The organism is Enterococcus nangangensis, assembly GCF_005405245.1.
Classification (GTDB): domain Bacteria; phylum Bacillota; class Bacilli; order Lactobacillales; family Enterococcaceae; genus Enterococcus_J; species Enterococcus_J nangangensis.
Genome location: NZ_BJDR01000009.1, coordinates 1 through 57671 on the forward strand (window position 1 = coordinate 1; position 57671 = coordinate 57671).

Annotated in this window: 55 protein-coding genes, 1 pseudogene and 1 riboswitch (1 of these 57 running past the window's edge); of the genes and pseudogenes, 44 read left to right on the plus strand and 12 right to left on the minus strand. The window is 43.2% G+C overall.

What is annotated here, in order from left to right; translation table 11 throughout:
• The first annotated feature begins 155 nt into the window (after nt 1-155).
• Entirely contained in the window at nt 156-839 is a 684-nt protein-coding gene (locus FFM57_RS04295) for a plasmid pRiA4b ORF-3 family protein (RefSeq protein WP_137599291.1), read from the plus strand.
• Between the two features lie 232 nt (nt 840-1071).
• Here FFM57_RS04295 and FFM57_RS04300 read toward each other — a convergent pair whose 3' ends face one another.
• The 4 genes from FFM57_RS04300 to FFM57_RS04315 form a co-directional block, all read right to left on the minus strand.
• Nucleotides 1072-1479, minus strand: a complete 408-nt coding sequence (locus FFM57_RS04300; RefSeq protein ID WP_137599292.1) for a GNAT family N-acetyltransferase — start codon at nt 1477-1479, stop codon at nt 1072-1074.
• A 166-nt stretch (nt 1480-1645) separates the two neighbouring features.
• The gene (locus tag FFM57_RS04305; protein WP_137599293.1) at nt 1646-2146 is read right to left on the minus strand and encodes a GNAT family N-acetyltransferase; all 501 of its coding nucleotides are present in this window, start codon (nt 2144-2146) and stop codon (nt 1646-1648) included.
• Nucleotides 2147-2158: 12 nt separating this feature from the next.
• On the minus strand, nt 2159-4405 hold the full coding sequence (helD, locus tag FFM57_RS04310; protein ID WP_137599294.1) for an RNA polymerase recycling motor HelD: 2247 nt from the start codon (nt 4403-4405) through the stop codon (nt 2159-2161).
• A gap of 131 nt (nt 4406-4536) precedes the next feature.
• A complete protein-coding gene (locus FFM57_RS04315; protein WP_137599295.1) occupies nt 4537-5019 on the minus strand; it encodes a hypothetical protein in 483 nt (160 codons plus the stop codon).
• A 250-nt stretch (nt 5020-5269) separates the two neighbouring features.
• Between FFM57_RS04315 and uvrB the strand changes: the two genes are divergently transcribed.
• The gene (gene uvrB / locus FFM57_RS04320) at nt 5270-7264 is read left to right on the plus strand and encodes an excinuclease ABC subunit UvrB (RefSeq protein ID WP_137599296.1); all 1995 of its coding nucleotides are present in this window, start codon (nt 5270-5272) and stop codon (nt 7262-7264) included.
• A gap of 10 nt (nt 7265-7274) precedes the next feature.
• Complete coding sequence (gene uvrA, locus FFM57_RS04325) at nt 7275-10097, plus strand: excinuclease ABC subunit UvrA (protein ID WP_137599297.1); 2823 nt, start codon at nt 7275-7277, stop codon at nt 10095-10097.
• A 200-nt stretch (nt 10098-10297) separates the two neighbouring features.
• On the opposite strand, the gene FFM57_RS04330 is transcribed toward uvrA, so the two are convergent.
• From FFM57_RS04330 to FFM57_RS04340, 3 genes are read right to left on the minus strand one after another with little or no spacing between them, the layout of a single operon-like run.
• Nucleotides 10298-12226: a PTS fructose transporter subunit IIABC gene (locus FFM57_RS04330; protein WP_137599298.1), complete on the minus strand. Its 1929-nt coding sequence runs from the start codon at nt 12224-12226 to the stop codon at nt 10298-10300.
• 18 nt (nt 12227-12244) lie between these two features.
• Nucleotides 12245-13162 carry a 1-phosphofructokinase gene (pfkB, locus tag FFM57_RS04335; RefSeq protein ID WP_137599299.1) on the minus strand — a complete coding sequence of 306 codons (918 nt, stop codon included), beginning with the start codon at nt 13160-13162 and terminating at the stop codon, nt 12245-12247.
• A complete protein-coding gene (locus FFM57_RS04340) occupies nt 13159-13914 on the minus strand; it encodes a DeoR/GlpR family DNA-binding transcription regulator (RefSeq protein ID WP_137599300.1) in 756 nt (251 codons plus the stop codon). Before FFM57_RS04340 ends, pfkB begins: the two co-directional genes overlap by 4 nt.
• Nucleotides 13915-14141: 227 nt before the next feature.
• On the opposite strand from FFM57_RS04340, the gene rapZ reads away from it, so the two are divergent.
• The 15 genes and pseudogenes from rapZ (at nt 14142) to FFM57_RS04415 (ending at nt 26337) form a co-directional block, all read left to right on the plus strand.
• On the plus strand, nt 14142-15038 hold the full coding sequence (gene rapZ, locus FFM57_RS04345; protein WP_137599301.1) for an RNase adapter RapZ: 897 nt from the start codon (nt 14142-14144) through the stop codon (nt 15036-15038).
• A complete protein-coding gene (locus FFM57_RS04350; protein ID WP_137599302.1) occupies nt 15035-16015 on the plus strand; it encodes a gluconeogenesis factor YvcK family protein in 981 nt (326 codons plus the stop codon). Before rapZ ends, FFM57_RS04350 begins: the two co-directional genes overlap by 4 nt.
• A gap of 15 nt (nt 16016-16030) precedes the next feature.
• Nucleotides 16031-16960: a DNA-binding protein WhiA gene (whiA, locus tag FFM57_RS04355; protein ID WP_137599303.1), complete on the plus strand. Its 930-nt coding sequence runs from the start codon at nt 16031-16033 to the stop codon at nt 16958-16960.
• Nucleotides 16961-16969: 9 nt separating this feature from the next.
• Nucleotides 16970-17653 (plus strand): YjjG family noncanonical pyrimidine nucleotidase, encoded by a 684-nt coding sequence (locus tag FFM57_RS04360; RefSeq protein ID WP_137599304.1) that lies wholly within the window; start codon nt 16970-16972, stop codon nt 17651-17653.
• Nucleotides 17654-17720: 67 nt separating this feature from the next.
• Nucleotides 17721-18620, plus strand: a complete 900-nt coding sequence (gene cdaA, locus FFM57_RS04365) for a diadenylate cyclase CdaA (protein WP_137599305.1) — start codon at nt 17721-17723, stop codon at nt 18618-18620.
• Entirely contained in the window at nt 18620-19717 is a 1098-nt protein-coding gene (locus FFM57_RS04370) for a CdaR family protein (protein WP_137599306.1), read from the plus strand. Before cdaA ends, FFM57_RS04370 begins: the two co-directional genes overlap by 1 nt.
• A 36-nt stretch (nt 19718-19753) precedes the next feature.
• Nucleotides 19754-21112: a phosphoglucosamine mutase gene (gene glmM / locus FFM57_RS04375; protein WP_137599307.1), complete on the plus strand. Its 1359-nt coding sequence runs from the start codon at nt 19754-19756 to the stop codon at nt 21110-21112.
• Between the two features lie 73 nt (nt 21113-21185).
• Nucleotides 21186-22232 carry a DUF6933 domain-containing protein gene (locus FFM57_RS04380; protein ID WP_137599308.1) on the plus strand — a complete coding sequence of 349 codons (1047 nt, stop codon included), beginning with the start codon at nt 21186-21188 and terminating at the stop codon, nt 22230-22232.
• Between the two features lie 128 nt (nt 22233-22360).
• Nucleotides 22361-23398, plus strand: coding sequence for an SPFH domain-containing protein (locus tag FFM57_RS04385; protein WP_137599309.1), 1038 nt, complete (start codon nt 22361-22363; stop codon nt 23396-23398).
• 29 nt (nt 23399-23427) lie between these two features.
• Nucleotides 23428-23601, plus strand: a complete 174-nt coding sequence (locus FFM57_RS04390; RefSeq protein WP_137599310.1) for a type II toxin-antitoxin system antitoxin — start codon at nt 23428-23430, stop codon at nt 23599-23601.
• A gap of 18 nt (nt 23602-23619) precedes the next feature.
• Complete coding sequence (locus FFM57_RS04395; RefSeq protein WP_137599311.1) at nt 23620-24102, plus strand: hypothetical protein; 483 nt, start codon at nt 23620-23622, stop codon at nt 24100-24102.
• 141 nt (nt 24103-24243) lie between these two features.
• Nucleotides 24244-25203 (plus strand): TDT family transporter, encoded by a 960-nt coding sequence (locus FFM57_RS04400; protein ID WP_137599312.1) that lies wholly within the window; start codon nt 24244-24246, stop codon nt 25201-25203.
• Nucleotides 25204-25441: 238 nt separating this feature from the next.
• The gene (locus tag FFM57_RS04405; protein ID WP_137599313.1) at nt 25442-25660 is read left to right on the plus strand and encodes a hypothetical protein; all 219 of its coding nucleotides are present in this window, start codon (nt 25442-25444) and stop codon (nt 25658-25660) included.
• A gap of 19 nt (nt 25661-25679) precedes the next feature.
• Nucleotides 25680-26026, plus strand: a pseudogene (locus FFM57_RS04410) (cupin domain-containing protein).
• Nucleotides 26023-26337, plus strand: coding sequence for a cupin domain-containing protein (locus FFM57_RS04415; RefSeq protein WP_137599314.1), 315 nt, complete (start codon nt 26023-26025; stop codon nt 26335-26337). The pseudogene FFM57_RS04410 and the gene FFM57_RS04415 overlap by 4 nt, the downstream one beginning before the upstream one ends.
• Before the next feature lie 70 nt (nt 26338-26407).
• On the opposite strand, the gene FFM57_RS04420 is transcribed toward FFM57_RS04415, so the two are convergent.
• Nucleotides 26408-28021 (minus strand): ABC transporter permease, encoded by a 1614-nt coding sequence (locus FFM57_RS04420; RefSeq protein WP_137599315.1) that lies wholly within the window; start codon nt 28019-28021, stop codon nt 26408-26410.
• 24 nt (nt 28022-28045) lie between these two features.
• Nucleotides 28046-28927 carry an ABC transporter ATP-binding protein gene (locus FFM57_RS04425; RefSeq protein ID WP_137599316.1) on the minus strand — a complete coding sequence of 294 codons (882 nt, stop codon included), beginning with the start codon at nt 28925-28927 and terminating at the stop codon, nt 28046-28048.
• Between the two features lie 258 nt (nt 28928-29185).
• Here FFM57_RS04425 and FFM57_RS04430 point away from each other — a divergent pair, with 258 nt between their 5' ends.
• From FFM57_RS04430 to FFM57_RS04555, 26 genes are all read left to right on the plus strand, one after another.
• A complete protein-coding gene (locus tag FFM57_RS04430) occupies nt 29186-29782 on the plus strand; it encodes a TetR/AcrR family transcriptional regulator (protein ID WP_137599317.1) in 597 nt (198 codons plus the stop codon).
• Between the two features lie 131 nt (nt 29783-29913).
• A complete protein-coding gene (locus FFM57_RS04435) occupies nt 29914-30258 on the plus strand; it encodes a DUF1827 family protein (RefSeq protein WP_137599318.1) in 345 nt (114 codons plus the stop codon).
• A gap of 82 nt (nt 30259-30340) precedes the next feature.
• A riboswitch (Lysine riboswitch) is annotated at nt 30341-30514 on the plus strand.
• A gap of 101 nt (nt 30515-30615) precedes the next feature.
• Complete coding sequence (lysA, locus tag FFM57_RS04440; protein ID WP_137599319.1) at nt 30616-31866, plus strand: diaminopimelate decarboxylase; 1251 nt, start codon at nt 30616-30618, stop codon at nt 31864-31866.
• The gene (gene dapF / locus FFM57_RS04445) at nt 31863-32666 is read left to right on the plus strand and encodes a diaminopimelate epimerase (RefSeq protein WP_137599320.1); all 804 of its coding nucleotides are present in this window, start codon (nt 31863-31865) and stop codon (nt 32664-32666) included. The genes lysA and dapF overlap by 4 nt, the downstream gene beginning before the upstream one ends.
• Complete coding sequence (dapA, locus tag FFM57_RS04450; protein WP_137599321.1) at nt 32660-33541, plus strand: 4-hydroxy-tetrahydrodipicolinate synthase; 882 nt, start codon at nt 32660-32662, stop codon at nt 33539-33541. Before dapF ends, dapA begins: the two co-directional genes overlap by 7 nt.
• Nucleotides 33538-34254, plus strand: a complete 717-nt coding sequence (gene dapB, locus FFM57_RS04455) for a 4-hydroxy-tetrahydrodipicolinate reductase (protein WP_137599322.1) — start codon at nt 33538-33540, stop codon at nt 34252-34254. The genes dapA and dapB overlap by 4 nt, the downstream gene beginning before the upstream one ends.
• Entirely contained in the window at nt 34254-34949 is a 696-nt protein-coding gene (gene dapD / locus FFM57_RS04460) for a 2,3,4,5-tetrahydropyridine-2,6-dicarboxylate N-acetyltransferase (RefSeq protein WP_137599323.1), read from the plus strand. The genes dapB and dapD overlap by 1 nt, the downstream gene beginning before the upstream one ends.
• Nucleotides 34950-34965: 16 nt before the next feature.
• Nucleotides 34966-35958, plus strand: coding sequence for an aspartate-semialdehyde dehydrogenase (locus FFM57_RS04465; RefSeq protein ID WP_137599324.1), 993 nt, complete (start codon nt 34966-34968; stop codon nt 35956-35958).
• A gap of 9 nt (nt 35959-35967) precedes the next feature.
• Nucleotides 35968-37281, plus strand: coding sequence for an aspartate kinase (locus tag FFM57_RS04470; protein ID WP_137599325.1), 1314 nt, complete (start codon nt 35968-35970; stop codon nt 37279-37281).
• A complete protein-coding gene (locus FFM57_RS04475) occupies nt 37278-38372 on the plus strand; it encodes a M20 metallopeptidase family protein (protein ID WP_246023393.1) in 1095 nt (364 codons plus the stop codon). The genes FFM57_RS04470 and FFM57_RS04475 overlap by 4 nt, the downstream gene beginning before the upstream one ends.
• 9 nt (nt 38373-38381) lie before the next feature.
• Complete coding sequence (locus tag FFM57_RS04480) at nt 38382-39557, plus strand: pyridoxal phosphate-dependent aminotransferase (protein WP_137599326.1); 1176 nt, start codon at nt 38382-38384, stop codon at nt 39555-39557.
• Between the two features lie 60 nt (nt 39558-39617).
• A complete protein-coding gene (locus FFM57_RS04485) occupies nt 39618-40265 on the plus strand; it encodes a hypothetical protein (protein ID WP_137599327.1) in 648 nt (215 codons plus the stop codon).
• Between the two features lie 162 nt (nt 40266-40427).
• On the plus strand, nt 40428-42200 hold the full coding sequence (locus FFM57_RS04490; protein WP_137599328.1) for an oleate hydratase: 1773 nt from the start codon (nt 40428-40430) through the stop codon (nt 42198-42200).
• Between the two features lie 17 nt (nt 42201-42217).
• The gene (locus tag FFM57_RS04495; protein ID WP_137599329.1) at nt 42218-42853 is read left to right on the plus strand and encodes an NAD(P)H-binding protein; all 636 of its coding nucleotides are present in this window, start codon (nt 42218-42220) and stop codon (nt 42851-42853) included.
• A gap of 205 nt (nt 42854-43058) precedes the next feature.
• Nucleotides 43059-43547 carry a 5-(carboxyamino)imidazole ribonucleotide mutase gene (gene purE, locus FFM57_RS04500; protein ID WP_137599330.1) on the plus strand — a complete coding sequence of 163 codons (489 nt, stop codon included), beginning with the start codon at nt 43059-43061 and terminating at the stop codon, nt 43545-43547.
• A complete protein-coding gene (gene purK / locus FFM57_RS04505; RefSeq protein ID WP_170999890.1) occupies nt 43540-44664 on the plus strand; it encodes a 5-(carboxyamino)imidazole ribonucleotide synthase in 1125 nt (374 codons plus the stop codon). The genes purE and purK overlap by 8 nt, the downstream gene beginning before the upstream one ends.
• Before the next feature lie 194 nt (nt 44665-44858).
• The gene (gene purC, locus FFM57_RS04510; protein ID WP_137599332.1) at nt 44859-45593 is read left to right on the plus strand and encodes a phosphoribosylaminoimidazolesuccinocarboxamide synthase; all 735 of its coding nucleotides are present in this window, start codon (nt 44859-44861) and stop codon (nt 45591-45593) included.
• A complete protein-coding gene (gene purS / locus FFM57_RS04515) occupies nt 45581-45835 on the plus strand; it encodes a phosphoribosylformylglycinamidine synthase subunit PurS (RefSeq protein WP_137599333.1) in 255 nt (84 codons plus the stop codon). The genes purC and purS overlap by 13 nt, the downstream gene beginning before the upstream one ends.
• Nucleotides 45836-46519, plus strand: a complete 684-nt coding sequence (gene purQ / locus FFM57_RS04520; protein ID WP_137599334.1) for a phosphoribosylformylglycinamidine synthase subunit PurQ — start codon at nt 45836-45838, stop codon at nt 46517-46519.
• Entirely contained in the window at nt 46516-48738 is a 2223-nt protein-coding gene (gene purL, locus FFM57_RS04525) for a phosphoribosylformylglycinamidine synthase subunit PurL (protein ID WP_137599335.1), read from the plus strand. The genes purQ and purL overlap by 4 nt, the downstream gene beginning before the upstream one ends.
• Nucleotides 48723-50171 (plus strand): amidophosphoribosyltransferase, encoded by a 1449-nt coding sequence (gene purF / locus FFM57_RS04530; RefSeq protein ID WP_137599336.1) that lies wholly within the window; start codon nt 48723-48725, stop codon nt 50169-50171. The genes purL and purF overlap by 16 nt, the downstream gene beginning before the upstream one ends.
• On the plus strand, nt 50164-51201 hold the full coding sequence (purM, locus tag FFM57_RS04535) for a phosphoribosylformylglycinamidine cyclo-ligase (protein ID WP_137599337.1): 1038 nt from the start codon (nt 50164-50166) through the stop codon (nt 51199-51201). The genes purF and purM overlap by 8 nt, the downstream gene beginning before the upstream one ends.
• Nucleotides 51202-51783: a phosphoribosylglycinamide formyltransferase gene (gene purN / locus FFM57_RS04540; protein ID WP_137599338.1), complete on the plus strand. Its 582-nt coding sequence runs from the start codon at nt 51202-51204 to the stop codon at nt 51781-51783.
• On the plus strand, nt 51776-53317 hold the full coding sequence (purH, locus tag FFM57_RS04545) for a bifunctional phosphoribosylaminoimidazolecarboxamide formyltransferase/IMP cyclohydrolase (RefSeq protein ID WP_137599339.1): 1542 nt from the start codon (nt 51776-51778) through the stop codon (nt 53315-53317). Before purN ends, purH begins: the two co-directional genes overlap by 8 nt.
• 10 nt (nt 53318-53327) lie before the next feature.
• Nucleotides 53328-54584 (plus strand): phosphoribosylamine--glycine ligase, encoded by a 1257-nt coding sequence (purD, locus tag FFM57_RS04550; RefSeq protein ID WP_137599340.1) that lies wholly within the window; start codon nt 53328-53330, stop codon nt 54582-54584.
• Between the two features lie 120 nt (nt 54585-54704).
• On the plus strand, nt 54705-55229 hold the full coding sequence (locus FFM57_RS04555; protein ID WP_137599355.1) for a pyrophosphohydrolase domain-containing protein: 525 nt from the start codon (nt 54705-54707) through the stop codon (nt 55227-55229).
• Between the two features lie 56 nt (nt 55230-55285).
• Here FFM57_RS04555 and FFM57_RS04560 read toward each other — a convergent pair whose 3' ends face one another.
• The 3 genes from FFM57_RS04560 to nrdD all read right to left on the minus strand — a co-directional run.
• Complete coding sequence (locus tag FFM57_RS04560) at nt 55286-56659, minus strand: MFS transporter (protein WP_137599341.1); 1374 nt, start codon at nt 56657-56659, stop codon at nt 55286-55288.
• A gap of 234 nt (nt 56660-56893) precedes the next feature.
• On the minus strand, nt 56894-57496 hold the full coding sequence (gene nrdG / locus FFM57_RS04565; RefSeq protein ID WP_137599342.1) for an anaerobic ribonucleoside-triphosphate reductase activating protein: 603 nt from the start codon (nt 57494-57496) through the stop codon (nt 56894-56896).
• Nucleotides 57497-57598: 102 nt separating this feature from the next.
• Nucleotides 57599-57671, minus strand: partial view of an anaerobic ribonucleoside-triphosphate reductase gene (gene nrdD, locus FFM57_RS04570; RefSeq protein ID WP_137599343.1) — the 3' portion only. The gene runs 2120 nt beyond the window's last position; only the last 73 of its 2193 coding nucleotides appear in the window; the start codon falls outside the window, past its right edge; it ends in the stop codon at nt 57599-57601.

Sequence of the window (57671 nt, forward strand, 5' to 3'; positions counted from 1 at the left end):
TTTTGTGGTTAAAAACATTGTACCGTATCAGGCACTCATATGGCCTTTTCTTTTTACACAATTATATGGACTTTATCCTGATGAACTTTAAAAAATTATCTTTCCCGATAAAATTGTAGAATCTTTATCCAAATATCACTTCAAAGGAGACGATTATGGCTAAACACAAAATCTATACCATCTATGCCGAACTAGCAGATTATGAGCCAAAGATTTGGCGGCGTTTTGAAATAAATGGGCAGAAAACCATCGCCGAGCTTGTGTACATCACCATGATTCAATTTGAAATGCAAGCTAGTCATTTGTACGAGATGACTTTGCAGCTAGCTCCTCGTTTTGGGATAGCGAATCTGCGGCAACGCTATCGTTTTTATCCTCAGATGATGCCACCAGAATATGAAGAAGAGGGTGTCATGAGTTTCCCAGCAGAAGCGCACAACTTGAATAATTTTGGTGTGAACAAAGACGATAAATTAACCTTGCTTTATGATTTTGGTGATGGCTGGGAAGTTCATCTTCATGTAGAAAATGTGGAAGAAAGAGAAATTTCCCTAAAAGAAATTCCTCGCGTTATCTCCGGGGAAGGCTTTGGCATTATTGAAGATTGTGGTGGTCCTGGTGGCCTAGCGCATGTGGCGGAGGTTTTTGCAGAAGGTCACGGGGATGAATATGATTACTTGTCCTCATGGTTGAGCGTTGAACAGCTCGACCTTGCACACTTTGACCGCGAAGAAATGAATATCCGCATAAAAAAACTTTTGCGCGTGTACCGGCAAAGTTATGAGGAAGGGCTAGAACCTAGTCGCCAGATGCTGAAGTTCCTTTTACGGCAAGAATAAAAAAGTTGAAGACCCCTGTGCCATTCTTTTTCAAGCTTGGCGTAGAGGTCTTCAGCTTTTTAACTTTCAATTTTAATAATGACGACACCCACCTTGCCATCAGGACTATCGTAATATACATGCTGATTGACGCGCTACAGTCACACCAAACAATTGCTAGCTTATTAGTGTGAAAATAGCCATCGTTTCAATCCTCCTTGAAACGATGGCTATTTCTCTGCCCAATATTTAGTTAATGCTCCTTAAAAAACGCCACCAGTGTTCCTTGGTCACAAGAAGTGAAGCCGAATTTTTCATAAAAGTGGCGAACATCAGGTGCTTCTTCTGTTAGTAAAACCTTTTGGCGGATGTTTGGGTGGAGCGCTAGCATTTTAGTCATTAAAGCACTGCCAACTCCTTGGTTTTGAAAGGTTGGGAGTACCAAAATATCTTGAATGTAGAGAATGGTTTCGCCATCCCCAACTGCGCGAATCAGACCCAGCAGCTGTTTATCTTGCCAAGCGGTAATTACGGTGAGGGAATTGGCGAGGGCGCGTTTTAAACGCTTTAAATCATTGGTATAAGCCGTCCAGCCGACGCTTGTATACAGGTCAGCGCTGTCTTTTAAAGGAACGGGTTGATTTATTTGATAGGTTATCATCTTTTTCCTCCTAATTATTTTTATAAAATTAAGAGTGGTTACGTAATTTCATAATGACACAGTGCTCCTTTATATGAGATGGGTTTATTATAGCACTTATCGTGGACAAAACTTAACCCAACCAAAAACGACTTATCTCAAAAATAGAGGTAAGTCATTTTGCTGTTTATAAAGTTTTTGCTAAAACTACGGTGGACATTTTTTCTCCCAGTTGGTTCTCCCAATTGTCAGGAAGGAAGTCCACTTGCTTAAAACCGAACTTGCGATAAAGAGCCAGAGCCGGCGTGTTCACGGCGTTGACATTTAAAATAATTTGGTTCGCATCAAATTTTTCTTGTAACAGTTGGCAGCCTAAAGTTAAAGCGCTCAGCGCATAGCCTTGGCGCAGTTTAGTAGTGTCGCCAATTTTAATATCCAATTGGTAGTGCCCGTCAGCTAAGGGTTCATAACAAAATTCACCAATTGGCGTTTCCTCTTCGTCAAGAATTAAGAGAAATGCGGCATTTTTTTGCTGGTAATAAGTTAAGGATTTTTGTACTTTGGTGGCTGTTGCGCTTAGTCCACGGGGGAAGCCCACCCATTTCATAACAGTGGGGTCGTTCCACCATTGACAAATCAAAGGGGCATCCGTCATGGTAGCGGGGCGAAAAGTTACAGCGTGTTCCATCAGCACTCCTCCTTAAGCAAAAGGTAATGTATCATCGGCGACAAAAGCGGAGACTTGGTGCATGCCGCGGGTAATCATGGTGTATAAAATCAAACGGTCGCTGGCTGTGGCAAAGTTTTCTTTAGAAATATTGTAAAGCAAGACTTCGTCAAATTCTAATCCCTTGGCTAAGTAAGCCGGTAGAATCACTAAGTTGCGTTTGAAAAAGTCGTCTTCGTTTAAAATTAATTGGAAGTCTAGATTTGATTCTTTTAAAGCATCCCCTAGAGCTTGAGCTTCGGCGGTGGTTTTCGTCAGAATAGCTTGGCGCATAATTTGTGGGGAGCGTTCTTTTTCGAGACTAGCCACTAGGTCAGCGACTAATTGTTTTGCATCTTCCCGATAATAAATTGTTGGCGTTGTGCCGTGCCGTGGCGCATCGGTTTGCGGCGGATTTTCTAAGAAGCTTTCGGCAAAACGGGTAATTTCTTGGGTGGAACGGTAACTAGTGGTAAGTTGGTAGCGCTCCACGCGTTTGTCGGGGAAAATATCCAAGAGATGGGTCACTAATGTCGGATTGCCAAAAATTTGTTGGTTCAAATCGCCACAAAAAGTAAAGTTGGCATCCGGATGCATTTCTTTTAAAAGTTGCGCTTCTAAAGGGGTCACGTCTTGCATTTCATCCACGAAAATAAAGCGGGCTTGTTGGCTGACGTAAAAAGGTAGGAGGCGTTTTTTCATCAGGCAACAGAGCGCCGCATCTTCTTGTAAAATAATTTTTTCCCGGAAATTTTCTTGGATGTGGAGAATTTCACCTTGCCAAGCTTCAGGCGTGACGTGATACTGTTGCAATAATTCGGCAGGGGCTTGTTGTAAGAAGTGGCGGTACTGCAAGCTAAAGGCGATAAACTCAAAGTCATCTACTACTTGTTTTAATTTTTTAAAATATTTTTTAACGATTTTTACGGAAAGTTCTTTCCGCAATTTCTTTTCGTTCACGTCGTTGTCTTCCAATTGGAAGTTTTGTTCGTAGTGTTGGGTGACTTTTTCTTGGACCCAATCTTTTACCCATTGTGCTTTTTGTTCGTCTTTCATTAAGCCGCCGAGTTTTTTGTAGAGCTTCGTTTGTAAGAGGGAAAGGCGTTGATGAATCGGCAGGGTTGGATTAGCTTCTTGGTAGTATTGGCGAATTTGCTGTTTGCTAATTTTCACTTGGCCTTTAATTTTTAAATCTCTAAAGGCAGGGCCGACACTGGTGATCTCTTTCAGATAGGTCTCTAAATTTTTCGACCAAGCTAAATCGGCTTTTAGTAAGCTACTGGCGCTGCGCCCCCCGGCTAAAAAGTTCGCTTCGGCAGCTTGCGGTTTCGTGACGATATATTGAGGCAAAAGGTGTTGGAAGTAAGCGCCAAACGTGGTGGTAGGAATTTGATTTTCTCCTAAAGAGGGCAGAACTTCGGCGATGTATTCACTAAAAAGGTGGTTAGGCGAAAACAAGAGGACTTGTTCAGGTTTCAACCAGTTGCGATGGGTATACAAAAGATAGGCGACCCGTTGTAATAATGCAGAAGTTTTCCCACTACCAGCAATGCCTTCAATCATCATTACTTGCGAGTTGGTGTTACGAATAATGGCGTTTTGCGCTTTTTGAATGGTGGCCACGATATTTTTCATATGGTGATTAGAATTTTCGTCTAAAATTTCCAATAAGAAATCGTCGTGAATCGTTTCTGAAGTGTCCGCCATGGAAAGAAGTTTGCCATCCGTAATTTTAAATTGGCGTTTCAAGTTTAACGTAACAGCTAATTTTTCTCCTTGGGCCTCGTAGTAAGTGGGGCCGAGTTCGCTTTCGTAATAGAGGTTGGCAATGGGAGAGCGCCAGTCCACCACTAGCGGCTCGTCTGCATCGTCCCGTAAAGAGGCTACCCCGACGTAAAGGCGATTTTTTTCCTCTTCTTCCGTGAAATCAATGCGGGCAAAGTACGGATTTTTCGTCATAATTTTTAAGACTTGTTGACGTTTTTTTTGTGCTTCTAAAGTGTGGTAGCGCACCAGTAAGTCTACTTCATGTTGGCGGCGGTTAATGTAAGAGTCCCGGAAACTCTCATCTGAGAAGGTATTGATTTTATTTTCAGCGGCACCATTTTCTAAAGCTTCATTTTTTAAAGCTTGTTCTTGGTCCAAGGCCGCTTGGTGTAAAACGCGTTTTTCTTCAGCAATTAAAGCTAAACTCTTTTGCAGTTGTTGCTCTTCTAAGGCTCGTTGTTGCAAAGGATTCATCCTTTCTTTTTCCAAAGTTCGACAAAAAATTATAGCACCTTTTTTGCAAAAGGGAAATAGTTTGTCCTAAATGGTAACGCTTTACTTTTGAAAGGCAAAAAAACTTGCCAACGACAGTCGTCAGCAAGTTTTTAGAAGAGCCACCAAAAAGCGGCGATGATCATCATGAAAAGCAGAATGACCAGGAGGCCACCTAACAACAATTTACGACGCTTTTTTTGTTGGCGTTGTTGTTTGCGGATAATGGGTGTTTTGGCCAGCGGCGCATTTTCAGCTGCTTCCGTTGGTGCTATAGGAGCGGGGGGTTCACCAGAACTTTTGGCCCGTTCTGCGGCTTTTTCCTGAGCCAACGCTTCTTGGGCTAAAAAATGTTGTTCTGACAACAAACGCATTTTGGCAGGCCCCGTGGCGTGTTGTAAAATTTCTTTCCGCTGATCTTTGACTTCCGGCATAAAAATAATCTCTTGGAAGGCGTCACCCCTTAATAAAAGTTTCGCTTCCTGGTCGTCAGCTAAAAGCCATAACTGTCCGTCAGGCAAACTTTTTTTATAATGAATTCCCCGTTGAAAACTCAAGGGGAGTTGACTGGAGTAAATAATAATGCCTCGTTTCACGTGTTTCACCTCAATTCCATTGTAACGTATTTTTAAAGACAGTGGAATCTTTTCCTAATGTAAATCAGTGGCGAAAGTATGTTCCCTATGCTATACTAGTTGAGGAATTTTAGGCGAACTTTCAGGCAAAGTCAGTGCCCACCAACAGCGGAATATCCAAAAGCAGCTGCACGCTTTCTGGTATTGCGCTAGTTAGCTTTGGGAAAAGAAAATTCGGCTCAAGGTGTCATGAAAAGAACGGGGGAAAATCATGATTGAACGCGTTACAGATAACCAATTTGAAGTAGTCTCCAGTTACCAACCAGCCGGCGATCAGCCGCAAGCCATTGCGGAGCTAGTCGAAGGCATTGAAGGTGGGGAAAAAGCTCAGATTTTACTGGGCGCCACCGGGACGGGGAAAACTTTTACCATTTCGGAAGTGATTGCCAAGGTGAACAAGCCTACTTTGGTGATTGCCCACAATAAAACTTTAGCCGGTCAGCTTTACGGGGAGTTTAAAGAATTTTTTCCCCATAATGCGGTGGAATATTTTGTTTCCTATTATGATTACTACCAGCCGGAAGCTTACGTACCGTCTTCAGATACATATATTGAAAAAGATGCCAGCATTAACGATGAAATAGATAAGCTGCGCCACTCCGCCACTAGTTCTTTACTGGAACGCAACGACGTGATTGTGGTGGCTTCGGTTTCATGTATTTTCGGTTTAGGAGATCCCAACGAGTACCAAGAACAAGTGCTCTCTTTAAGGGTGGGCATGGAAATGGAACGGAATCAATTGTTAACACAATTAGTGGAGATGCAATTTGATCGTAACGATATCGACTTTCAACGGGGCCGCTTTCGGGTGCGGGGGGATGTCGTGGAAATTTTCCCCGCTTCTCGGGATCAACACGCACTGCGGGTGGAATTTTTCGGCGATGAAATTGAAAAGATTCGCGAAGTGGACGCCTTAACCGGTGAAACCGTAGCGGAAGTGGAGCACGTGGCGATTTTCCCCGCCACCCACTTTGTCACGAATGAAGAGCATTTGGAAAAAGCGATTGCCCGTATTCAGACGGAACTCGATGAACGCTTAACACAATTGCGAAGTGAAAATAAATTATTAGAAGCCCAACGTTTGGAACAGCGCACCAACTACGATATTGAAATGATGCGGGAGATGGGCTACACTTCCGGCATCGAAAATTACTCTCGTCATTTAGAAGGACGGGCAGAAGGGGAACCCCCTTACACGTTACTGGACTTCTTCCCCAAAGATTTCTTGTTAGTGATTGACGAGTCCCACGTAACGATGCCCCAAGTGAGGGGGATGTATAACGGTGACCGCGCCCGGAAGCAAATGTTAGTAGATTACGGTTTCCGTCTGCCGTCCGCTTTAGATAACCGCCCTTTACGTTTAGAGGAATTTGAAAAACATGTCCACCAAATCGTTTATGTTTCCGCCACTCCTGGTCCATACGAACGGGAACAAACTGAGACGATTGTGGAACAAATCATTCGGCCAACGGGACTTTTGGATCCCGTAGTAGAAGTGCGACCAATTATGGGGCAAATTGACGACTTAGTAGGGGAAATCAACGAGCGGGTGGAAAAAGACGAACGGGTCTTTGTTACCACCTTAACCAAGAAGATGGCGGAAGACTTAACGGATTACTTCAAAGAGATGGGGATTAAAGTCAAGTATCTCCATAGCGACATTAAAACTTTGGAGCGGAGTGAAATTATTCGCGACTTGCGGCTGGGAGAATTCGATGTCTTAGTGGGGATTAACTTGTTGCGGGAAGGAATCGATGTGCCAGAAGTTTCTTTAGTGGCGATTTTAGATGCCGATAAGGAAGGTTTCTTACGTTCGGAACGTTCCCTAGTGCAAACCATCGGGCGGGCTGCCCGCAATGCTAACGGGAAAGTCATCATGTATGCGGATAATCTGACGGATTCCATGCGCAATGCGATGGAGGAAACTGCACGGCGGCGCACCATCCAACAAGCTTACAACGAAGAACACGGGATTACCCCCAAAACCATTATTAAAAAGATTCGCGATGCGATTTCCTTTACCAAACAAGCGGCGGAAGAAGAGCATAGCTTGACGGTGGAACGTTTAACCGAATTAAATAAAGAAGAACGTCAAACCTTAATCATCAAATTAGAAAAAGAAATGAAAGAAGCGGCCAAAGCGCTGGACTTTGAAACGGCCGCCACGTTGCGGGATTCCATCTTAGAGTTGAAAGCACTAGATTAGGAGTGAAGTTATGCCAAACGATAAAATTGTGATTCATGGGGCTCGGGCCCATAATTTAAAAAATATTGATGTCACCATTCCACGGGACCAACTGGTGGTGGTGACGGGACTTTCTGGTTCTGGGAAGAGCTCCTTAGCTTTTGATACCTTGTACGCTGAAGGTCAACGACGCTATGTAGAAAGTTTATCTTCTTACGCCCGCCAATTTTTAGGGCAAATGGATAAACCCGATGTGGATAGCATTGATGGCTTGTCACCAGCGATTTCCATCGACCAAAAAACCACCAGCAAGAATCCCCGTTCTACTGTCGGGACGGTGACGGAAATTAACGATTACTTGCGGCTCTTGTATGCTCGGGTGGGGCATCCTATTTGTCCCAATGACCATATTGAAATTACCGCCCAATCCGTCGAACAAATGGTGGAGCGGGTCTTAGCTTTACCGGAAAAAAGTCGTTTGCAAATCTTAGCTCCCATTGTCGTCCAGAAAAAAGGTCAACATAAAAAAGTGTTTGAGACCATTCAAAAAGAAGGCTATGTGCGGGTCCGGGTGGACGGTGAAATCTACGATGTCACGGAAGCACCAGAACTGGAAAAAAATAAAAAGCACGATATCGCCATTGTTATTGACCGGATTGTTTTAAAAGAAGGGATTCGCTCCCGGCTCTTTGATTCTTTTGAAGCGTGTCTGCGTCTTGCGCAAGGCTATGCCATCGTGGATGTGATTGGTGGGGAAGAGTTATTATTCTCTGAACACTACGCTTGTCCTTATTGCGGCTTTACGGTGGGGCAATTAGAACCACGCCTCTTTTCTTTCAACGCGCCCTTTGGAGCTTGTCCCGAATGTGACGGCTTGGGCTTAAAGCTGGAAGTGGATTTGGATTTAGTCATTCCCGATAAAAGTAAAACGTTACGGGAAGGGGCTATCGCGCCGTGGAATCCCATTAGTTCTCAATATTATCCCCAACTTTTGCAACAAGCTTGTGACAGTTTTGGCATTGACTTAGATACTCCTTTTGCCGATTTACCGCAAGAACAACAAGAAATCGTCTTAAAAGGTTCCAACGGCGACACCTTCCATTTCCATTATGAAAATGATTTTGGTGGGGTGCGGGACGTGGAAGTTCCTTTTGAAGGGGTCCTTGTCAATATTGAACGCCGCTACCAAGAAACTAGTAGTGACTTTACGCGGGAGCAAATGCGTCTTTACATGACGGAGCTTCCTTGCCAAGCTTGTCACGGTTTGCGTTTGAATCCCCAAGCTTTAGCGGTGCAAGTGAACCATACGAATATCGGTGAATTGAGTCAATTGACGATTGTTAAAGCCTTGGCTTTTGCGGAAAACTTGACCTTAAGTGCACAAGAAACCACTATTGCCCGCCCGATTTTAAAGGAAATCAAAGATCGCCTCAGCTTTTTAAAAAATGTCGGCTTAGATTATTTAACCTTAGCGCGGGCAGCGGGTACCTTATCTGGGGGGGAAGCCCAACGGATTCGCTTAGCCACGCAAATTGGTTCCAATTTGTCCGGGGTGCTCTACATCTTAGATGAACCCTCCATTGGTCTCCATCAACGGGACAATGATCGTTTGATTCATTCCTTGAAAAAGATGCGGGACTTAGGCAACACCTTGATTGTAGTAGAACACGACGAAGATACCATGTTAGCCAGTGACTACTTGATTGATGTAGGTCCTGGTGCTGGCGCCCAAGGTGGGGAAATTGTCGCTGCCGGCACGCCAGCAGAAGTGCGGGCTAACCCAAACTCCATTACCGGGCAATATTTATCAGGGAAGAAAAAAATTCCAGTACCGAAAACGCGTCGCAAAGGGAGCGGGAAAAAGATTCGCATCACTGGGGCGCGGGAAAATAATTTGAAAAACTTAACGGTGGACTTTCCCCTGGGAAAATTTGTCGCCGTGACGGGTGTTTCCGGTTCTGGGAAGAGCACCTTAGTGAATCAAATTTTACGCAAAGCCTTGTCACAAAAAATTAATCGCGCTACGGCTAAACCTGGGAAGTTTGACAAAATCACGGGGGTGGCCGGGATTGAAAAAATTATCGACATCGACCAAAGTCCCATTGGGCGGACGCCCCGTAGTAATCCCGCCACTTATACCAGTGTCTTTGATGATATTCGCGATCTCTTTAGTAAGACCAATGAAGCGAAGATTCGCGGTTATCAAAAAGGGCGTTTCTCCTTTAATGTCAAAGGGGGCCGCTGTGAAGCTTGTAAAGGGGACGGGATTATAAAAATCGAGATGCACTTTTTGCCTGATGTCTACGTACCTTGTGAAGTGTGTCATGGTAAACGTTATAACTCAGAAACTTTAGAAGTCCGTTACAAAGGAAAAAATATCGCGGACATTTTAGAAATGACAGTGGAAGACGCGGTAGAATTTTTCCAACCGATTCCTAAAATTGCCCGCAAGTTGCAAACGATTTTAGACGTCGGTTTAGGTTATGTGACCTTGGGACAACCCGCAACGACCTTATCGGGTGGGGAAGCCCAACGGATGAAATTAGCTGCCGAACTCCATAAAATTTCTAATGGGAAAAACTTTTATATTTTAGATGAACCCACCACTGGACTCCACACGGATGATATTGCCCGCCTCTTAGTCGTCTTAGAACGCCTCGTAGATAATGGCAACACGGTGTTAGTGATTGAACACAATTTAGACGTCATTAAGTCCGCCGATTACCTGATTGACTTAGGTCCTGAAGGGGGCGAAGGCGGCGGGGAGATTGTAGCTACCGGTACGCCAGAAGAAGTTGCCTCTGTTCCTGCCAGCTACACTGGTCATTATTTAAAAAAGGTTTTAGCAAAATAGTGTAAATTTCCGAAGAATTTGCAGTCTTCTTTAAGAAATTGTAAAAAGTCGTTGAAATTTTATTTCTTTTTCATAGAATGGGTTTATACTGACGGTGGTGAAGTGAGATGTTCTTACTCATCCACCTATAGAAATCCGTTCAAAAAGCAAGAAGCCAGCTGGGGCAAAACAGCTGGCTTCTTGCTTTTTATTTTATGGCATTATCTTTCCGTGGCTGTTTTTTTCAGTAAGCCGAAAATCACACCAGAAATGATGGCGCCAATGGCAATCAAGAGGAGATACATTAGGGGATGATTTAATAAAGGAACAACGAAAATTCCACCGTGGGGCGCCATCAGACGAATACCTAAGCCCCCGACAAAGCCTCCCGTAATGGCTGAACCGATTAAGAAGCTGGGAATGGCCCGCAATGGATCAGAAGCGGCGAAAGGAATTGCCCCTTCAGTGACAAAGGAAAGTCCCATGACAATATTGGTAATCCCGGCATCTTGTTCTTCTTTAGTAAATTTATTTTTAAATAAGCGCGTAGCCACAAAGACAGCTAGTGGCGGTACCATCCCACCTGCCATGACAGCCGCCATAACGATGGAGCCACCTTCAGCTACAGTGGTGGCTAATGTAGCCGTACCAAAGACATAAGCGGCTTTATTAATCGGACCACCTAAGTCTGTGGCCATCATGCCGGCTAATAAAGCACCTAGTAAAGCGGCGTTTGTTCCCCCTAAACTATTTAAGAAATCATTTAACGCTGTATTGATGGCACTCATGGGAATGTTAATCAAAAGCATTAAGAACCCAGCAATCAGCAGGCCAAAGAAAGGATAGAATAAAATTGTTTTAATTCCATCTAAGGATTTTGGCAATTTGCTAAAGACTTTTCGTAAGAAAAGAATGACATACCCGGCGAGGAAACCACCGATTAAAGCGCCGAGGAAACCAGCTCCACCGGCATTAGCAAGGGCACCAGCAGCAAAACCGACAACTAAACCAGGACGGTCGGCGATACTGGAAGCAATAAAGCCAGCTAGAACAGGTAACATGAACCCAAAGGCCGCTTGACCGATTTGGTTGAACCATTGCGCTTGGTCGTGATAAGAACCTAATTGACTTAAGGCATCGTGGGGAACTCCCATAAAGTTATCAATCATAAAGGAAATGGCAATCATAATTCCCCCGGCAATAACGAAAGGTAGCATGTGGGAGACACCATTCATTAAGTCTTTATAAATACGTTGGCCAATTGTTCCTTCCGCGCTAGCAGCATGACTTTCTTCACTTGAAGGCTCAGCATGGAAAATAGGGGCTTGTTTACTTAAGGCTTCATTAATTAACTCTTCAGGTTTACGAATGCCATCTGATACTGGACGGTTGACGAGGTGCTTGCCATCAAAACGATTCATTTCGACTTTTTTATCGGCAGCAACAATCACTCCCACGGCGTTTTCGATATCTTCTGAGGTGAGACGATGTTTAATCCCTTCTGAACCGTTTGTTTCAACTTTAATTTTCACCCCCATGGCTTTTGCTTGTTTTTTCAAAGCATCTTCTGCCATATACGTGTGGGCAATACCAGTGGGACAAGCAGTAACGGCAACGACGTAAGGCTCATCTTTTTCAGCTGTGTCTGGCATAGTCGCCGCTGCGGCTTTTTCTTCCGATTCTTCCGCTTCTTTTGCTGCTTCAGCTGTCGCAAATAAGTTTTGCACTTCATCAGGAGTGGTAGCTTCTTTTAATTGGGCCACAAAATTTGGATCAATCAACAGGCGACTTAAAGCAGCTAAGGCTTGTAAATGAGTATCATTAGCGCCCTCTGGTGCCGCAATCATGAAGAAAAGATAGGTGGGTTGGCCATCTAACGCTTGATAATCAAGACCTGCTTTACTTTTAGCAAAAAGTACCGTAGCTTCTTTGACCGCTGCGTTTTTAGCGTGGGGCATCGCAATACCATCCCCTAGACCGGTGGAGGTTTGAGCTTCGCGGGCTAAGATGCCTTTTTTGTAAGTGTCGATATCACTAATGCGCCCAGCGTCATAAAGTTTTTGGACCATTTCATCAATGGCCCTCGCTTTATCGGTAGCTTTAAGGTCCATAATCATGACATCTTTTAATAATAAATCATTGATTTTCATCACGGTTCCTCGCTTTCTTTATTCACTAATTTTTGTAATTGCTACTTCAGGCAAGAGGCTATCAATCATTGCCCGTGTTGCTAAGTCGTCGGAAAAAGCAGTGGCACTACCACAAGCAACGCCCCATTTAAAGGCTTCAATGGGATCTTTTGTTTTTTCATAGGCGCCAATAAAGCCAGCAATCATGGAATCGCCGGCACCCACTGAATTTTTTACCGGTCGTTTTAACACGTTAGATTGGTAAACGCCCTCTGCAATGAATAATAAAGCGCCATCGCCAGCCATGGAAATTAACACGTGCTGGGCCCCGGCTTTTAAAAGCTTGCGCCCATAAGGCAAAATGTCTGCAATTGTTTCAAATTCAGTTTGATACAAGGCTCCTAATTCATGGTTATTAGGTTTAATCAGCAAAGGTTTTGCAGACAAGGCGTCGGCTAAGTCTTTACCCGTGGTATCAATGACAAACTCTGCTTCTTTTTCTTTTATAATTTCAATCAGTTCTTGGTAAAAGCCTTTAGGTAAAGATGCCGGGGTGCTCCCAGCTAAAACGACGATATCGCCTTTTTGCACTTGGCTAAGACGCTCTTTCAGTTCTTGAATTTCTTCGTTACTTAGTAAAGGTCCCAGGCCGTTAATTTCCGTTTCCGTTTGCGACTTTAATTTAATATTGATGCGACTATCGTAGCGCACGGGGGTAAAGGCACAAGTTAAGCCTTCATCTTTTAGTTGGCTTTCAATAAAGTGGCCTGTGAAACCGCCGATAAAGCCTAAAGCGGTGGCGGGTTGGTCTAAACGTTGTAAAATACGGGAAACGTTAATCCCTTTGCCGCCGGGGAACTTAAAGTCTTTGGTCATCCGATTGACTGCGCCAGGTTTGAAGTTTTCCACGTGGACAATATAGTCAATAGATGGGTTTAAAGTTACTGTGTAAATCATCGTGACACCTCCCTGATGGTTGTTTCTGCTAAATAGGCTTGCCGTTTGGCATCCTGTAGTGAATCGGTAATGATTTCCACTGCTGCTAGATCCGCAAATTTAGTAAAGGTTACTTTTTGAAATTTAGAAGCGTCGGCTAAAATAAAAGCGCGTTGTGCTTGCTGACATGCAATTTGTTTTAAAATGGCTTCTTCTGGATCAGGTGTAGTGATACCGGCTGATAAATCAATACCATTTGCGCCAATAAAAGCTTTTGTAAAATGAAAAGGGCGCAACTGTTGTAAAGCCGCCTGCCCTAAAGTAGCGTGGGTGGAAAGCTTAATACTGCCGCCGAGAATAATCGTTTGGATGTTGCGTTCAATCAGCTGGGCTGCATGTTGGACGGAATTGGTGACTACTTTTAAGCGGAGTTCGGCATGCAGATAAGGAATCATGGCTAAAGTAGTCGTGCCGGCATCAAGGTAGCAGACATCGTCGGGTTGTAAAAGGGTCGCCGCGTATTGGGCGATTTTTTGCTTTTCGACTAAGTGAGCCTTCGTTTTTTGATTCATATCTGGTTCTAAGACAAAGTGTTGTACTTTTTTAGCACCACCATGAATACGCTCTAATAGCTGTTGATCTTCTAGTTCTTGCAAGTCGCGGCGAATAGTCGATTCAGAAGCGTCTAATAATTGCGTGAGTTCTTGCAATTTAACAATATTTTGTTCCTGGATAATTTTCAGGATTTTTTGTTGCCGTTCCACTGTAAGCATTATCATTCCCCCTTATGGTAAGAATACCACGGTGCTTCTTCTTAATCAATCAAAAGCAATCATAAACGTTCGAAAACAGCCATTAAGTCTCCTAAGCTCGTCAATAACTAAACATCATGCAAAAGGAGTAAAGATTTTGCAAAGTAGTCAGCAATCAGGGAGATAAGCAAGACACGCCCGGCATGGTTGTGCTATACTGTTTTCAGTAGGTTTGAGGAGGGATTTAGATGGAAGTAGAAAAAAATGACCATCTGCAATTAGTGATTATCACTGGGATGAGTGGTGCTGGCAAAACCGTAGCCGTTCAGTGCTTTGAAGATTTAGGCTACTTTTGTATTGACAACATGCCGCCAAGTTTGATTCCTAAGTTTTGGGAACTAATTAAAGAAAGTGGCAAAGTAACGCAAATTGCTTTAGTTATTGATATGCGTTCCCGCTCCTTCTTTAGAGAAATTCAAGATATGTTATTGGAAATTGAAAATACGAATATTATTGATACCACATTATTGTTCTTAGACGCTTCTGATGAAGAGTTGGTTTCTCGCTATAAAGAAACACGACGGACCCATCCTTTGGCGATGGATGGTCTGGTGACGGAAGGCATTCGCAAAGAACGAGCCATTATGCAAGAAATTAAAGGGGATGCCCAACTGGTGATTGATACCACCAAGTTATCTCCTCGCCAATTAAGAGAACGGATTTATCAAGAGTTTAAAACGCAAGCTGTTCATACTTTCCGTATTGAGATGGTTTCCTTTGGTTTCAAATACGGTTTACCTATTGATGCTGATATTGTGATGGATGTCCGGTTCTTGCCTAATCCCCACTACGTCAATGAGTTGCGACCGTTAACCGGACTTGATGCGGCAGTTTACGATTACGTCATGGCTTTTCCAGAAACGGAAGAATTTTATGAGCGTTTTATGGCGTTACTGGAAAATATTATGCCCGGATATCAAAAAGAAGGTAAAAATAGCGTGACGATTGCCATTGGATGTACTGGTGGTCAACATCGTTCGGTAGCCTTGACACAACGAGTGGGAGAAGCTTTAGGAAAAAACTATCCGGTAAATATTACCCATCGTGATAAAGATAAGCGGAAAGAAACGGTGAACCGCTCATGAAAACATATCGGTTAAAAAAGCCCAAAATCGTGGTGATTGGGGGCGGTACTGGTTTACCGGTGATTTTAAAAGGGTTGCGGAATCAAGGGGCAGATATTACGGCCATTGTGACGGTAGCCGATGATGGGGGTTCTTCTGGCGAATTACGCAAAGCGATGCGGATTGCCCCGCCTGGTGATTTGCGTAATGTGTTAGTGGCTTTAAGTGAGATGCCCCAACTGTACGAAAAACTTTTCCAATATCGTTTCCAAGAAGGGGATGATTATTTTGCCAATCATTCTTTAGGTAACTTAATTATCGCCGCTTTAGCGGAAATGAAAGATAGCATGTACGACGCGATTCAAATTCTCGGGAAAATTTTACACATTGATGGCCACGTTTATCCGGCATCAGAAGAGCCCCTAACTTTACATGCCGTGTTTAAAGATGGCACCCAAGCCACCGGTGAGAGCTCTTTAGTAAAAGATCGCAAGACGATTGACCACGTCTTTGTCACGACGGCAGACAGTAAAACGACAGCACAACCGGCCCGCAAAGTGGTTAAAGCCATTGAAGAAGCAGATTTAATTTGCTTAGGGCCAGGTAGTCTTTTCACTAGTATTTTGCCTAATTTAGTCATTCCTGAAATTGGCGCAGCGCTTTTAAAAGCTCGTGGTGAAGTGGTGTACATCTGTAACATTATGACGCAAAAAGGGGAGACGGAGCACTTTAGTGATGCCGACCATATTCGGGTCTTGCACCACCATTTACAACAGCCTTTTGTCAATACCGTCTTAGTCAACACCCAACCTGTCCCCGTAGGATTTCCTGATCCGGAAATTTACGATGAGTATTTAGTACAAGTGACGCACGATTTCCAAGGATTACGGGCCGAAAATTGCCGGGTGATTTCCGCTGATTTTCTGGAGCTGAAAAACGGGGGAGTGTTTCACGATGGCGACAAAGTGGTGGAGGAATTGTTCCGTTTAATTTATTAGAAAGGAGGGCAAGCTGTGAGTTTTGCCTCAGAAGTAAAGCGCGAGTTAACCACCTTAGAAGTGCATCGGGAGCACGCAAAAGCTGAACTTGCTGCTTTAATCCGTATGAATGGTTCTTTGAGTATTTTGAATCATAAATTTATTTTAAATGTGCAAACGGAAAATGCCGCGATTGCGCGCCGGATTTTTTCCCTCTTAAAAGATCACTATGATGTAAAAAGTGAGCTTCTTGTGCGGCGCAAGATGAAACTGAAAAAAAATAATGTCTATATTGTGCGCTTAAAACAAGATACGCAACGGGTGCTTTTAGATTTAGATATTATGGAAGGCATGATGTTTCATTCCCATGTCGCCAATGAAATTATGGGCAATCCCCAAAAGATGCGTTCTTACTTGCGGGGGGCTTTTATGGCCGGCGGGTCGGTGAATAACCCCGAGACGAGTCGTTATCATTTAGAAATTTATTCGATTTATGAAGAGCACAATGATGATATTTGTCAGATGCTGAACTATTTTGATTTAAACGCCCGAACGTTTGAACGGCGCAACGGTTATATTGCTTATTTAAAAGGCGCGGAAAAAATCGCTGACTTTTTAACTTTAATTGGGGCTACTAATTCCATGTTGAAGTTTGAAGATGTGCGCATCGTGCGGGACATGCGCAATTCCGTCAATCGTCTAGTGAATTGTGAAACAGCCAACTTAAATAAGACGATTGATGCTGCCGCCAAGCAAGTGGAAAATATTATATATATTGACGAGCGCGTGGGTTTAGATCATTTGCCCTTAAAGCTTAAAGAAATCGCTGAATTAAGAGTGCAGTACCCAGAAATTTCTTTAAAAGAACTAGGAGAGATGGTGCCTAGTGGGCCGATTTCTAAATCGGGCATCAACCATCGGATTAGAAAAATTAACGAATTTGCGGATAATTTACGCAGTAATTAAAGGAGTCCCATGAAAAAAGTTTTATTATTTGATTTAGATGATACCTTATTGGATTTTAAAGCCGCTGAAGCTTATGGCTTGGAAAAAGTATTTACCCGTTATGGTGTACCCTATACGCCAGCTAAAATTGCCAATTACCAAACCATTAATCACAAGTTGTGGCAACAATATGAAGCCGGTAAAATTCCGCGTGAAGGCATTACCGGGGAGCGTTTTCCCCGCTTTTTTGCCGCTGAAGGGATTGACGCTAACGGACTGTTAGCAGAAGACGCGTACCGTACTTACCTAGGGGAAGCTAAAAAAGAAATCCCTGGAGCCCGGGCACTTTTAACGCAACTTCAAGCCGACTATGAACTTTGTTTAGTGACCAATGGTGTTGCGCAAACGCAAAAAGCGCGGCTGGCTAACACGGGCTTTGGTGCCTTTTTCAGCCACGTCTTTATTTCAGAAGAATTGGCCTGTCAGAAGCCTGATCCTCGTTTCTTCCAGCAAGTCGTGGCGGCCTTACCCCACTACCAAAAAGCAGAGATGTTGGTGATTGGGGATAGCTTAACCAGTGACATTCAAGGAGGTCAGGATAGCCAGATTGAGACGGTCTGGTTTAATCCGCGCCGTGAAAAAGCGACGATTGCGCCTACCTTTGAGATTCATGCCTTAAAAGACTTGCCAAACTTGTTACAAAAAATTTCTTAAGAAAAGCTACCATTCCTTGGAATATGCTATACTTATTGAGGAATCGCGGAAGGAAAGAGGTTGTGCTATGAATGTTAATTTAAGTCAATTCTTTGAGGCGAGTTACTGGCAAGAACTCTTTACCTCAAACCTTTTATCTTGGAGTTTCTTAGTGAAAGTCTTAGATATTCTTGTCGTCTGGTTCGTAGTCTACAAACTCATCATGTTGGTGCGGGGCACCAAAGCTGTGCAATTGTTAAAAGGGGTCGTGGTTTTCTTTGTCCTCCGTTTAATTGCCGGTTTGATTGGTTTGACTACTGTCTTGTGGATTATGAATCAAATTATTACCTATGGGGTAATCGCCGCTATTGTTATCTTCCAGCCAGAAGTGCGGCGGGGCTTGGAACACATTGGCCGCAGTTCGTTTTGGACGCCAACGCGCAAAGAAGCCGCCGAAGAAGATCGGATGGTGAAAGCCTTTGATAAGGCTATTCAATACATGGCCAAACGAAAAATTGGCGCGTTAGTCACGATTGAACGTTCCACAGGTCTAGATGAATACGTGGAAACCGGTATTCCGTTAGACGCAGACATTACGGGGGAATTATTAATTAATATTTTTATTCCCAATACGCCCCTCCATGATGGCGCCGTCATTATTAAAAATAATAAAATTGCCGTTTCCTGTGCGTACTTGCCCTTATCAGAAAGCCAACTGATTCCTAAAGAATTTGGGACGCGCCACCGGGCAGCAATTGGCATTAGCGAAGTATCGGATGCTTTGACCTTTGTCGTTTCAGAAGAAACCGGCGATGTCAGTATCACTTTAAACAACACCTTTATTCCCCATTTGAGCCAGGATGAATATTTGAAAATTTTACACCAAGAATTAGTGGAACGTAACACCAAAGATAAGGATGAAAAGAAACGTTCTCTTCTTCAGCAATTTATTGAAGGTATTAGCCTTAGTAAAGGAGGGAAGAAGTAGTGCAAAAATTTTTAAAAAGCAATTTATTTTACAGCCTGATTTCCTTACTCTTTGCCTTACTTCTTTTCTTTAATGCTAACTCTGGTACTTCACGGCAAGTAACGCAAAGTGCGCAGACGTATAATACGACTGCTTATGATGTGCCCATTCAAGTCGATTACGATGAAGACAAGTATTACGTATCCGGTTTGCCAGATACCGTCAGTGTTCATTTGAGTAGTCTAAATCGTATCAAATTAAACCAAGAGGCTGATGATTCCACGCGTTCCTTTAAGGTGGTGGCGGATTTAAGTCATCAAAGTAGCGGCACGGTGGATGTGACCTTACGGGTGACGAACTTAACTTCTGGTGTTGAGGCAATTGTGGATCCAGCCGTTGTTTCTGTAACGATTGAAAAGAAAGTCTCACAAAAATTTAAAGTGACACCAGTCTTGAGTGATAGTATAGTGAAGGATGGTTATACTTTAGGCGACGTGACGTTTGATAAGACGGAAGTAACCGTGACCACTGGTGAACAGACCATGACGCAGATTAAAGAAGTTCAAGCAGTCTTTAATCCTAACCGGACTACGATGGAAAGTTTTTCTGAAGAAGTTCAGCTGCAAGCCATTGATAGTAACGGTGACATTTTGCCGGTAACTATCGAACCTGCCCGCGTCACGGGTGAAGTGGAAGTAGTCGCTCCCACCAAAACCGTCAGCTTAAAAGCAAAAGAAACCGGAACAGTGGCTAGTGGAGTTGCTAGCGTCAATATCAACTTGGAAACCGATGAAGCGATAATTACTGGTCCGCAGTCACTTTTAGCTGAGCTCACCACTATTGAAATTCCAGTGGATGTTACGGGAATTCGCAAGGAAACCACCATGACAGTGGACATTCCCTTGCCGGAAGACAGTCTCACGGCAACGCCAAAGAGTGTAAAGGTGACTTTAACACCGATTTTTGCCAGTCAAAGCGGCAGCAGTTCAGCGCCTACTACGAGCGGTTCTAGTAGCAGTAGTAGTAGCGGAGTGCAAAGTGAGACGAGTGCAACAACTTCTAGCAGTGCTGCTGGCACTGCCACTGTGGAAACCACCACTTCAACAACAGCCAATTAATTAGTAATCGAAGACTTACATTAAAGGAGTATCATCATGGGAAAATATTTTGGGACTGACGGCGTCCGTGGCGTCGCAAATCAGGAATTAACACCAGAGTTAGCATTTAAATTAGGGCGCTGTGGCGGCTACGTTTTAAGTCGGCACCACGAAGGCGAAAGCAAACCTCGTGTTTTAGTAGGACGAGATACGCGAATCTCTGGCGAATTATTGGAGTACGCCTTAATCTCTGGTTTACTTTCCGTAGGGATTGAAGTATTTCGCTTGGGTGTGATTTCTACACCGGGGGTTGCTTATTTAACGCGGGTACAAAAAGCTGCTGCCGGGGTGATGATTTCTGCTTCCCACAATCCAGCAGCCGATAATGGAATTAAGTTTTTTGGTTCCGACGGTTACAAACTCGTAGACGACCAAGAGTTGGAAATTGAAGCGTTGTTGGACGCAGTCGACGACACTTTACCACGGCCAGCCGCAGAAGGCTTGGGTTCCGTGGATGATTATCCAGAAGGGTTGTTAAAATACTCGCAATTCTTAGAACAAACGGTGCCAGGCAATCTCGAAGGCTTGACGATTTGTGTCGATGCCGCTAATGGGGCCACTTATACCACCGTTAATCGGTTGTTTGCCGATTTAGACACGGACTTTTACACGATGGGAACTTCACCTAATGGCTTGAATATCAATGATGGTGTGGGTTCAACACATCCTGAAAAACTTCAAGCTTTCGTTTTGGAAAAGGCAGCCGATGTTGGGTTAGCTTTTGATGGCGATGGTGATCGGGTGATTGCGGTGGACGAATTAGGTAATATCGTTAACGGCGATAAAATTATGTATATCTGTGGCAAGTATTTAGCTGAAAAGAATCGTTTGAAAAAAAATACAGTAGTTGCTACGGTGATGAGTAATTTAGGTTTTTACAAAGCTTTGAAAGCGGCGGGCTTAAATGCGATCACTACCAAAGTCGGGGACCGTTACGTGGTGGAAGAAATGCGGAAAAACGACTATAACTTTGGTGGCGAACAGTCTGGTCATATGATTTTCTTGGACTTCAATACTACCGGTGACGGGATGCTTTCTGGGATTCAACTCTTAAGCATCATGAAAGAGACGGGCAAGAAATTGTCAGAACTCGCCGCCGAAATTACAGAATATCCACAAAAATTAGTGAACATTCGCGTCTCCAACAAAAATGGGGCCATGGAAGTACCAGCTATTAAAGCCGCTATTGAAGAAGCCGAAGCCGAAATGGCTGGCGATGGTCGGATTCTTGTACGTCCTTCCGGCACTGAACCTTTATTACGCGTAATGGCTGAAGCGCCAACGCCAGAAAAAGTGGAATACTACGTGGAAAAAATTGCCGCTGTAGTGCGCCAAGAAATTGGTTTAGAAGACTAACTGAAAATGCGTCGCTGACTCGTCTAGAGTGGCGGCGCTTTTTACGCTTAAAAAATCTAAAGGAGTTTTGCAGATGTTACTCATTAATCCAACCGCTAAAACCCAAAATATTTTTACTGGGTTGCCTGCTGTAGCAGATTCAGCCCAAGGAAAACTTTTTGCCACCACGAATCCATTATTTTCTTGGCATGCTACGTATTTTAATGTGCAACGAAAAAAAATCTTGCTTTTAGTGAATGACTTAACTTATTTTCCCATCGTCTTAGCAGATATTAATGCTGCCAATAAAAAGAAGTTGGCAGAAATTTTTCCCTCTGCTGTTTATACTGCTTTTATTGAGGCGGGGATTGCCCCAACACGAGTTGAAAAATATTTAGCTTTAGCCGGGGACATCAAAATAAATGCTGGTTTTAATCGCGTAGTAGTAGGTGTAATGAATTTACAATTGCGTTATTTAGAACATCATCCGCTGGACTTGACGGAAATTTTGCAAGTTAAAGCTAGCCAAAACCTAGGGAAGAATATCGTGAAGGAAAACTATCCCGTGGATAACTTACGACAAGCTTTCCAACAAGAACTAAAGCTTACAGAAGTAAATACTGCTGATGTAACTGCAGCCCAAAATTACCAAATTGAAAAAACGTGGCTACCTTATGCCAACTGGGGAACATTTCAGGCTGAAACAGCAACAAGTGAGGAATACGATGTTCGCTTTGCCGCTTTAGCAGCCAATAATGGGCTAGTTTTAGCTGAGTTTGAAAAATATTTATTGGGAAAAGAAAACCTCAGTGCTAAAGTTGCCCACAAGCATGTGGAAAACGTGGACATAATTATTAATGAATTTTTCCTTTACGATATGGCCATGCCGACGCCCATTAGTCAATATGAGCTGCTTAGCTATGGATTAGGGGATTGGGGTGTCGATCAAGGTGTTTGGCTCTCTCTAGCCGCTGTAAAAAAAGCTGGCACCGCTTTGAAAAAATTTTATCGCTTTTTGGTGGCTGCTGGTGAAATTCCTGCCAGTGCGCTAAAAGAAATTGATGAAGAGATTGCTGAGGGTATCGCTGGTGCGGAGTCTAATTTTCAACTGCGTCAGGACTTTGATTATTTTGATTTTTAAAAGTAAACTTCCGTCATTTGGTTGGCGGAAGTTTTTTTTGTCGGGGCTATTGTATCTGTTATTGGAACATGCTATACTCTCCTTGTAATTAATGTGATATCAAAATGATATCAAAGGAGGAGTGTTAGATGGATAATGAGAAAGTGGAATTAAAAGAGGCGACGGCTGAAATTCATTTAAAAGCAGCGAATGGGATGCCAATTTTATTGCTTAATGTTTTAGGTATTGTTTTATCGATTGTTTTATTTGTGTGGGGAATTTTTTTATTGGATGATGGCCCTAGCGTTTTAGGCGGTAGCTTGATGGGTCTTGCAATTTTTTATTGGGTGCTCCCAGTCTGGATTTTATTTGCCGGCTTGAAAGTTGTCCATCCTAACGAGGCCTTAGTCATGACTTTATTTGGGAAATATGTCGGGACGTTAAAAGGTGCGGGTTTTTACTTCGTCAATCCTTTTATGGTGGCCGCGCCTGTTCCTAAGAGTGCTGGTCAAGAAGCAGCTGGCTTAAAAGACGGAGACAGTGATCCTGTTGTCGGAGCAGCCAAAACGGCAGCAGCGGGGGCGTTACCTAAGAAACGTCTCTCTTTAAAAACCATGGCTTTAAGCAACAACAAACAAAAAGTCAATGATAAACTAGGTAATCCCATCATCATTAGCATTGTCGTAATTTGGCACATTAAAGATACCGCTAAAGCGATGTTTGATGTGGATAATTTTATGGATTACCTTTCAATCCAGTCTGACTCTGCCTTACGAAACATTGTCCGTTTGTATCCTTATGATGCTACTGACGATGAAGATGCCAATGAAAAAAGTTTGCGGGGCTCCAGCTTAGAAGTCAGTGCTAAACTTGCTGAAGAAATCCAAAGTAAAGTAGACGTTGCCGGCATTGAAGTTTTGGAAGCGAAAATTACCCATTTAGCCTACGCCCCAGAAATTGCGGCTGCCATGTTACAACGGCAACAAGCTTCAGCCATTGTCGATGCCCGTCAATTGATTGTGGAAGGCGCAGTAGGCATGGTGGAAATGGCTATCGAAAAACTCAACGAACAAAGTATTGTGGATTTAGATGAAGAACGCAAAGCTGCCATGGTGAGCAACTTAATGGTAGTCTTATGTGGTAATCGCGACGCTCAACCAGTCGTCAATAGTGGTTCTCTTTATTAAAAGTTAATCCAAGAAAGGAGCGGTACATTGTGGCAGGCAAACAGACGAAACCTAAAAAGCAAGTGCCGTTGCGGCTTTCTGGTGAATTATACGACGAATTAATGGCCTGGGCAGAAGACGAGTTTCGCAGTGTCAATGGTCAAATCGAGTACTTGCTGACGGAAGCCGTTAAAAAGAGAAAGAAAGGTCACCAGGCTGAATAGCTGGTGGAAGATGAAAAAATGTTTGAATTTTTTGGTGGAGCAATCCTCACAGCAATTTTAAAATACGCTAAACAGTTGCCTAAACCAATCGCTTGGCTGTTACTAGCAATCCCTTTAATTTTCTTTGGCGGCTTCGCGTTGCTCTTTGCCTACGGAACGGTTTCTGGTTTACTTGATGGTAATTTTCCTTTAGCCGGTTTAAGTTTTGTCGTCTTTGGCCTTTTTGTGGCGGTAATCCTTGTGTGTGTGGATGCTTTTTTAAGTCTTGATGGTCAGGAACGCCCCTATTTTAAAAAAATTATCAAACTCCTAGTGGCCCTTTTGGCTTTGCTTTTTGTGGCGGGTTTTCTTATTTTAATGATTGTGGACACTTTTGTGGAAAACGTCACGACAGAGATGAATCTCCTACAACGCATCTTAATGTTTTCCTTTGCAATTTTGGGAGTAGTAGGCTTTTCCATTAGAACGATAAACGCCATTAAAGCTTTACATGAAAGTTAGAAATAAAAAGATTACCGGATGGACCAACTACGAAAATAGTGGTCCATCTTTTTTTGCTGACAACTAGAAATTTTCCCCAATGCACCTTGTCTGTAAGCTGAAAAATATGCTATCCTAGGAGAGTTTGAAGGGCGGGAGTAGATGGTGTTAAAATTTTTACAAAAATTGCCAATCCCCATTAGTGGACTGGCGCTAGGTTTAGTAGCCTTAGGAAATTTAATGAAACAAGAGCATTGGTTAGTCTGGGGAAATTTTACCGGTTGTCTCGGTATTATTTTATTATCCTTAGTGCTGGCTAAAATTATTTTTGCTGCGAAGACGGTAGTCACCGCTTTAAAAGATCCAGTAGTGGCTTCAGTGGCCCCAACTTTTTCCATGGCGTGGATGGTGACGGCAACGTATTTACTACAATGGGGGCTACCTTTAAATTTTTTGAAATTTTTTTGGTTAATCGGCTTTGTGTTGCATTGGGGTTTATTATGCTATTTTACGTGGGCGTTTGTGATTAAAGTTAAATTTTCTTTGAACCAAGTCTATCCCAGCTGGTACATTGTTTATATTGGTTTAGGAATTATTCCCATTACGGGGAACGCTTTTTATCCTCAGCTAACGCATCTTTTATTTTATCCCATTTTAATTGCTTACTTGGGAATGTTACCTTTTGTTTTGTATCGCGCTTTTTTCGGCAGTCCCTTGAAAAAACCACAGCTACCGTTAAATACGATTATTGCGGCTCCGACTTCGCTATGTCTGACGGGTTATCTGAAAACTTTTAGTGGGGTAAATGAAGTCTTGATGGTAAGTTTATTAAGTTTAGCGCAAATTTTATATCTAGGCACTTTGATTTTTTTAGTGGTGCGGGCCTTACGCGTTCCGTTTTATCCTAGCTATTCTGCCTTTACTTTCCCCTTAGTGATTAGCGCTACAGCCTTAACTTGCGTCAATGATTTTTGGCATCTTCATTATCCGCAAATGCTATTTTTGGATTATGTCGAGGGAATTGAAGTTGTCCTAGCAGGTTTGATGGTCTTTTATGTGTTGTTTCGTTATTTACACTTTTTTAAAACGAGTTTATTTGTTCCACTTGAAACGGAAAAATGAAAAACAGACTAAGCTTAGAGTGTGACAAAATTCTTGTTGCACTCTTTTTTTGTCGCATTTATTTTTGTGGTCCCACCTTAAAGAACTCCTTGACGCCTGCCAAGCAATCCACTACACTTATTAAGTGAGAATGATTATCAATTAACCGAGGTGAGAACCCTGAAAAAAGAAATGGGACACAATTTTTTAGCACGACTAGGAAAAACTAAATTACGGCCAGGAGGCGTGGCAGCCACTTTTGACGGCGAAAGGTTTTCAAGCGGTGACCCAAACTCATGGCAAAATGACTTTGTTATCTCCTAGCGGACTGTTGCGGGATGAAGGTTTTTTAGGGACCATCAAAATGCTTCGCCGTGGCTTACAAAAAGAAAATCGCCAGCAATTTCAAAAGATGTATCGCTTTTTTAATCACACCGGGAAAAAGTTACGCTACGTAGCTTTTTGTAGTGTAAAATAGAAAAAAAGGAGTTGTTCAAATGAATTTTATTCATAAAATCCCCCACAGCCAAGTGCTGGATTTAAAAAAAGAAGTACCAATTGAAGAAGAACAAATGCTCAGCAAAACCTTAGTGCAACGGGATAGTTTAGGGATGACGGTCTTTTCTTTGGCGGCTGGACAGGAAATTCCTAAACATTCTTCTAATGGCGATGCCGTGGTAAATATTTTAACCGGGACGGCGGAAATTACCATTGGCAGCGAAAATTTTTAGTGCACGCTGGCGAAACGATTGTCATGCCGGCTGATGTTCCTCATGCGTTGTACGCCAAAGAAGCTTTTCAAATGCTTTTAGTGGTGGTAAAACCAAAGGGACCGACTGCATGATTATCGACTTAAAAAGTTTAATCAAGGTCCATGAAGAACAAATTACCAGTCGTAGCCTGAGTAAAAAACTTGGTGTCGCGACACCGGTGACGTTGTTGGCTTTTGACTCAGCGGAAACCATTAGTAACGAAACCAGTCCCCTAGTTAAAATGGTGGAAGTTTTAAGTGGCGAGTTAGCCGTTACATTGGGCGAAGAAAGTTTTACGGTGACCGCAGGCGAAATGGTGGTGGTGGCACCACAGCTCCACCATAGTTTCCGTGCCCTTAGTGCTTGCAAAGTATTACAAATCGAATTACCAAATGAAGCATAAAAAAAGTGTTCGTAATCACCTTTGAGAGGTTGATTACGGACACTTTTCTTTTAATTTGTAAGACTGATTCCTAGGCGCCTTCTTTTAAATCCCGTTGGCGGTAACCAAAATAACCCGCGATAATCAAAAGGACACTGACGATCGTAATGGTGGCAAAAGTTGGTAAATCAAAATCAGCCACTGGTAAGCGAGGCAGCCAACTTTGGACCGCTGTTTTGTTTAACCAGTCCGGCAAGTCTAAAATACCGGCAAAATAATTTAAGACGAAAGAATAACCGAGATAAGCGTAAACGACTTTTCCTAGCTTAGGGTAAAAACCTAAGGCTAAAGCGGCTAAAGCAATCGTAAATAAAAGGGCAGGGAAAAAGTTAAAGCCGGCCGCCATAAAATCTCCCAGCGTCATAGTGGATTTGCCCGCCATAACACTCAGGGCGGTTCCCCCTAGACCAACGACCGCTGCTAAGATACTAAGGAGACCGGCGCCCACAGCTAAACCAATGCTAGTCCAAAATAATTTGCCACGAGTCATGCGCGTACACCAAAATTGGGCCAAGTTACCACGACTCTCTTCAGCAGACAGGCGATTGACAATGGCAATTGGCAAAATACAAGCCAAAACAATCATCACCATCATAATGGTGCTAGTGAAAGATGCCTCCAAGCTAGAATTAGTAGCTGTAAACATTTGTTGCAACAGTTCATTACTTTCTAAGAAGGTTTGCATATCACCGTAAATAGAACCATAGGCTGCTCCTAAAATCAGGTAAGCTACCAGCCAAGCAATAATAATCCCGCGGTTCAAACGGAAGAAAAGTCCCGATGTAGAAAGCAAAGATTTTTTAGCATGAGCACGACCTGCCCACTCAGGCAAATAGCCAGCCCCCATATCGCGTTTCCCTTCTAAAGCAAAGGCTGCCAGCACTACGACGACTGTAAAAAGTAGCCCATAAAGAATGGGTAACCAACTATTTTTCGTAAAAGGATAGGTGAGGTAAGTCCAGCCCATGGGATTAAACATGGATAAAGCGACATCAGAAATATCCGTGGTGCCGCGCAAAATATAAAGGAGGCCGACAATCCCTAAAGAAGCACCCGTAGCACCAGCAGCAGTGGCAAAAATTTGGGCCATCACTAGTGCAAGGGCCGCGCCGATGATGCCGGCTATTGTAAGGCTGGCTCCAAATAAGAGGGAACCTGGTAAATCAATACTCGCTACGCCAAAACTCACCATGACACCGGCGGTAAAAAGTCCTAAGAGGACATTGATAATCACGGCTTCCAATAAAACGGCTAAGGAATTTGCTTGGCGTCCAACGGCAAAAGAACGTACCAATTCCGTGAGTCCTTGATCTTCTTCTTTGCGGGTATGACCCACCACGTGCATGATGGTAATAATCATGGCAAAAAGTCCGCAGAACAACAACATTAAATGCGCGTACATCGCCCCTAACGTATAGTCAGCTCCACTGGTGACAGGGGTCGGCCCCACCATAGAAATCATGGCGGGATTTTGCATCGTTTCAAACATCCCTAAAGCGCCGTCCCCTTTAGCAATTTCTTCAAAGGCGGGGACGTAAGCGCCGGCGAAAAGCCCCAGACCCGCCACCCAAATAATTATTTTTTTCCAATCCCGTTTAAAATATTGGGCAAATAAAATAAACCAGGATGCAAATTTTTCTTTCATGATATTTTCTCCTCCCATTCCTGGTTACCCTTGATAGTGGCGCATAAAGAGGTCTTCCAGCGTCGGGGGAACAGATTCAAATTTTTTCACGCCTAATTTGGTGGCTTCCTCCAAGACGCCATTGAGGTGTTGATTATCGACAGAAAAGACCGCGTGACTACCTGTTTGTTTGAAATCGTGCACGCCAGGAACATTTGCCATGGCGGCAACATCTGCTGTGGTTTCCACCGTCACAGTCGAGCGGGTTAAATGACGCAACTCGTCCAATGTGCCCGCTTCCACCACGCGACCTTGACGAATAATCACGACTTTATCGGCTAAGCGTTCCACTTCACTTAAAATGTGGGAAGAAAGGAGAATCGCTTTACCAGCGTTTTTAATCTCTTCAACTTCTTCTTGAAAGACAATTTCCATTAAAGGATCCAAACCAGAGGTAGGTTCATCTAAAATATAAAGATCAGAATCTACGGAAAGAGCGGCGATTAAACCGACTTTCTGCCGGTTCCCTTTTGAATAGCTCTTGGCTTTCTTCTTGGGATCCAGTTCAAAACGTTCAATGAGCCGGTCGCGCTTTGCTTGATTGCCACCGCCGTGGAGCTTCATGAATAAATCAATGATTTCGCCACCAGTCAGGTTGCCCCACAAGGCTACATCCCCAGGAACGTAAGAAACCCGTTTATGGATAGCCAAACTTTCTTGCCACACATCTTTACCAAAGATGGTAGCACTACCGCCACTACGATTGATAATTCCTAATAACGTGCGAATCGTGGTAGATTTACCAGCACCATTTGGCCCGATGAACCCTACGACACTACCCGCTTCTATAGTGAAGGTAACGTCATGGAGGGCTTGGAATTTACCAAATTTTTTTTGCAGCCCTTGAATCTTAACAATTTCGGTCATGATCATGAACTCCTTTGATTTTAAAATTAAATCTTTTTTTAATTTTAGTTCATAACTATTGCTAGAAGCCTTAGTTTTAAACTAAAATATCTTTATGAGTTAAATATTATCGACTGCCAGCTGAGAAGTCAACTAACTTTTACGAGAGTTCTGGACTGAAAAACGCGGCGCGAGGGGAAGCGAGACTTTTCGCGCTAAAGTTTTGAACTCACGATTAAAAATTTTTTTGGCTGAGGTGGCGCTTACGGAGGATTTTCCATGAATGGTTTTGAAAAACGGACAGCCGCTAAAAAAGAACAAATTGTAGCAGCGACTTTTGACTTAATGAAAGCAAGTGCCAGCGGTGATTTTGCGATGGAAGAAGTGGCGGAAAAAGCCGGGGTCAGTAAAACATCTATTTTTAAATATTTCGGCACGAAAGAACAATTAAAAGTAGAAGTCTTTCGCCAATACATTGAAACGATTCGCTCAGGTGTTCGGAAAATTATTGATTTGGATCGCCCTTACGAAGAAACGATGGCAGAAATGCTCCGTTTTGAATTAGACTTGGTGAATCAGTCGGGGAATAGTTTTTATTTAAGCCTGATGTCGTATATGTCGGAAAAAGGTTCCGATGGTTTGTCCCGCATTATGGAAGACTACGTCGTAGAAAGTTATCATATGATGTTGGATCTTTTTCACCGGGGACGTAAAGAAGGCAAAGTAGACTGGCATTATTCAGATGAGTTTTTAATGATGTACTTTCAAACTTTGGCCGGCGGTATCTCTAACCCGGGAATTTATCAAAAGATGTTGCCCTATTCCCATGAGTGGATTCAAGTGGTGTTGCAGGGCTTAGCGCCGCGGGAGAAATAATAGTAGAAAAAAACTTAATTTTTTCTCAAAAAGCCCTCATTTCTACGGCTTTTTTCAAAAAAAATTTAATTAGCGTGGTACAATTAACGTAGCAGTTTTTAGGCAATTTATTTTGAGGTAGGTGTTTGAAAATGAAGTTAGTAGAAAGTCCCTTGACGTCCAACTTAGATTTGCGCCAGGCCTTCCCTAATGTAGTGAATTTTATTAATCGGAAGATGACGGTGAAATTTTTTAAACGCTACACCTTAAATTACAACCAAGTACTCCTGGCCGATACCTATGAAGAAGTGGTGGTCTTTATGGTGAACCACAAGAAAAAAGTAGGGGAAGACGAGATTCAATATTTGATTAGTAATTTATTGGCCGTGACCGAAACCGAAGTAGAAATTATTCGGGATGAAAAAGCCCGCTTAATTGGCGAAGGTTATCCAATTCCGCAAGATGTGAAAGACATTGTTTTAATTCGTAAAAAGTAGTTTTCTTAAAATTTTGAAAAGTTAATTGAAAATTTTCTTTAGTGCTAGACATGGGCGCCCCTTAGTGCTATAGTAACGGTACAATTTAATCAGAGGTAGCAATGCAAATGAGTAACTTACAAGAGAAGGCATTCGTTGAGAGTAAGTGAAAGGTAACCATTGCCGAACGTGTAATTGCTGGCGAGCATTATGCGTGGGGGTGTCTGGGAAAACCGACATCACTCCTACTTAAATAAGTAGAGGCGCTAGATTTAACCTAATGACTTTTTTAGTGCCTACTCCCTTGATGGATAGGCACTTTTTTTAGGTCAGCTGAGAAATTTAAGCGTACTAACAACACTAAAGGATGAGACGAAGATGAGTGAATTATTGCTTGGAGGCGTGAAAGCCACCACTTTGGCCAAAGAATACCAAACCCCGTTGTATGTTTTTGATGAAGATAAAATTGTTGGCATGATGCAAGCGTATATTAAAAACTTTAAGTCAGAAGAATTTGCGACCAAGGTTTTATACGCGTCAAAAGCGTTTCAAACGGTGGCCGTCATTAATTTGGCAGCCAGCCAAGGGTTAGGGTTAGATGTCGTGAGTGGCGGCGAAATTTTTACCGCTTTAAAATCGCAAATGCCCAAGGAAAAAATTTATTTTCATGGCAACAATAAAACGCCGCAAGAACTAGAATTTTTTGTGGAAAGTGGCTTAACACATGTAGTTTGTGATAATATGATGGAGGCTAGGCTTTTAGCAAATCTTGCTGAAAAAGCCCAAAGAACCATTTCCGTGATGTTGCGTTTGAATGTGGGCATCGATGCTCACACCCACGAATACATCAACACAGCCTTTATCGATTCTAAATTTGGCATGAGTTATGAGAGTGCTGAATGTCAACAGACATTGGCCGCCATTGCGGCTAGTCCTTACTTAGTTTTAGAAGGCTTCCATGCCCATATTGGCTCACAGATTTTTGAAATGACAGCTTGGCGGGCAGAAATTGACAAGTTAGTTAGCTATTTAAAAGATTTTTCCGAAACATTAACGTTAAATATTGGTGGCGGCTTTGGTATTCATTATGTGGATAGCGACCGACCTCTAGCACCAGATGAAACAGCACGGGAATTAATCGCCTATACCGAAAAAGCGCTGGCGAAAGCACAACAAAAAATTGCGACCTTAATCATTGAACCGGGTAGAAGTTTAGTGGGAGAAGCTGGTACGACGCTTTATACGGTAGGCTTTGAGAAAAAAACACCCCATAAGCATTATCTTTTTGTCGATGGCGGCATGACGGATAATATCCGCCCCGCACTTTATCAAGCGGAATATCAATGTGATATTGCTAACCGCCTGGACGCTCCTAAAACACAAGCGGTGACGGTGGCCGGCAAATTATGTGAGTCCGGCGATGTTTTAATTAAAAATGCCAACTTACCAACGTGTGTAGCTGGTGATATTTTAGCTGTCTACTCCACCGGCGCTTATGGCTATTCCATGAGTAGTAACTACAATCGGGCTTTAACACCAGCCGTCGTCTTCGTCAAAGACGGTCAAAGCCGGTTGGTGGTGAAACGACAAACGTATTTAGACCTTTTAAGAAATGAAGTGATGGATTGAAAGTAGCAAAATACAATGGTCTAGGAAATGACTTTGTCATGCTAGACTACGATGCTTTGGCAGATTACTCTGCTTTAGCTGAAAAATTATGTAACGATCCACAGTTTGATACCGATGGTTTAATTGCAGTAAAAACCGATCCTTTAGAAATGATTTATTACAATCGTGATGGTAGTCGCGCTAGCATGTGTGGTAATGGCATTCGTTGTTTTGCCAAGTATTGCGTGGATCACAATTTAGTCAATGAAAAAGTTTTCCCCGTAGAAACTTTAGCGGGCACCATGATTGTTCATCTTGAAAGCTTGGAACCTTTCCATTGCAGCGTCAATATGGGGCGCCCTGCCTACGATACTGAAAAATTAGGTTTACCCAAAGGCCAAGTTTTAACGAACTTTAGCTTAGAGATTGCTGGTGCGCCAGTGACGATGTCCAGTGTCTTTATGGGGACGATTCATACTGTCGTTTTTGTGGAAGATCCGATAGCTGAGCTTTCTTTAGAACGAGGCAATTTAATTTGTCATCATCCTTTATTTAGTCAACAAACCAATGTCAACTTTGTCCACGTGTTAAATGACCACGAGTTAGTCGTGCGGACTTTTGAACGAGGCGTGGGGTGGACGTTAGCTTGCGGCACTGGCTGCTGTGCGAGTTATGTAGTTGCCCGGGATTTAGGAAAAATTAAAACCGGAGCAACGAATCTTTACTTAGAACGTGGTCCGTTAGTTGTCAGTGGTACGCAAGAAATTACCATGGCCGGACCAGCTGAATTCGAATTTGAAAAAGAGGTGGAGACATGTTAACCGGTTCAATCGTGGCACTAATTACGCCCATGAAAGAAGATTTATCCGTTAATTATGAAAAACTTGCCGAATTAATTGAATGGCATATTGCACAACAAACAGACTGTCTATTGGTTTTAGGGACAACTGGGGAATCCCCAACTTTAAGCTCTGACGAAGAAAGTGAAATCGTGCGCTTTACTCTGGAAAAAGTCGCCGGCCGGATTCCGGTGATGGTGGGAAGCGGCAGTAATGCAACAGCTCAAGCAGTAGCGAAGAGCCAGGAGTTTGCCCAATTAGGTGCCGATTACTTATTGGTGATTACCCCTTATTACAACAAGACTTCACCTCGCGGCTTGTTGCAACACTTTACGACAATTGCCCAAAGTGTCGATAAACCGATTATCTTATATAACGTACCAAGTCGAACGGGGATGAATATTCCCCTTGATGTTTTAAAAGAAGTGGCTAAAATTCCTAACATTGTGGGAATCAAAGAAGCTTCTGGTGATTTAGGCTACTTGATGCAAGTAGCGACTTTATTAAATGATAACTTCGCCCTTTATTCTGGTAATGACGATATGGTCCTGCCAATTCTTTCGTTAGGCGGAGCTGGCGTCATTAGTGTTTGGGCCAACTTAATGCCTAAGACCGTCCACGAGATGGTGCAAAACTTTAAAGAGGGAAAAAGCGCTGCAGCTTTGGCAACGCAATTAAAACATTTACCCTTAATTGATGCTTTGTTTAGTGAAACCAATCCGATTCCCATTAAAGCAGCACTAAATATTGCCGGGAAAAATGTCGGCTCATTGCGTTTACCTTTAGTGGATTTAAGTCCTAGTCATTATGAACATTTAAAAGCAGAAATGGCTAAACTAGAGGAGGAACAAGCATGAAAATTGGTTTAGTAGGCGATGGGCAAATGGGGCAAGTCCTCAAAGAATTAATTGCCGTAGACGATACCGCGCTTTTTCCTAAAACGCCAGTCATGGACGCCGAAGTCTTAGACTATCCAGAAACACCCGCAGTTTTAATTGATTTTTCCCATCCTAATAATTTAAAGAAAATTAGTGCCTATGCGCTAGCTCATGAGCTTCCTGTGGTAATTGCCACAACCGGTTACAGTGAAGAACAAATTGCTGAAATTCACGCCTTAAGTGAAAAAGTACCGGTCCTTTTTAGTGCCAACTTTAGTCTGGGAGTCATTGTGATGAATCGTTTAGTCAAAGAAATGACCCACTATTTAGGTCATGACTTTGATATTGAAGTGATTGAACAGCATCACAATAAAAAAATTGATGCGCCATCTGGGACCGCTAAGATGTTAGTAGATACGATAAATGAAGAGCTTCATTATAAAGAAGTCCACGGGCGTAGCGGTGTTGCTCCCCGCACAAAACAAGAAATTGGCATTCACTCCGTTCGGGGTGGTACCATTGTAGGACAACACGAAGTTCTTTTTGCCGGTACGGATGAAACGTTAACTTTAAAACATGAAGCTTTTTCTAAAAAGATTTTTGCCAAAGGCGCTTTAAAGGGTGCTTTATGGGTAACCACTAAACCAGCAGCCCTCTATTCCATGGAAGACTGCTTATTCGGAGGTAAATAATGGACGCAAATGAAATTATTAAATTTATTCAAGAATCTAAAAAGCAAACCCCAGTCAAAGTGTATTTGAACTTAAAAGAAGAAGTTGCTTTTCCTAACTGCCAAGTTTTTGGTCCGACTTTAAGCCCCGTTGTTTTTGGGGATTACAGCGATGTAAAACCTGTTTTAGCTAGTCACCAAGCAGCAATTCTTGATGTGGTGATTGAAAATGATAGTCGTAACTCGGCAATTCCGTTATTGGATAAAAAAGATATTAATGCGCGGATTGAACCTGGAGCGATTATTCGTGACCAAGTGGAAATTGGCAATAACGCCGTCATTATGATGGGGGCCGTGATTAATATCGGGGCCATCATTGGCGATGCTACCATGATTGATATGGGGGCCATTTTAGGCGGCCGGGCCACTGTGGGGAAACGTTGTCACATTGGGGCTGGTGCTGTTTTAGCAGGTGTGGTGGAACCGCCTTCTGCTAAACCGGTGGTCATTGAAGATGACGTTTTAGTAGGTGCTAATGCCGTTGTCGTTGAAGGGGTGACCGTTGGGAAAGGTTCCATTGTTGCTGCGGGGGCCATTGTCTTAGAAGATGTGCCGGAAAATGTGGTTGTCGGCGGGATTCCTGCCCGAATTTTAAAAGTGAAAGATGATAAAACAAAACAAAACACGCAAATGATTGATGGTTTGCGGGAATTATAAAAAAGGTCGGGAAGAAATGAAAGAATATAAAGTATGCGTTGTGGGCGCAACAGGTTTAGTTGGTCAAACCTTCTTGAAAGTGTTAGCAGAATATGATTTTCCTATTCAGGAATTGAAATTATTGGCTTCAGCCCGCAGTAAAGGAAAAGCTGTTGAATTTAAAGGCCAAACGTATTACGTAGAAGAATTAACCGCGGATTCTTTTGACGGTTTTGATTTAGCCTTATTTAGTGCCGGGGGCGATGTTTCAAAACAATTCGCACCGATTGCGCGGGCTAAAGGGCTAACCGTGGTGGATAATTCTAGCGCGTGGCGCCAAGATCCAGCAATTCCTTTAGTCGTTCCGGAAGTAAACTTAGCCGATACCGCTTTAAATAAATTAATTGCCAATCCTAACTGCTCGACGATTCAATCGATTATTCCTTTAAAAGCTTTAGATGACGCTTTTGGCGTGACGAAAGTCAACTACGCTACGTACCAAGCCGTTAGCGGCAGTGGTCAAAAAGGGAAAGATGACTTAGCCCGGACTTTGCGGGGGGAAGAGCCACAGTTTTATCCTCATAATATCGCTGAAACTTGTATTCCCGAAATCGACGTCTTTATGGAAGATGGGTATACTAAAGAAGAAGTTAAAATGATTAATGAAACGCGGAAAATTTTGCATAAACCAGAATTACCAGTCAGTGCAACTTGTGTGCGGGTACCTGTCGCCAACAGCCACGGCGTTGCCATGACGGTGGAATTGGCGCAAGATTTTACCTTGCCGGAAGTAGAAGCCGTGTTAGCTGATTTTCCAGGCGTTATTTTAGCCAATAACAATCAAGAACACTATTATCCAACGTCTACCTTGTCTAACGGTCAAGATAAAATTTATGTTGGGCGCTTAAGAAAAGATCGCGCAACGAAAAATGGCTTGCTTTTATACTGTACAGGGGATAATATTCGTAAAGGAGCCGCTGCTAATGCGGTCCAAATTGCTTTAGCCATGGCGAAAAACAATCAGTTATAGGAGAAGTTCATGATTAAACTTGCTAAATTCGGGGGATCTTCATTATCCCACGAAGCTCAATTTAGAAAAGTCAAAAAGATTATTGAAAGTGACGCTGCCCGCACCGTGGTGGTGGTTTCGGCTTTAGGCAAACGCGTGCCTAGTGATAATAAAATCACCGATCTTCTGTACATTTTGCACGCCCACATGCAACACGATGTGGAATACGAGACGATTTGGCAAACGATTTATCAACGTTTTGTCGAGGTACGGGACGCTTTACAGCTAAACGTACCCATTGAAAAAGAATTAGAGAAAATCATTCAAATGGTGGCGGCTAAAAAAGTCAGTGTGGATTATTTAGTTTCCCGGGGTGAATATTTAACGGCCCTTTTAATGAGTGATTATTTGGGTTACCGCTTTGTGGATGCCAAAGATATTATTGCTTTTCATTACAATGGGAAATTCGACACCGAGCGGATTGCCTTACAGGCTAATGCGGCCTATAAAAAGTACGGCAAAATTGTCGTGCCTGGTTTTTACGGGGCTTATCCTAGCGGTGATATTAAACTCATGAGTCGTGGCGGTAGTGATATTACCGGTTCAATTTTAGCCCGGGCTTTACGGGTAGATGTCTACGAAAACTGGACGGATGTCTCAGGTATTTTAATGGGCGACCCGCGGATTATTGACAATCCCGAAACCATTACAGAAATTACCTATCGGGAATTACGGGAGCTTTCTTATATGGGAGCTAACGTTTTACATGAAGCGGCAATTCGGCCGATTCAAGAAGTGAAAATTCCTTTAAATATTCGCAACACCAATGCGCCAGCTGACCCCGGTACCACGATTTCCAGTGATGAAAAATGTACCACCTACGACATTACGGGGATTGCCGGTAAGAAAAACTTTATCTCTTTGATTTTATATAAGAGCCAAATGTCTGATGAAGTCGGCTTTTTATCTCGCACGATGCAAATTTTTGAACGCCACGAGATTTCCATTGAACACGTGCCAACGGGGATTGATAATGTAGGCATTGTGATTTCTAAACATTCAGTGGAAAATAATCTCTATGAACTTCTTGATGAGTTGAAATCAGAATTAGAATTAGACGAAGTGGAAGTCGTGGATGATTTAGCATTAATTGCCATTGTCGGTGGCAATATGCGCGGCAATATCCAATTAACCGGAAAAATTTTTATGACCTTAAGTCAAATCGGCGTCAATGCTTCGATTATTTCTAAATCCGCCCAAGAGTTAAACTTAATTGTGGGGGTTAAAAATACGGAGTATGAAAAAGCCGTTCGCAGTTTATACGAGGAGCTGGTGAGAAAGTGAGTATTCAACAATACCGCATGGATCTCCATCAAATTCCAGAGTTAGCTTATCACGAATTTGAAACGAAAAAATATTTGTACCAACATTTAAAAACGCTTAATGGCACCATCCACGAGGTTGAACCAACGGGGATGGTGGTCTATTTTGCTAACCAAAAAGAAAAGTCCATCACCTTTCGCACGGACATTGATGCTTTACCCATTGAGGAACAATCAGGAGTTCCCTTTACTTCAAAACATCCTGGTAAGATGCACGCCTGTGGGCATGATGGTCACATGGCGATGCTGTTAGGGTTAGCTGATTACGTGAATGAGCATATCCATGAACTGGACTATAACGTCGTTTTGATTTTTCAACCGGCGGAAGAATTTGGTTCCGGCGCCCAAACAATTGTGGATTCTGGTTTACTGGAAAAGTACAACGTCCAAGGGATTTTTGGCTTTCACGTTTGGCCCGGCTTAGCGAAAGGTGAGGTCTTCTCTAAAGCAAGTGGCATCTTAGCACAATGTAGTGAAATAGATATTATTGTCCATGGGAAAGCGACCCATATTGCTAACGCTGATCAAGGGATTGATGCGGTGCAAATTGCCACTCGTCTGATGACCGCCATTTATGATTTAGAAGAAGGTCCACTAGGTCAAAAAGAACACTTAATGAAGTTTGGGGAAATTAAAGGGGGCACGATTCGCAATATTATTGCCGGTTCCGTGACGATTCGTGGGAGTGTTCGCTCTTTTGACCCCGCGATTCAAGCCTTCATGAAAGCTGAAATTCAACACGTGGTGGATGATTTTGCTGCCCAATACAACACGACGATTGAAGTGAATTATACAGATGGTTACCCAGCTGTTATAAACAACCCTGAACTTTTTGCGAAAGCCCAAAAAGCTTTACCACAATTAAACGTCTTAGACCATCCTTTTTTACAAGGAGAAGATTTTGGCATTTACACGCAGTTTTATCCCAGTGTCTTTTTCTTGTTAGGCTTAGGCGATGTACCACCGTTACACAATGAAAAATTTAATTTTGATATGAATGTCTTAGCTGTGGGCGTAGATACCTATCGTCACTTATTGGACATCCAATTATAGGAGGAGCTTATGGCTGATTTAAGTAGTCGTTTTAAACCAGAAATTTATGACATTGCCGTTTCCTTGATTCGGCAGTTTGATGAAAAAGTTTCCCAAATTCCTGATATGGTGAAATTAACTTTGGGAGAACCAGACTTTAATACACCAGAACATATTAAAGAAGCTGCTAAAGTCGCCATTGACGAAAATTTTTCCCATTATAGCGGCATGTCGGGGCTAATAGAATTGCGGCAAGCGGCTTGTAACTTTATGGCGCAAAAATACAATTTACATTACGCCCCAGAAAATGAAGTCTTAGTCACCATTGGAGCAACAGAAGCAATTTCTGCGACGTTAAATGCTATTTTGGAACCTGAGGATAAAGTGTTAGTTTCAGCCCCAATTTACCCCGGTTATGAACCTTTGATTACTTTAGCCGGTGCTGAACTTGTGGAACTAGATACCCGCAGCAATGGCTTTGTATTAACCCCTGCGATGGTGGATGCGGCGATGGAAGAACACGGGGACAAAGTAAAAGCAATTATTTTAAATTACCCCAGCAATCCTACTGGTGTGACTTGCACCCGGGGAGAAGTCGAGGCTTTAGCAGACTGTTTGCAAAAATATAATATCTTTGTCTTAAGTGATGAAGTGTACAGCGAGCTAACCTACGAAGGGACGCACGTTTCGATTGCCGAATATTTGCCAAAACAAACGATTTTAATTAGCGGCCTTTCTAAATCCCACGCCATGACTGGCTGGCGGATTGGTTTTATCTTCGCCCCTAAAGAATTGACGGCCCACCTGATTAAGTCACACCAATACTTGGTCACCGCCGCCACTACCATTTCGCAAAAAGCCGCGATTGAAGCTTTGACTAACGGTTTAGATGATGCCCAAACCATGAAGGTCGAATATGTGAAACGCCGCGATTACGTCTATGACACCATGACCCAATTAGGCTTTGAAATCGCCCGACCTAGCGGTGCTTTTTATATCTTTGCTAAAATTCCGGCCTACTTTACCCAAGGCTCGATGGAATTTTGTTTGCAATTGGCTGAAAAAGAACGCTTAGCCTTGATTCCCGGGGTGGCCTTTGGTCCGGCAGGAGAAGGGTATATTCGTTTGAGCTATGCGGCTTCCATGGATAAATTAGAAAAAGCTATGACCCGTTTGACCGCCTTTATGGCTAGTTTAGAAAAATAAACAAATGCTCCACTGATGATGCAGTGGAGTTTTTCTTTTAAAAAGAGGAGAGGTGCTGAGATGGATTTTGTGACAGCTGATTTTGCTTATTACAAGCGTTCCGTTAAATTGATGTATCAGCGCTACTATCAAGCGCGTCTAGGGGCGATTGGTGGAGTTGCAGCCATCATTGTTTTATATTTAGCCATTATGCGAGAAGCTTGGCTCCTCAACGGTGCGCTACTCATTATTTTGTGCGCACTAGGGATTTTTTTGTGGCAACAGTTGCAACAATTTGAAGAAATTTTTGCTAAGTGGCAAGCTGAAAATGAAACGGGAAAAATTTTTACCGTGGTGGAAGATGAATATTCCTTTATCGTCACTCAAGGTCCCACCAGTTATCGCTTACGGAAAAAAGGTTTGCGGAACTTCCCTTCTAAAAATCAGCAATATACTTTGATGGTGGGTTTTGCTAAAAACTTTTTTGCAAAAGAACCTTTAGTTCTCGTTTACTACGACTTGTTGGATTTGAAGTATGAAGAAAATTTCCGTTTGAAACGCAATGGCTTAAACCGCGTGCCGCGTCCGTTACGGGCCTTTACACCCAGTAACTTAAAGGCGACGTTTGGGAGTTTAACGCGGATGATTTTCAGTAATTTGTTTATGCTGTTTATCTTGTATCGCATTATTCGCTACCTAATTGCCTTCATTAGCCAATTCACTCGTTAAACGGTCAGCACTTTCTTTTGTGAAAGTGCTTTTTTATTTTAAAAGAATTTTTTTGACAAACAAAAAGATATGTCTAAAAAATTTTTTTGCGGGAAGTTTTATCTTTGCCTGAATGAGAAATCCAGCTTATCGTAGAGTCATCAAGAAGAGGAGGAAACGAAAATGAGATATACAAATGGTAATTATGAAGCTTTTGCCAGAAGTCGTAAACCTGAAGGCGTCGAAGAAAAGAGTGCCTACATTGTCGGGACGGGGTTAGCTGGTTTAGCTACCGCGGTTTTCCTGATTCGTGATGGTCAAATGCCAGGCTCCCATATTCACATTTTTGACGAGCTTTCTTTATCCGGTGGTTCTTTAGATGGGAAAGTGATTCCCCATGACGGCTTTGTTGTTAGAGGTGGTCGGGAAATGGAAAATCATTTTGAATGTTTGTGGGATTTGTTCCGCTCCATTCCTTCTTTAGAAGTTCCCGATGCTTCCGTACTGGATGAATTTTACTGGTTAGATCATGACGATCCTAACTCTTCTAACTGTCGGATTATTCATAACCGTGGGGAACGCGTCCCTGATGATGGCAAGTTTACCCTTTCCAGTAAAGCGCAAAAGGAAATTGTCGAACTCTTTATGAAATCAGAAGAGCAATTAGTAGGGAAAAAGATTGAAGATGTCTTCTCGGAAGAATTTTTCGCTTCTAACTTTTGGATTTACTGGTGCTCGATGTTTGCTTTTGAAAAATGGCATTCTGCTATTGAAATGCGCCGCTACATTATGCGCTTTATCCACCATATTCAAGGTTTACCTGACTTCACCGCTTTGAAATTTACGAAATACAATCAATATGAATCCTTAGTCAAACCTTTAATCGCCTATCTGGAAAAAGCAGGCGTCGACTTCCAATTGGAAACGAAAATTAACGATATTAAAGTCGCTATTACCCCAGCAACCAAAGTCGCTGAAAAAATTATTTTAACGCAAGACGGCGTAGCTAAGACAATTCCTTTAACGGAAAAAGATTTAGTCTTTGTGACGAATGGTTCTATTACCGAAAGCTCGACGCAAGGGGATCAACACACGCCGGCTCCTATCAGCCATGAACTTGGAGGCAGCTGGAACTTGTGGAAAAATTTGGCGCAACAATCCCCAGAATTTGGTCATCCCGAAGCTTTCTGCGAAAATTTACCGGCAAAAAGTTGGTTTGTTTCCGCGACTGTCACTTGGGAAAACTTAGAGATTGAACCTTATTTTTCCCGCTTAACGCAGCGTAAATTACGTAGCGGTAAAGTGGTGACTGGCGGCATTATCACAGTGAAAGATTCCAACTGGATGTTGAGTTTCACCACTCACCGTCAACCGCACTTTAAAGAACAAAACGATCAACAAACCGTCACTTGGGTTTACGGCTTGTACTCTGGCGTACCTGGTAATTACATTCATAAACCAATCGAAGAGTGTACTGGTTCAGAGATTACGCAAGAACTCTTGTATCATTTGGGCGTACCGGAAGCCGATATCGAAAGAATCGCTGAAAATAGTGCGGTGACGATTCCTATTTACATGCCGTTTATCACGTCTTACTTTATGTTACGCCAACCAGGGGACAGACCAGCAGTTATTCCGAATGGCTCCAAGAACTTGGCCTTTATCGGTAACTTTGCTGATACCCAAAGAGATACCGTCTTTACTACGGAATATTCCGTACGGACGGCGATGGAAGCTGTCTATCAACTGCTAGATTTGGAACGGGGTGTGCCTGAAGTTTACGGCTCAGCTTATGATTTGCGCTACTTATTAGGCGCTATTTATTACTTGTCTGATGAAAAGAAAATTACCGAAATGGATTTACCTTTCTTGGAACAAAAAGTATTGGAACGGGTGATTAAGAAAAATAAAGATAGCTACTTGGGAGAATTGTTGAAACAAGCACATCTCTTATAGAAAAGAGGAGTAACAGCATGCAAAAAGTGTTAATTTTAGGCGCTCATGGGCAAATTGCGCGGTTGGTTGAACGAAACTTACTGGAAGACGATATCCAACAACGTTTATTCTTACGGCGAGCCAGCCGTCTAAAAAAAATTGATGTCAGCAAACAGGAAGTTTTTGAAGGGGATGCCACCAAAGTTAGCGACCTGACAAAAGCACTGGCGGATGTGGATTTGGTGTATGCCAACTTAGCCGGAGAAATTGTTGCCGAAGCCGAAGCACTAGTGGAAGCAATGCGGGCAACTCATGTGAAACGGTTGATTTGGATTTCCACTTTAGGCATTTATGATGAAGTGCCTGGGGCTTACGGCAAGTGGAATCACGAAATGTTAGACGGCGGCTACTTAGAAACTTACGCCGCCGCTGCAAAAGTAATTGAGGATTCAGGTTTAGCTTACACGATTATTCGGCCAGCTTGGTTGACGAATTACGACGAGATTAGCTATGAGTTAACGCCGAAAGGAACAGCCTTTAAAGGAACGGAAGTTTCCCGAAAAAGTGTCGCTGATCTGGTAGCAAAAATTATTTTAGCTCCTGAAAAATATATTGGGGCTTCCCTAGGTGTCAACAAACCCCATACGGATGGTCCGAAACCTTCCTGGTATTAAGCAAATAAACAATGAAGATTGTAGCCAATTTTGGTTGCAATCTTTTTTTTGCCAATTAAAAGGCAATTTTCATGGAATGTTTAAACGCTACACGTAAATAAACGAACGTTAAGAATTATTAATTACAGATAATTCGATATTTCTTTGACTGAGTCGGCAGCTGTTGTTAAAATGAAGGCAAATTGAAAGGTAAAGGAGCTTATACATGACAAATTTAGTTGGCGTAATTATGGGGAGTGTTTCCGATTGGGAAACATTGCGACACGCCTGTGCCCTACTAGATGAATTAGCGATTCCTTACGAGAAAAAAGTTATTTCGGCTCATCGCACGCCAGATTTAATGTTTCGTTACGCTGAAGAAGCGGCAGCAAAAGGCTTAAAAGTGATTATCGCCGGTGCCGGTGGAGCGGCCCATTTACCAGGGATGGTGGCGGCAAAAACTCTTTTACCGGTGATTGGGGTACCAGTGCAGTCACGGGCTTTAAATGGTTTGGACTCTTTATTATCCATCGTTCAAATGCCCGGTGGCGTGCCGGTAGCCACTACGGCAATTGGTCAAGCAGGGGCTGTCAATGGGGCTTTATTGGCGGCAGAAATTTTAGCCTTGCAAGATGAAAAAATGGCGGCAGCTTTACAAAAACGGCGCGCACAAATGGCCCAAGTAGCGTTAGAAAGTAGTGACCAACTTGACTAAGATTATTTTACCAGGCGCGACGGTAGGCATTGTCGGTGGTGGCCAATTAGGACAAATGATGGCGTTAGCGGCTAAAGAGATGGGCTTTCGAGTTGGGGTCTTAGATCCCACGCCAGACTGTCCTTGTGGGCAAGTGGCTGATTGGCAAATTATTGCTGCTTACCAAGATGAAGCGGCCTTAAGTCAATTAGCTGAAAAAAGTGATGTGCTAACTTTTGAATTTGAAAATGTCCATGTGGCGACGTTAGACCGGGTAGCTAGCGGCACTTATTTTCCTCAAGGGACCCACTTATTAGCTATCTCGCAAAATCGTTTAAAAGAAAAAAGTTTTTTACAAAGTTTAGGACTTCCTGTAGCCCCTTTTGTTCCGCTAGAAAATATAAGAGACTTAAGACAAGCAGTTGCTAAACTGGGCTATCCTTGTGTGTTGAAAACTACCACGGACGGTTATGATGGTAAAGGCCAAGTGGTGTTCACCGCAGAAGTAGATGAAGCTTTAGCCGCACCCTTATTAGCTCATGGTGCGTGTGTATTAGAAGCTTGGGTACCCTTTGTCAAGGAACTGTCGATTATGGTGGCGGGAAATGAAGCAGGCGAGCTAAGCTTTTTCCCGGTGGTGGAAAATGACCATCGCCACAATATTTTACATGCTACTTTGGTTCCGGCCGCTATTTCTACCCATTTATCCAACGAGGTCCAAGCCCTAGCTAAAAAAATTGCTACTGCTGTAAAACTAGTTGGCACTTTAGCGGTGGAAATATTCTTAACCCCTGACGGTGAGCTTTTTGTGAATGAATTGGCACCGCGGCCCCACAACTCAGGCCACTATTCCATCGAAGCTTGTACCATCAGTCAATTTACAGCCCACTTGCGGGGAATTTGTAATTGGCCTTTGCCCCCAGTCCGTCTGTTGAGTCCGGCGGTGATGGTGAATATCTTAGGGGAACATTTGGCCAAAAGCTACGGAGAGATTCCGCGGCAGAGGTCCTGGAACTTCCATTTGTATGGTAAAGCACTAGCCAAAACAGGGCGTAAAATGGGACACATTACTATTTTAACGACGAACTTGACGCAAACTTTAAAAGAAATCCAAGCTACCAAAATCTGGGACGCATAATTTTTAAGGAGCACAATATTGTTGTGCTCTTTTTTTTGCGCGTTAAACGCGAACGTTAAGAGAAAAACTTTCGTTAATTATGCGGAGTAAACTTGACGCTGTAATGACAGCTTGTTAAAATGAACACAAATTTAGTAACGAACATTTATCCGCAAATGGCGAAAAATGTCCAGTAAAAAGGGAGCGAATTATTCGTGGAAAAACTAGCGCTACAGTACCAAGGCAAGGCTAAGAAACTTTATGCAACAGAAGATCCCAACGTTTTATGGGTAGAGTATCTAAACCAAGCGACGGCTTTAAATGGGCTAAAAAAAGATGAAATTAAAGGTAAAGGAATTTTAAACAACGCCATTACTAGTCTAATCTTTCAGGAATTAAGCGCTGCAGGCATTGCTAGTCATTTTATTGAAAAAATATCAGAATCCGAACAATTAGTGCAAAAAGTAACCATCGTGCCCTTGGAAGTGGTCGTTAGAAATTACGCTGCTGGTAGTTTTACCAAACGTTTAGGTTTAGCGGAAGGAACGAAATTAGCGCAGCCAATTGTCGAGTTTTACTATAAGAACGATGATTTAGCTGATCCTTTGATTAATGATGATACTGTTCTGGCTTTGAACTTAGCGACAGCCACTGAAATTGCGACGATTAAAGATGCTGCCCGTCAAGTCAATGAAGTTTTAATTGCACTTTTCCACCATTTAAAGATTCGCTTAATTGATTTTAAAATCGAATTTGGCCGTGATACCACCGGCGCTATTTTATTAGCAGATGAAATTTCTCCTGATACGTGCCGTTTATGGGATGAAACCACCAATGAACACTTAGACAAAGACATTTATCGCCGTGATTTAGGCGAGTTGGTACCTGTTTATCAAGAAGTATTACGACGGTTAGAAAACAATCAGGAGGAAAAAACATGTATTTTGTAAAAGTTTATGTTACGTATAAGGATTCTGTCTTAGACCCCCAAGGTGAAGCGGTGAAAGGGGCCGTGCACCGTTTAGGCTTTACCAGTATTGAAGAGATTCGGATTGGTAAATATTTTGAAATGAAAGTAGCTAAAAGCGAAAGACCAATCGCTGAATTAATTGAAGAGGTCTGTGACAAATTATTAGCCAACGTTAATATGGAAACCTATCGTTACGAAATCAGTGAAGGGGAGGAAGAATAAGTGAAATTTGCGGTCATTGTCTTTCCGGGTTCCAATTGCGACTTAGATATGTTGTGGGCAATTCGTGACGTAATGGGTGCTGAAGCCGAATATGTCCGCCACGACGCCACTAGCTTAGCAGGCTTTGATGGAGTCTTACTGCCAGGTGGGTTTTCTTATGGCGATTACTTACGTTGTGGTGCAATTGCGCGCTTTTCGGCGATTATGCCGGAAGTTTTACGTTTTGCCGCTGAAGGCAAACCAGTCTTTGGTACTTGCAATGGCTTTCAAATTTTAACGGAAGCGGGTCTGTTGCCTGGTGCCTTGCGGAAAAACGATTCCTTGCATTTTATTTGTCAGACCGTTCCTTTAAAAGTAACCAATGTCCAGACTAAATTTACTTCTGAATACCAAGAAGACGAAGTGATTCATTTACCCATCGCCCACGGGGAAGGCAATTATTTTTGTGATGAAAAGACTCTTGCTTCCTTGAAAGAAAACCAGCAAATTATTTTTACTTATGAGGGCAAAAATCCGAATGGCAGTGTGGAAAATATCGCCGGGATTGTCAATCAAAAAGGCAATGTCTGCGGCATGATGCCACATCCAGAGCGCGGCATGGAAGAACTTTTAGGGAGTGCTGATGGCCGGCGCTTTTTCCAAGGGATTTTGAAAAATTTTAGTAAGGTAGGACAAAACGCATGAAAACTTTAACGGAGCCAACGCCACAACAAATTAAAGCCGAAAAAATCTATCAAGCGTGGGGGATGACCGACGATGAGTACGCTTTGATTAGTGAAAAAATTTTACATCGGCTGCCTAATTACACGGAAACAGGCCTTTACTCCGTGATGTGGAGTGAGCATTGTTCTTACAAAAATTCTAAAGTTGTTTTACGGAAATTTCCTACCAGTGGCCCACAAGTTTTACAAGGGCCAGGAGAAGGTGCGGGGATTGTCGATATTGGTGATGGTCAAGCCGTTGTCTTTAAAGCAGAAAGCCACAATCATCCTTCGGCGGTGGAACCTTATGAAGGTGCAGCCACCGGCGTTGGCGGGATTATTCGTGACATTTTTAGTATGGGCGCACGGCCCATTGCCTGTTTAGATTCCTTACGTTTTGGTGAATTAGATAAGCAACGGACAAAATATTTATTGGAAGAAATTGTCGCGGGTATCGCTGGTTACGGCAATTGTATCGGGATTCCTACAGTAGGGGGCGAAACGAGTTTTGATCCTTGCTATGAAGGTAATCCCCTAGTCAACGCCATGTGTGTCGGTCTAATCAACCACGCAGATATTCAAAAAGGGCAAGCTAAAGGTGTAGGTAATGCCATCATGTATGTTGGCGCTAAAACAGGGCGCGATGGAATTCATGGGGCGACTTTTGCTTCTGAAGAATTTGCCGATGAAAAAGCAACCCAACGTTCCGCCGTCCAAGTAGGGGATCCGTTTATGGAAAAACTTTTACTGGAAGCTTGTTTAGCCTTAATTTTAGAACATCAAGACATTTTAGTGGGGATTCAAGATATGGGGGCAGCGGGCCTCGTATCTTCTAGTTCGGAGATGGCTTCAAAAGCCGGTAGCGGTGTGCGTTTAACTTTAGACGACGTGCCCCAACGGGAAACGGGGATGACGCCTTATGAAATTATGCTGTCAGAATCGCAAGAACGAATGTTAATTTGTGTAAAAAAAGGGCATGAAGCGGAAGTAGAAGAACTTTTTGCTCAATATAATTTAGCAGCAGTGACGATTGGTGAAGTGACCGATGATGGCATGTACTGCTTAATCCAACATGGCGCAGTCGTTGCCAACATTCCAGTGGATTCCTTAGCCGAAGATGCACCAGAATACGTCAAAGAAAAACGGGAACCAGCTCGTCTGGCTGAATTTGCCGCCTTAGCAGATTTTATGCCCACAGTGGAAGATCCGAAAGAAACTTTACTCACCTTGCTACAACAACCCACCATTGCTAGTAAACAAAGTATTTTTGAAACTTACGATTCGCAAGTACGCACCAATACGGTGGTGGGTCCAGGGAGCGATGCGGCCGTTTTACGGGTGCGGGGGACGAATAAAGCCCTCGCCATGACCACCGATTGCAATGGCCGCTATTTATACTTGAATCCTGAAGTGGGGGGGCAAATCGCCGTAGCTGAAGCAGCCCGCAATATTGTCGCTAGTGGCGGTCAACCCTTAGCCATTACCGATTGTCTGAATTACGGTTCACCGGATAAACCGGAAGTATTTTGGGAGTTATGGCATTCCGCTGAGGGAATTGCTGAAGCGTGTCGCACGCTAAATACGCCAGTCATTTCTGGGAATGTTTCTTTGTATAACGAAACCAACGGCCAAGCTATTTATCCCACCCCCATGATTGGTATGGTGGGGTTGATTACTGATGTAAAACACATTACTACGCAGCATTTTAAAAATGTCGGTGACACAATTATCGTTGTCGGAACAACGCATCCTGATTTTAACGGTAGTGAAATTCAAAAATTACAGCTGGGAAAAATTGAAGGTCGTCTTTTCGACTTCGATTTGGCTTATGAAAAAGAAGTACAAGGGAAAGTCTTACAAGCGATTCAAGCGGGTCTAATTACTAGTGCTCATGATTGTGCCGAAGGAGGGCTAGCCGTCGCTTTAGCCGAAGCAACCTTTGAAAATGAATTAGGCTTTAACGTGACGTTAGCTTTAAGTAAAGAAGAATTATTTGCCGAAACACAATCGCGTTTTGTCCTCAGTGTGGCTCCGGAAAAAGTAGCGGCAACAGCAGAAATTTTCGGCGAACTAGCCACCGTTGTGGGGGAAGTTACTGGCAATCAACAAATGACGATTCATTATCAAGAAGGCACCTTGCACCTCAGTGTCACTACGGCGAAACGCACTTGGGAGGAAGCCATTCCATGCCTTATGAAGTAAAAAGTCTCAATGAAGAATGTGGCGTCTTTGGTATTTGGGGTCATCCCGATGCTGCTTCCGTTACTTATTTTGGTTTACATTCGCTGCAACATCGGGGACAAGAAGGTTCCGGGATTGTCAGCAATCAAAAAGGCCAGTTGAAAGGACACCGAGGCTTAGGCTTATTATCCGAAGTTTTTCGCGCCGAAAAATGTTTAGCCCGTCTTACTGGCAGTGGTGCTATCGGTCATGTACGCTACGCCACTGCCGGTAACGGCAGTATCGACAATATTCAACCTTTTTTATTTAACTTTTACGATGGCCAAGTGGCCTTGGCCCACAACGGCAATCTCACCAATGCCAAAACCTTGCGGCGAGAACTAGAAGAAAGTGGAGCTATTTTTCACTCCACTTCTGATAGCGAGATTTTAATGCACTTGTTGCGGAAAAGTCAGGGGTCAACTTTTTTAGACCAATTGAAAGAAGCATTGTGTCAAGTTCGTGGGGGCTTTGCTTATCTTTTAATGACCAGTGACGGCCTGTATGCTGCCCTTGACCCCAATGGTTTTCGGCCCTTATCCATTGGTCAAATGAAAAATGGGGCCTACGTGATTGCTTCTGAGACTTGCGCTTTGGATGTTGTGGGAGCCGATTTTGTGCAAGACGTAAAGCCAGGAGAAATTGTGCGGATTAATGACCAAGGCTTGTTCGTCGACCAGTTTACCACTACTACGCAACTGGCCATTTGTTCTATGGAATATATTTATTTTGCCCGACCTGATTCCAACATTGCGGGGATTAACGTCCATACCGCGCGGAAAAATATGGGCCGCCGTTTAGCCCAAGAAAGCCCAATTGCAGCCGATATGGTGGTGGGGGTGCCCAACTCGTCCTTATCAGCAGCCAGTGGTTTTGCTGAAGAAAGCGGCATTCCTTATGAAATGGGGTTGGTGAAAAATCAATACATTGCCCGTACCTTTATTCAGCCAACTCAAGAGCTACGGGAACAAGGTGTTCGCATGAAATTATCAGCCGTTCGCGGTGTCGTCTGCGGTAAACGGGTCATTATGGTAGATGATTCCATTGTCCGGGGTACTACCAGTCGGCGCATCGTCCAACTGTTAAAAGAAGCGGGGGCGAAAGAAGTCCACGTGCGGATTTCTTCGCCGCCATTAAAATACCCGTGCTTTTATGGGATTGATATTCAAACGCGGAAAGAATTAATTGCCGCCAGTCACAGTGTCGAAGAAATTCGGCAAATGATTGGTGCTGACTCTTTAAGCTTTTTAAGTGCTGAAGGTTTAATTGCGGCCATTGGCTTAAAAGCTGATGCGCCTTATTCTGGCTTATGTATGGCTTATTTTAATGGCGATTATCCAACGCCACTTTATGACTATCAAGAAGAATACGCGGCGTCATTCCCGCAAACAGAAGGAGACAAAGTAAATGGCTAACGCATATAGTAGAGCAGGAGTGGACGTTGAAGCTGGCTATGAAGTAGTGGCGCGTATCAAAAAACACGTTGCCACCACTCAACGCTTGGGTATGATGGGTAGTCTCGGCGGCTTTGGTGGCTGTTTTGATTTATCCCAGCTTCAGGTGAAAGAACCGGTACTGGTTAGTGGCACCGATGGCGTGGGGACAAAACTCATGGTAGCTTTTAAAGAAAAAAAACACGACACCATTGGCATTGATTGTGTAGCCATGTGTGTCAACGATATTATCGCCCAAGGTGCTGAACCTCTTTACTTTTTAGATTATTTAGCCACCGGGAAAAATAATCCTCGCCAACTGGCCGAAGTCGTAGCTGGTGTAGCTGACGGTTGTCGGCAAGCCCACTGTGGTTTAATTGGTGGCGAGACTGCGGAAATGCCAGGAATGTATGCTGAGGGCGAGTACGATTTAGCTGGTTTTGCCGTAGGAGTTGCTGAAAAAAGCCAATTGATTACTGGCGCCAACATTGCCGCCGATGATATTTTAATCGGCTTACCTTCTTCAGGGATTCATTCCAATGGCTATTCTTTAGTTCGCAAGATTTTCTTTGCTGAAAATCAATTCACTGGTGCAACGCAACTTCCAGAACTAGATGCCCCTTTAGGGGAAGTCTTGTTGACGCCAACTCGCATTTACGTGGATGCAATACTACCTTTGGTGAAAGAAAACTTAGTTCAAGGAGTAGCACATATTACCGGCGGTGGTTTTGTGGAAAATATTCCGCGAATGCTTCCAGCACATTTAGCAGCGCACATTCAACTGGGAACCTGGCCGGTGTTGCCAATTTTTAAAGCGTTGGCTCACTACGGTAAGCTTCCAGTTCAAGAGCTCTACGAAATTTTTAATATGGGTATTGGCATGGTTTTAGCCGTGCATCCGGCAGATTTAAGCAAGGTTAAAGCCCGCTTAACTTTAGCCAATGAAGCTTTTTATCAAATTGGGATAGTGGTCGACAAGACAACAAGTGCCATAGAACTGGAAGGATTATAGATGAACTTTGCTGTTTTTGCTTCCGGGAGTGGTACGAACTTTGCCGCTATTTTAAAAGCTTGGCAAGAAAAAAAAATTCCTGGCAAGCTTGCGTTACTTTTTTGTGATCAACCCACCGCTCCCGTCGTTAAAAAAGCGCAGGCACAAGCGATTCCTTGTGTCACTTTCACGGTGAAAAGTTGTGGTGGCAAGTTAGCTTATGAAAAAAAGATTTTAGCTGTATTAAAAGAATATCAGGTTGATTGGTTAGTTTTAGCAGGATATATGCGAATTGTCGGCTCGCCGATTTTAACAGCCTATCCACAAAAAATAATAAACATCCACCCAGCACTTTTGCCCAATTTTCCAGGGCTGCACGGGATTGAAGATGCCTTTGCCGCGGGGGTTAGTAAAACCGGCGTGACGATTCATTATGTGGATAGTGGCGTGGATACTGGACCTGTTATCTGTCAGGAAGCGGTGACAATCACCAGTGAAGATACTTTGGCGAGTTTAGCAACGAAAATTCACGCGGTGGAACACCGAATTTATCCCCAAGTTTTACAAAAGATTTTTCAGGAGGCGGAAGAACAAAATGACTAAACGGGCGTTAATTAGCGTTTCAGATAAAAGTGGTATTGCCCAATTTGCTCAAGAATTAGTGGCGTTAGGCTTTGAAATTATTTCCACTGGTGGGACCAAAAAATTATTGACGGACTGTAATATTCCCACCATCGGCATTGAAGAGGTTACCCATTTTCCAGAGATGATGGATGGTCGAGTGAAGACCTTACATCCAGCGATTCACGGTGCGCTTTTGGGTCGGCGGGATTTAGCTAGCCACGTGGCGGCCATGGTGGAACACGAGATTACCCCGATTGATTTAGTCTGTGTGAATCTTTATCCTTTTAAAGAAACGATTCAACAAGCAGACGTCACGCCAGCTCAAGCTATTGAGCAAATCGACATTGGTGGTCCTAGCATGTTGCGCTCCGCAGCGAAAAACCATGCCTTTGTGACGGTTATTGTCGATAGCGCTGATTATGCGCAAGTTTTAGCGGAATTACAGACGCAAGGGAAGACTAGTTTAGCTACGCGCCAAAAATTAGCGGCTAAAGTTTTTCGTCACACAGCCAGTTATGATGCGGTGATTGCTGAATATTTAACGCGACTTGCTGGAGAAACAACCCCTGATGAATTAACATTAAGTTATCATTTAAAACAAACTTTGCGCTATGGTGAAAATAGTCATCAACAGGCTAGCTTTTATGAAACAGCACTGCCGGTACCCTACTCAGTGGCACGTTCCACGCAACTCCACGGGAAGGAACTCTCTTATAATAATATTAAAGATGCGGATGCAGCTTTACGGATGATTCGCGAATTTCCCGAAACCCCAACGGTAGTCGCCGTGAAACACATGAATCCTTGCGGAATTGGTCGCGGGACCACCATTGAATTAGCCTATGATGCTGCCTATGCTGCCGATCCAGTTTCTATTTTTGGTGGCATCATTGCCTTAAACCGTACGGTAGATTTAGCCACCGCCGAAAAGATGCACAAATTATTTTTAGAAATTATTATCGCTCCTAGTTATGAACCGGAAGCTTTAGCCGTCTTGGTGAAAAAGAAAAACGTGCGTCTTTTGCAAGTTGACTTCCAGCATGCTAATGAAGCAAATGCACCAGAAGTTGTTTCTGTTTTAGGTGGACTTTTAGTCCAAGAACAAGATTTAGCCGCTTTTGAACCTACCAACTGGGAAGCAGTGACCAAGGTCAAACCGACACCAGAACAAATTTCGGCCTTAGCCTTTGCTATTCGGGTGGTGAAACATGTGAAGTCAAACGCGATTGTCGTTACCAATGACCACCAAACCTTAGGCATCGGGGCGGGCCAAATGAATCGTGTCGGTTCAGTGGAAATTGCCTTGAAACAAGCCGGTAGTCAAGCTGCCAGCGGTGTCGTAGCTAGTGATGCTTTCTTTCCTATGGGGGACAGTGTGGAATTAATTGCCCAAGCTGGTGTCAAAGCCATTATCCAGCCAGGAGGCAGCATTCGCGACCAAGAATCCATTGACGCCTGCAATCGTTACGGTATCGCCATGGTCTTTACTGGTGTGCGCCATTTTAGACATTAAGGAGTAGCAGATGAAACTTTTAGTCATTGGTAGTGGCGGGCGAGAGCACGCCCTTTGTAAAAAATTATTAGCTAGTCCGTTAGTGAGTGCCGTTTACTGTGCACCAGGAAACGACGGCATGAAAAACGACGGGATTCTCTTGGTTCCTCTTGCCGAAAGTCAGCATCAACAACTGATTGCTTTTGCCAAAACCACGGGTATTGCTTGGACTTTTGTCGGCCCAGAAGTTCCTTTACTAGCTGGGATTGTCAACGATTTTCAAAAAGCCGGCTTAAAAATTTACGGTCCGACGAAAGAGGCGGCTTTAATCGAAGGCTCTAAAGATTTTGCCAAAAGTTTGATGGTGAAATATCAGATTCCTACCGCCGACTACCAAACCTTTACGGATTTAAAACAAGCCCAAGCCTATGTCGCGGCCAAAGGGTGTCCGATTGTCATTAAAGCAGACGGGCTAGCCGCAGGGAAAGGCGTGGTGGTGGCCACCGATTTACCGATGGCTAACCGTGCCTTAGAAGAGATGTTACAAGGGCAAAAGTTTGGTGTCAGCGGTGCCCGCGTAGTAGTGGAGGAATTTTTAGCTGGGGAGGAATTTTCTTTGTTAGCCTTCGTGCGCAACGAAGAAGTCTATCCCATGATTGTCGCCCAAGATCACAAACGAGCGTACGACCATGATTTAGGGCCTAATACCGGTGGAATGGGGGCTTACGCACCCGTGCCGCAAATTAGCCAAGAAATGGTGGCAACAGCGGTAGCTACTGTTTTACAACCTGCTGCGGAAGGAATGGTAGCCGAAGGGTGTCCTTTTACCGGTATTTTATATGCGGGGCTAATTGCTACGCCTAAAGGCCCAAAAGTCATTGAGTTTAACGCCCGCTTTGGCGATCCGGAAACACAAGTCGTTTTACCGCAAATGACCGCTGATTTGGCACAAGTGATTGACGATTTATTAAATGACCAGACCCCCACCATTACGTGGCGGGAAAATAGTTACACGTTAGGCGTGGTGGTGGCTAGTCTCGGCTATCCCGGAGCTTACACGAAAGGCGCAATCTTACCAGATTTCAGTGGGTTTGAAGAAGTAGAAGTGACGTATGCTGGTGTAAAAAAAGTTGCCGGTCATTTGACGGCTGATGGGGGCCGCGTGTATTTAGTAGCCGCTACGGCAGAAAGTTTGGCTGTCGCCCAAGAAAAAGTGTATCAAGCTCTAGCTGCCGTTAAGACCACTGGTACTTTTTACCGTCACGATATTGGCGCGAAAGCTTTCTGATTGTGTATAATAAGAAAAACGGACCTGACGCTTTTTGTCAGGTCTTTTTAAAAGCGTAAAGGAGTAAAGAAGATGTCAGCTAATTCCCGTGAAACAAGCCCAGCTTCTACCCAAAATAATATGGACCCTAGACCAATAGATCCTACCTACCAAATGGCTAGGACTTTCCATCAAACTTTTGACCCGCGGATTCCCCAAAGCCCTACCCCTTTTTCAGGGCAAGAGGCGTTGTTTCGCGCTGGTTTTAAACTAGAAGAATTAGTGGAATTTGTCTATGCGGCCAGTGGCGATGAAGCTGAGTTTACTAGTCTAGTAGCTGGTTTAGAACTAGCGTTACAAAAAGCGGTGACCAAAGTAAAAGGTAAAAAGCAAGTACCAGCAATAAATCCTTTGGTGGAACAAGCCGATGCTTTAGTAGATTTAATTTATTTTGCCTATGGTTCATTTGCTTTAATGGGGGTAGATCCCACTCAACTTTTAGAAATTGTTCATCAGGCTAACTTGCATAAACTTTTTCCTGATGGGACACCCCATTATGACGAGGTAACTCATAAAGTTTTAAAGCCAGCTAACTGGGAAAAAGAATATGCCCCTGAAGCTAAAATAAAAGCAGAAATTGCCCGCCAAATAAAAGAAGCAAAATAAAAAAATTTGTTCTAGCCGTGAAAAAGGCTAGAACAAATTTTTTTATTAAAGCTTATTTAAGCAGCAGGTAATTTTTTCCGCACGTTCCAAATGCTCCAAATACTAAAGAGCATTAAGCCAACCAGTAAGAGTCCACTGAAAAAGCCCCCCAGTTGGCTGCCTTTTTCAAAGGAAGTACTGCTAGCTTGACCGGCATTAATCACGGCCGCCACTACCGCCGTAGCGACAGCGCCAGTAAATTGCTGTAACGTGTTAAAGAGACTATTACCAGCGCCTGTACTTTCCTTAGCCAGCGCATTCATGCCTGTCGTAATGGCGTTACTATAGGAAAAACCTGCGCCAATTTGGAATAAGACATGACTAAAAATGAACCATTGGACACCAGCCCCCAGATAAAGGGTGATGGTCAAACTAACACAACCACAAAAAGCAACGATGGCCCCGAAAAGCAAGGGCTTTTTCGGACCAATTTGATCTAAAACTTTACCGGCAATTGGTTGTAAGACAGCACCAATTAATGCCCCAGGAAGCATCGCCAAACCAGAGCTCGCTGCGTTTAAACCGCCAACGATTTGCAAAAGATTGGGAATGATAAAAGAAATTCCTAAAAAGATGAATTGGTAAATTAAAAACGTCGCTAACAGATGGGCGAAAATTTTATTTTTTAGTAAAGCAAAAGCTAACAAAGGATGAGGATTCCGGCGATTTCCCCGTTGGAAAAGGTAGAAACTAAGGGCGCTAGCCGCCAACAAGAGTAAGCCCCAATAAGAAGATAAAAAGCTTAAGCCGCATAAAAAAGTTGTGAAGAAAAGAGCCAACCAAAAAGTGTTACCAAATTTTAAGACTCCACCGCCGGGAGCTTTGCGGTAAATAAAAGTCGGTAAACCAATAACTAAAGACAGTAAGATTAAAGGAATTAAGAAAAAATAAATATAATGCCAGGTAAGATGATTCGTTAAGTATCCCCCATAACTAGGGCCAATCGCCGGGGCGATGGAAGTAGCAAAGGTGCCTAAGCCCATCATCATGCCACGCTGCTTTAACGGAGCCTCCGTTAAAATGATTTGAAACATTAAAGGCAGCGCAATCCCGGTAGCAATCCCTTGCAAGAGTCGTCCACCTAATAGCCAATAAAAATTAGTCGCTAAAAAGTTCATGGTGACGCCAGCTAAAAATGAAAAGTTAGCGACTAAAAATAAAACTTTCGCCGGAACGTTTTTCAATAAGTAACCAGAGATGGGGACCGTAATGGCAATCATCAATAAGTAAATGGTGGTGACCCACTGGACAGCTTGGGTGGCGATACCAAATTCCGCCATTAAGCTAGGAAAGGTGACGTTCATCGCCGTTTCGATTAAGACCCCACTAAAAGCCATAATGCCAGTCGCTAAGACGGCTAAGCCGACATTTTTTGTTTGTCGTTGTTCCATGTTATACCTCATTTCTTTTTGTTTTCATTAAAAAGGGATGGTCGCCCGCGTACAGCAAAGGAGCCAGCAAAAAGCGCGTTGAAAATTTTTTTGTTGCATTTAAGGGCAAAAAAAGACGATTCCCGTATTCAATACGGGAATCGCCTCTTGTCTCGACACAGTCTAATGACTGTGCATCTGTACGCATTACCTAAATCTATGTTACCTAATTTTTCGCTTACTGGCAAGAAAATTTTAAATCAAATCTTGTTTTTTAATTTGTTCAAATTGCCACTGGGCGTCGCGGAGCTTGTCCCACAAGACGACTTCGCCGGCAGCTTTTGATTTTTTGACATCAATAATCCGTTGATTACTGGAGCCGCGGAATTGGAGACTGAGATTTTTTTTGCTTAGTTCAAAGCGGCCATCCACTAAGATATCGATTTTGTCCAAGAGTTCTAATTTGTCGGGGGATTCTAACAACAGTTCGTCGTAGGTAAAGCCAGACCACGACCAGATGTCTTTTGTGTCGCCGTAAACTTCCCGGACTTTATCTACTACTGTTAAACAGACTTCCGTGTTTAAAAAAGGTTCGCCCCCTAATAAGGTTAAGCCTTGCACGTAGCTGTGAGCTAGATCAGCAATGATTCGCTCTAAAAGATCGTTGGTGAAAGGTACGCCGTAGTTGAAATTTTGGACGGCTTGGTTGAAGCAACCTTCACAGGCAAAAAGGCAACCGGAAACGTATAAACTATTGCGCACTCCTTCACCATCCACGAAGTTAAAAGGCTTATAGTCGGCAATTTTTTTCTTACTTAATACTTTGGCATCCCATTCTTGGGGCTTTGGATTACGCATCTTAGGACCTACTTTCTCTAACTTAAGGGGCACAGCAGAAGCTGAGTTTAGATAAAGAGCTTGTGACAAAAGTCTTGTCATAAGCTCTTTTTCCGATATTTTTTATTTCATATGTTTCACACGAGCACTAATTTCTTTATGACGACCGTGAACCATTGGCCGTTGTTGTGGGTTA

Coding starts and splice junctions, on each gene's coding strand:
- lysA (WP_137599319.1), top strand. CDS start 30,616: ATGAGTGAATTATTGCTTGGAGGCGTGAAAGCCACCACTTTGGCCAAA.
- FFM57_RS04435 (WP_137599318.1), top strand. CDS start 29,914: ATGAAGTTAGTAGAAAGTCCCTTGACGTCCAACTTAGATTTGCGCCAG.
- uvrB (WP_137599296.1), top strand. CDS start 5,270: ATGATTGAACGCGTTACAGATAACCAATTTGAAGTAGTCTCCAGTTAC.
- FFM57_RS04470 (WP_137599325.1), top strand. CDS start 35,968: ATGATTAAACTTGCTAAATTCGGGGGATCTTCATTATCCCACGAAGCT.
- FFM57_RS04480 (WP_137599326.1), top strand. CDS start 38,382: ATGGCTGATTTAAGTAGTCGTTTTAAACCAGAAATTTATGACATTGCC.
- FFM57_RS04415 (WP_137599314.1), top strand. CDS start 26,023: ATGATTATCGACTTAAAAAGTTTAATCAAGGTCCATGAAGAACAAATT.
- cdaA (WP_137599305.1), top strand. CDS start 17,721: ATGAATGTTAATTTAAGTCAATTCTTTGAGGCGAGTTACTGGCAAGAA.
- FFM57_RS04295 (WP_137599291.1), top strand. CDS start 156: ATGGCTAAACACAAAATCTATACCATCTATGCCGAACTAGCAGATTAT.
- dapB (WP_137599322.1), top strand. CDS start 33,538: ATGAAAATTGGTTTAGTAGGCGATGGGCAAATGGGGCAAGTCCTCAAA.
- glmM (WP_137599307.1), top strand. CDS start 19,754: ATGGGAAAATATTTTGGGACTGACGGCGTCCGTGGCGTCGCAAATCAG.
- helD (WP_137599294.1), bottom strand. CDS start 4,405: ATGAATCCTTTGCAACAACGAGCCTTAGAAGAGCAACAACTGCAAAAG.
- FFM57_RS04490 (WP_137599328.1), top strand. CDS start 40,428: ATGAGATATACAAATGGTAATTATGAAGCTTTTGCCAGAAGTCGTAAA.
- FFM57_RS04330 (WP_137599298.1), bottom strand. CDS start 12,226: ATGAAAATCAATGATTTATTATTAAAAGATGTCATGATTATGGACCTT.
- FFM57_RS04350 (WP_137599302.1), top strand. CDS start 15,035: ATGAAAACATATCGGTTAAAAAAGCCCAAAATCGTGGTGATTGGGGGC.
- FFM57_RS04385 (WP_137599309.1), top strand. CDS start 22,361: ATGGATAATGAGAAAGTGGAATTAAAAGAGGCGACGGCTGAAATTCAT.
- FFM57_RS04465 (WP_137599324.1), top strand. CDS start 34,966: ATGAAAGAATATAAAGTATGCGTTGTGGGCGCAACAGGTTTAGTTGGT.
- FFM57_RS04340 (WP_137599300.1), bottom strand. CDS start 13,914: ATGCTTACAGTGGAACGGCAACAAAAAATCCTGAAAATTATCCAGGAA.
- dapD (WP_137599323.1), top strand. CDS start 34,254: ATGGACGCAAATGAAATTATTAAATTTATTCAAGAATCTAAAAAGCAA.
- purS (WP_137599333.1), top strand. CDS start 45,581: ATGTATTTTGTAAAAGTTTATGTTACGTATAAGGATTCTGTCTTAGAC.
- purE (WP_137599330.1), top strand. CDS start 43,059: ATGACAAATTTAGTTGGCGTAATTATGGGGAGTGTTTCCGATTGGGAA.
- FFM57_RS04395 (WP_137599311.1), top strand. CDS start 23,620: ATGTTTGAATTTTTTGGTGGAGCAATCCTCACAGCAATTTTAAAATAC.
- rapZ (WP_137599301.1), top strand. CDS start 14,142: ATGGAAGTAGAAAAAAATGACCATCTGCAATTAGTGATTATCACTGGG.
- FFM57_RS04425 (WP_137599316.1), bottom strand. CDS start 28,927: ATGACCGAAATTGTTAAGATTCAAGGGCTGCAAAAAAAATTTGGTAAA.
- purH (WP_137599339.1), top strand. CDS start 51,776: ATGACTAAACGGGCGTTAATTAGCGTTTCAGATAAAAGTGGTATTGCC.
- FFM57_RS04360 (WP_137599304.1), top strand. CDS start 16,970: ATGAAAAAAGTTTTATTATTTGATTTAGATGATACCTTATTGGATTTT.
- uvrA (WP_137599297.1), top strand. CDS start 7,275: ATGCCAAACGATAAAATTGTGATTCATGGGGCTCGGGCCCATAATTTA.
- FFM57_RS04305 (WP_137599293.1), bottom strand. CDS start 2,146: ATGGAACACGCTGTAACTTTTCGCCCCGCTACCATGACGGATGCCCCT.
- purD (WP_137599340.1), top strand. CDS start 53,328: ATGAAACTTTTAGTCATTGGTAGTGGCGGGCGAGAGCACGCCCTTTGT.
- FFM57_RS04300 (WP_137599292.1), bottom strand. CDS start 1,479: ATGATAACCTATCAAATAAATCAACCCGTTCCTTTAAAAGACAGCGCT.
- FFM57_RS04555 (WP_137599355.1), top strand. CDS start 54,705: ATGGACCCTAGACCAATAGATCCTACCTACCAAATGGCTAGGACTTTC.
- purM (WP_137599337.1), top strand. CDS start 50,164: ATGGCTAACGCATATAGTAGAGCAGGAGTGGACGTTGAAGCTGGCTAT.
- FFM57_RS04400 (WP_137599312.1), top strand. CDS start 24,244: ATGGTGTTAAAATTTTTACAAAAATTGCCAATCCCCATTAGTGGACTG.
- FFM57_RS04560 (WP_137599341.1), bottom strand. CDS start 56,659: ATGGAACAACGACAAACAAAAAATGTCGGCTTAGCCGTCTTAGCGACT.
- purF (WP_137599336.1), top strand. CDS start 48,723: ATGCCTTATGAAGTAAAAAGTCTCAATGAAGAATGTGGCGTCTTTGGT.
- dapA (WP_137599321.1), top strand. CDS start 32,660: ATGTTAACCGGTTCAATCGTGGCACTAATTACGCCCATGAAAGAAGAT.
- purL (WP_137599335.1), top strand. CDS start 46,516: ATGAAAACTTTAACGGAGCCAACGCCACAACAAATTAAAGCCGAAAAA.
- pfkB (WP_137599299.1), bottom strand. CDS start 13,162: ATGATTTACACAGTAACTTTAAACCCATCTATTGACTATATTGTCCAC.
- FFM57_RS04430 (WP_137599317.1), top strand. CDS start 29,186: ATGAATGGTTTTGAAAAACGGACAGCCGCTAAAAAAGAACAAATTGTA.
- purN (WP_137599338.1), top strand. CDS start 51,202: ATGAACTTTGCTGTTTTTGCTTCCGGGAGTGGTACGAACTTTGCCGCT.
- FFM57_RS04380 (WP_137599308.1), top strand. CDS start 21,186: ATGTTACTCATTAATCCAACCGCTAAAACCCAAAATATTTTTACTGGG.
- FFM57_RS04485 (WP_137599327.1), top strand. CDS start 39,618: ATGGATTTTGTGACAGCTGATTTTGCTTATTACAAGCGTTCCGTTAAA.
- FFM57_RS04495 (WP_137599329.1), top strand. CDS start 42,218: ATGCAAAAAGTGTTAATTTTAGGCGCTCATGGGCAAATTGCGCGGTTG.
- nrdG (WP_137599342.1), bottom strand. CDS start 57,496: ATGCGTAATCCAAAGCCCCAAGAATGGGATGCCAAAGTATTAAGTAAG.
- FFM57_RS04420 (WP_137599315.1), bottom strand. CDS start 28,021: ATGAAAGAAAAATTTGCATCCTGGTTTATTTTATTTGCCCAATATTTT.